Consider the following 57671-nt stretch of genomic DNA (forward strand, 5'->3'; position numbering starts at 1 on the left):
GCCGACACCTTCGCCACCAAAAGCGATCTACAGGTGCTGACTGAACGCGCCGAAACCTTCGCTACCAAAAGCGATCTACAGGTGCTGACTGAACGCGCTGACACCTTCGCCACCAAAAGCGATCTACAGGTGCTGAATGAGCGTATGGAGACCTTTGCCACTAAAAGCGATATACAGGTGCTGAATGAGCGTATGGAGACCTTTGCCACTAAAAGCGACCTTCGCGAGCTGGCTATCCGGAGTGAAGCGTTTGCCACGCAGAAAAGCCTGATTGAGCTTAGCGCGCGTGTGGATACGCTACCGACGCGTGAAGAGCTGGCGGTGGTCAGGAACGATCTGAATCTGATGCGGGCTGAGATGTATAAAGTGATAACCGGACAGACTAAGTGGCTGACGGCCTGCATGTTTACGGTAGCGATCCTGAGTCTGACTGCTGCCAAGCTGATTTTTGTCTGACGGAGCGGACGCAAAGCTGAGGTTTTTTGCAGGAGTGGCGGTGATGTCGAAATCGTTATGAAGAAATAAATAACGGACGGCATCCTGCCGTCCGTGTTTTTATTACATCACGATTACTTCAGGCGCCAGGCGACAACGCTGTCCCCAGCTTTGGTGCCGAGCGAACCGTGACCGCCAGCGGCGATAATCACATACTGCTTGTTATCCGCGCCCATATAGGTGGCTGGCGTTGCCTGACCACCTGCCGGCAGCTCGGTTTGCCACAGTAGTTCACCCGTATTGATGTCGTAAGCGCGGAAGAAATTATCCGCCGTCGCGCCATGGAACACCAGATCGCCCGCCGTCGTCAGCGGCCCACCGTGCGCCACCATGCCCATCGGGAAACCAATCGGGAAGCGGCCCGGCAGGAAGGTGGTTTTCAGGTTTTTGGTAGTCCCCACACGACGTAACCATTCGGTTTTACCGGTAGTCAGATCGACGCCCACCATACGACCCCAGGGCGGGGCAATGCACGGGATCCCCAGGCTGGAGGCGAACTGCTGAATATGGATCGCGTAATCCCCTTCAAAGTTCTCGTTCCAGTATGGCGTGCCGTCTTTAGTAAACAGACGTTTGTTTTCCGTTTCCGGGGTACGCTTGATCAGGTTGTACTTGTAAGCCAGACGTACCGGCGAAGCGATCAGAATTTGACGTTCCGGATCGATGGCCACCGAGCCCCAGTTAAATACGCCGATATTTCCGGGGAAGACAATGGTGCCCGCTTCGGTAGAAGGCGTCCACGGGTTGCCGTCATAGCGCATAGATTTAAATTCGATGCGGCAGGCCATCTGATCGAACGGCGTCAGCCCCCACATCGACTTCTCTTTCAGCGGATCCGGGATAAAGTTCAGCGCCGAAACGGGCTGCGTCGGCGAAAACTTCTCGCCCTGCACGCCGCCTGTAGTAGAAACATCTACCTGATTAACAGGATAGACGGCCTGACCGGTCAACCGGTTCAGTACAAACAGGTTGCCGGTTTTGGTTGGCAGGATCACCACTGGCTGACGGCTGCCCTGATAGTCGATATCCAGCAGCGAAGGCTGGGAAGGATTATCACGATCCCACAGGTCGTTTTTGGATGACTGGAAGCGCCACTTAAAGGCACCGGTTTTTAAATCCAGCGCTACCAGGGTATCGCGGAACTTCTCTGTATTGCTGTTAGCGTCGCGGCGATTGCCCAGCTCGTCTGGCGATGCGTTGCCGAACGGCACATACACCAGGCCATTTTTCAGATCGGCGCTCAGCGTAGCCCACGCAACCGGCGTGTCCTGAGGATAGGTCTGGCCTGCCGACAGCGGCTGCGTCTGCTGTGGATTAGCCGGATCGAAGTTCCAGATAAGGCGACCGCTGGTGACGTCATATGCACGAATAACGCCGGATGGATTACCGCTGTTAAAGCCGTTATCCATTACCGAGCCACCAACGATCACCAGATTACCTGCGACCAGCGGTGCAGCGGTCTGCATCAGCGCGTGTGGACGAATGTTGCCCATATTAGCACGCAAATCAACGATGCCGTTTTCGCCAAAGTCAGCGCATGGCTTGCCGCTGTCCGCATCCAGCGCGATCAGCTTAGCGTCGGTGGTCGCGTTAAAAATGCGCTTGCGACACATGGCCGGCGCGTCTGCTGCTGACGCTGGCTGTGCTTCTGGCGCATAGTAGCTGACGCCGCGACAGGTCTGATGCTGCTGCAGATAAGAACGATCTTTCGCAGGCTGATATTTCCACTTCAGCTCGCCGGTTTCCGGATTCAGCGCGTGAACTTCATTATGCGGCGTACAGAAATAAACGGTGTTGTTCACCTTCAGCGGCGTGGCTTCAAAAGTGTACTCCGTCGCATCCTTTTCGGTGCGCAGATCGCCGGTATGATAGGTCCAGGCTATCTCCAGATTACTGACGTTATCCTTAGTGATCTGTTTCAGATCGGAGAAGCGCAGGCCGTTGCTGGTGCCACCGTAGGCCGTCCAGTCATTGCTCGCCACGGCGGTATCGACCGGGCTGCGTTTGTTGGTCAGCTTGCCTGCCTGCGGATAAGGGTCATAGAAAGCCAGACCGATAACGAGAGCGATAATAACGATAACTGTCGTGCCGAGAAAAGGATGGAAGCCGGCAGGTTTAGTCGCGCCCTGCGCTTTTGACAACGGGCGCACAATCCAGGGTAAAGCCAGCCAGACGCCAACCAGGCCAATAATGTCGCCGCGCGGGATCCACTGCCACTTATCAAAACCAACTTCATAAATGGTCCAGGCGACCACCAGCCACATTAAAATTGCATAAATCGACAGCGCAATTTTTTTATTTTTAAACAGCGCAATAGCCGTCAGCAGCAGGCCAATCGCCATTACCACATAGAATGACGACCCGCCTAACAGCAGCAGTTTCCCACCCATGTAAAGCATAGCAATACCGATGATTGCTATAACAATACTCGTTAGCTTTATCATTTTCGTCTCTCGAATTAACCACAGGGATAGTTGATTTCAAATTACAATTCCGCAACTTAAAATTAACCAAATTCAGTCAAAAAGAAAATACCATTTAATTAATGTATTTTAGGTGATAATTCAGGAGCGAAAGGATTATGTCGCGTACGCATTGCCGTCTGTATAAAACAGACATTTCAGTGAGGCGTTGCTGAGTGCATAAAGCCGGCATTTCAGATACAGGTTGCTGAGCGTACAAAGCAGGCATTCCGGGTACGCATTGCTGAATGCATAAAGCAGGCATTTATTGCGTGGAAATTGTCAACGTCTGTTTATTGCGCATGCTGATTGAAAGGGGATAAGGCGGCGTTGTACAGACCGGGAGACTGAGCGTGCTCCCGGCGTTGTTTAAGGCTGAGGCTATTTACTGTAAAGCTTCTTCAGTCTGGCCTGATACGCTTCTACGTTATGCTCAGACTGGATCCTGGCGATAGCCGCGTTGGCTTTATCGTGGATCTGCTCAGGATGGCGGATAATATCCTCAATAATGCTTTTCATACGGTCGACCGTTTTACGACGCAGGGCATCGCGATCTTGCAGAGAAGTAATGGCATAGTCACAATCGTCATTCAACGGATGGCTAATCAACCAGCCCGCCTCTTGCGGATTGATTTCCGGCAGCGCACGCACGTTAGTGGTGATCACAGGACAGCCGCAGGACTGCATCTCCAGCACGGAAAAACCATAGGTTTCAGCCCAGGTAGGCAGCAGGCCGACATCCGCTTTTTGCAGCAGCTGCATCACTTTATCATTCGGCATGGCGCTGTGATGCTCGAAAAGATCGTAGCGGGCAATGGTCGCTTCCGTCTCACGTGCAAACGCCGGATCGTCCTGATAAGGGCCGAAAGCGTAGTTGTTCGTTTTCTCAAGATCGCCTATCAGCGTAACTTTTATTTGTTCCGGCTGGATAGCGTTGGCGGCCAGCAGTTCGCCGAAGGCCTGGACGATTTCGCCACCGCCTTTGCGATAAAAGTCTTTGCCAATAAAAACAAAATGAACCGGGTCGGCGGCGTTACGAGCCGGTCGCTCGGTCATGTAGAGCTTTTGTGGCGGATGCATAACCACCATTTTTTCACGCAGCACGCGCGACAGCTCCGGACTGTCGTTGAACAGCTTCATTTCCATTTTATAGGCCGCGCCGGAAAGCGCGATCAGCGCTAAACAATTATTCGCTGTCAGCGCTGAAGAGAGCCGTTGCAGCTTTGCGCGGTTGTCCTCTTTGCTGCCGTTTTTAGGCGGCAGGATACGTGGCAGCTCGGTTTCAAACGTCGCCACCCATTTACGGTCGGTTATTGCTATCTCGTTGAAAACGTGAAAGACATCAATGTTTTTTTTCTGCGAACCAACCAGCGGTCGAAACAGGAAAATTTTGTCTCTTTTAAGAAACTTCATGTTCAGAAGATTTATATAAGAATAAATGTTCTTGTTTTTGAAGTTCACATATTCCACGTCAGCATCAACAATTATCGTCCGTTTCTCCGGGTAGTTATCGTTAGATACGCCGACTCTCATACCGCCACCTCATAGAAAATAATGCTAACCGCACTGAGTAATGTTATTAGAATTCAAATTTGCCCTGGTATTCATTCCATGACGCCCCGGTACTCCATCACATCGGCCGCCGCAAGTAAATACAGGCATATTCTTATTATCAAAACTGGCAGAATAGTTGCCGCTGAATGGGGGGATACTTACGCAGGAAATAGTTAATATTTAGTTAAAATTTATCGCCAATTTATTCGGGTAGTCCGGTTAATACTGGCTGCAACGGAGTACACAAAAAGATACACAATGAAATAAAGCATTACACCTACCGTCTCACAATTTTTCCATAAAAGTAAAAAACCAGTTATGCCGGGCCTGTCAGTACCTTGCAGCCTTTCTCACCGGCACAGTCTCTCTAATCAGCGCCTCAAATGGAGACCAGCCTTAACCAGAAAAAAGTAAACAAATTGTTAAAAATGTTGAAAGGGCACAATAAAAATATTACAGCTGCTTATATAAGATTTGATCGGCCCGAACCGGACCAGGACTTTTCTCCCGCCCCCCATTTAAAGTATTAATATTTGTAAAAATGATGTCCGGTTAATATCTACGCCACTGCCAATTTTATTTGCCTGGCGAAGATAGCCTGTAGCGATTTTGTAATTAAGATATTTCTGTTTTCGTCGAGGGCGCATTCTGAATTGTGCCGGATTTCCCCGGTAAAAAGAGGTTCAAAAAGCAGGCTAATTGAATAAGAAACTTCTGATTAAAAAATGACAGGGTGGCATTCAGATTAGCGCAAACAGCGTCTGAAAAGTACCAATCATGATCAGAATAAAGCGAAAACGCCACGCGTGCGCCATGCTCAAAAAACTGGTCCGCTTTGGCTGTAAAGACAGGGCGGGATTTTTGCAGTACTTTGATTTTATTTAAAATTAGTCGGATAAACAGCAGTAAGCCGTCGCACCCCGGCACCGGCCAGGTTACACTCGTTTCTCTGCCCTGTTCACCTCTGAGATAACCATGCTGAAAGAAAATTTTAACGACCTTATCTCGCTGATGGTGATCGCTCGTGAGAGAAGCTTTACCCGAGCGGCGGCCAGGTTGGGCGTCTCCCAGTCCGCCTTAAGCCATGCCATACGCGGGCTGGAGGAGCGGTTGCAGCTGCGTCTGTTAACCCGTACCACGCGCAGCGTCGCTCCTACCGAAGCGGGCGAACGCCTGATAAAAACCATTGGCCCGCACCTTGAAGAGATTGAAAACGAGCTGGCTGCGCTGCGTGAACTGCGCGACAGGCCGTCAGGCAATATTCGCCTTAACGTGGGCGATCACGCCCTTACCTTCGCCCTGTGGCCCGTAGTAGAACAGTTTTTACAGGCGTGGCCGGAAGTGAATATCGAAATTATGTCCGATAATTCCCTGACGGATATCGTCAGCGGCCGTTTTGACGCGGGCGTACGGCTGGGCGAACAGGTTGCCAGAGATATGATTGCCGTCAGGATCGGGCCGGACTGGCGGATGGTTGTGGTGGGCTCGCCCGCTTATTTCGCTCGCTATGGCAAGCCCGCTACGCCACAGGATCTACAGCAGCACAACTGCATCAATATGCGCCTGCCGACAATGGGCAGTATTTACGCCTGGGAGTTTGCCAAAGCGCAGCGCGAAATCCGCGTGAAGGTGGACGGCCAGCTGACGCTGAATAATCTGCAAACCCGAATTAAAGCTGCCGTGGCAGGTATCGGCCTGGCGATGGTACCTGAGGATACCGTTGAGGAGGCGGTTAAGGCAGGGCAGCTGGAAAAGGTGCTGGAAGAGTGGTGCACGCCTTTTCCGGGCTATTACCTGTACTATCCCAGCCGCCGCCAGCATACCTCCGCCTTTGCGAAGTTCGTTGAGGCGGTTCGCTACAGCGGGATCTGACGGCAAATGCAAAGGCCCGAAGACGGCTCGGGCCTTTAATTATTAACGCTTAAAACTGGTCAGAAGGCTTCCCAGTTATCCGTTGAGGCGCTCGCCAGCACCGGTAATTTCTGAGCCGTCACGCCAGAACGACGTGCTACCTCTTTCCTGCCGGCCAGGCGAAACACGGCTACCGCCTCGTTCAGGCGAGCGGCCTGCTCTTCCAGCGAGGCGGCGGCTGAAGAAGATTGCTCCACCAGCGCGGCGTTCTGCTGCGTCACCTGATCGAGTTCCGACACCGCGATGCCAACCTGACTGATGCCGCGGCTCTGCTCCTCAGAGGCGGAGGAAATCTCATCCATGATATCCCGCACCTGCTGTACCGAGCTGAGGATGCCGCTCATCGATTCTTCTGCCTGTCCCGCCAGTCGGGAGCCGCTGTCAACGCGGGCCGAGGATTCAGCAATCAGCGCGTTGATATCTTTCGCCGCTACGGCGCTGCGCTGCGCCAGGCTGCGAACTTCTCCCGCCACTACCGCAAAGCCGCGGCCGTTTTCGCCTGCGCGGGCGGCTTCTACCGCCGCGTTCAGCGCCAGAATATTGGTCTGGAAAGCGATACTTTCAATTACGCCGGTGATTTCCGCGATTTTTTTAGAGCTTTCCTGCAGCCCAAAGATGCTTTTTATCACGCCGTCCACGATAGCGCCGCCCTTCTCCGCCGTTTGTGCAGCTGAAAGCGCCAGCTTCGCCGCCTGATGGGAATTGTCCGCGTTCTGCTTCACCGTGGCGGTGAGCTGTTCCATGCTGGCGGCGGTTTGCTCCAGCGAGGCCGCCTGCTCTTCCGTTCGGGATGAGAGATCGTTGTTGCCCGCCGCAATTTCGCTGACGCCGGTTAAAATCGTATCCGCGCCGTTGCGTACGTTGCCGACGGTTCTCACCAACGACTGCTGCATGACCGCCAGACCGGAAAGCAGATGGCCCATCTCGTTACGGGCGCGCGCATCGACCGCGATTTGCTCTGTCAGATTGCCCTGCTCAATAGCGTTGATATGCCCCAGCGCGCGTGCCAGCGGCTGGATCAGCACGCGTTTAATCACTGACCAGCTGACGATAACAGCGCTCAGCACCACCAGCAAAATAGCGCCCATCAGCCACAGCATCTGCGTAAATACCTGTTTGCTTTCAGCGGAGGTGATCTTCGACAGCTGACCAACGGCGGCGCGCCAGCGATCGTAATCGCCCTGCATAATTTTCTGATTGCCGGCAACGTTAATGCTGAACAGGCCGGTCAAATCGCGGCGTGAAGCGATTTCCATCAGCTGATTAAGCTGTCCGGCATATGCCTGATAGCTTTGCGCCAGCCTGCTGTTAAGAGTGGCATCGAGTCCGGGAAGAACCGGCCCGTTCTGGTAGTTATTGAAATCGCGATCGGCCAGCGCCAGCTGCGCTTTGCCGTGCGCGACCATACCGCTCACTATGCTGCTGGTCGGCCCCTCTTTTTGCAGCCAGATCACCACGCGGTTAACGTCCGCGCGCGCCGCGTTAAGTTCATACCAGGCATTGGTCAGCGCGGTCACCCGATCGCTGGCCTTCGAGGCGGTTTCGAAGCTCTCTTTATTGTGATGCAACGCGCTGAGGAAAAGAATGCCAGCGACAAGCTGTAGAGTGCCGAAGGCAACGATGGTGCTGAGCAAGAAAGAGGAGGTTTTGATTCGGGAAAAAACGGACATAGCCACACCTGATTATTGTTTCAGAAGTGGCTTATATCGGCAAAGTTACCGGTAACATTAGAAAAAAACGTGACTATTTATATTGATAGCTGAACAACTCTGCATCAGCTGCGCTCGATTTTGCGCGCGGCTTCATCCAGCGCATCAATGATGTCGTGCAGCGTCTGCTGCGGCAGCTCCGCCTGGGAAAGGCGCATATTTAGCGCCATACGCATATTATTAATGGCCCGCTCCACTTCCGGAATGCTGCGGTTATTGACGAGGATCGCCATCGAGCTGAGCCGGTTAATGATGTCATGCAGCGTTTCCTGCCCTTCTGCCAGCTGGCGTTCCCCTTCCTGGGTCAGGCTATAGGCCTTGCGCGCCGCCTGCGCATCACGGGATTCGATGCATTCCATCTCCTCCAACAGCGTCAGGTTAGGATAAATAATGCCGGGACTGGGGCTGTATTCGCCTTTGGATAGTTCTTCAATCGTCTTAATCAGCTCGTAGCCGTGTGCGGCGCCCTGCGCGATAAAGTGCAGCAGCAGCAGGCGAACGTCGCTGGCGTCCAGCATCTTTTCGCGCCGTTTTCTCCGCGCGGCGCTGGCCGGGCCGCCTGATAAGTCGTGTTGAGAACCGTACTGTGATTTCATCGCCTGCCTGTGCCTGTTTGAAGGGGACGGATAGTAAGTTAGCCCCTGAAAAATACAACAACCCTACTTATCGTGCCAGTAAGCCACCGCGCGCACGAAATCAGCGTCGCGCTCGCGCTTGCCGATAAAGTAGTCGCTGAGCTGCTTCACCGCCGCGCCTTCGCCCGTCAGCCAGATAAAGTAGTCGTCCGCCGGTAAGACAACCTTATCCAGTTCGGCAATGAGCGAGCCGACGCCACCCTGCATTTTGCCGCTGCCCAGCCAGACGATTTCCACGTTTGGCGGATCGCCAAGATAGGCTTTGCCCTGCGCTGCGTCGGCAAAGGCATAAAGCTTCACCGGCCTGTCGCCAAGCGAACTCAGCCGCCGTTTAAACGCGGGCAGGCCTGTTTCATCGCAGACGTAAAGCTGGAAGGCGTACTCTTCCGGCACGATCAGCGAGCCGCGCGGGCCGCCGATGGCCAGCCTGTCGCCAGGATGCGCCGTAGTGGCCCAGTCGCTGGCTACGCCCGACTCGTGCAGATAAAAATCCAGCGTCAGCCTGTTTTTCTGCGCGTTAAAGTACAGCGGCGTGTAGTCACGTGCCAGCGGACGAATGCCGTCTTTCCAGACGATGCCCTCTTCCGTGACCTGAGGCAGATAAAGCTCGCCTGTGGCAGGATCCGGAAAAAACACCTTAACGTGATCGTCGAAGCCCGCCGAATTAAACCCGGCCAGCGCTTCGCCGCCGAACTCAATGCGGTAGAAGCTGTTGGCGATAAAAGTTTTCGCAATCACTTCCACCGGACGAAAGCGCAGTTCATTTCTTACGCGACGGGGAGCGCGTCCCGTTATTTCGGTCAAAATAGTTCTCCTGACGGGAATTAGCCCGTAATAGTAAACCGTCTCTGTTCTTATTGACGCAGGAAAATATATCTATGATATATCTTAACCGCAAGCGGATTTTTGCTCATCGTCTGACTGCCCGCACGAATAGTCCCCGAGGCCCTCAGGCAAAAAAAAACCGCCGGGCAGAACGCCGGGCGGCTTGATAGTGATGAAAAACTTAAAAGGGCGCGCCGACGTTTTTACAGCAAAACGATGGCAGTGACTGATAATACGCCTCGTGTTAAAGCGCGGTCGCGCCGGTGACGCGCCAGACCACGTTTCCGGCATCGTCGGCAATCATCAGACCTCCCTGTTTATCCATAGTCAGGCCTACCGGCAGGCCGCGAACCGATTTTTGATCCTCCGTGAGGAAGCCGGTGACCACCGGCTCTGGCTGTCCTTGCGGCATACCGTTGCGGAAGGCAACCCAGACCACCTGATAGCCGTTCAGCGGCTTGCGGTTCCAGCTGCCGTGCTCGCTGACAAAAGCACCGCCACGGTATTTCTCCGGCAGATTGGTGCCGGTATAGAACCACAGTCCCAGCGGCGCCACGTGCGAGCTGAGCGCATAGTCAGGCTTAATCGCTTTTTTCACCAGATCCGGGCGCGGCGGCTGAACGCGTTCGTCCACGTGCTGGCCGAAATAGCTGTAAGGCCAGCCGTAAAAGCCGCCTTCCTGTACCGATGTCAGGTAGTCCGGCACCAGATCGGCACCGATTTCATCGCGCTCGTTAACGATGGCCCACAGCTTGCCGGTTTGCGGCTCCCACTGCATCCCGGTGGGATTGCGCAGCCCGCTGGCGTAGATCCGACTGGCGCCGCTTGCCGCATCGACCTCCAGGATATCGGCCCGACGATACTCTGCGCCGATGCCGTTTTCAGTGATATTACTGTTGGAGCCGACGCCGACATAAAGTTTGCTGCCGTCCGGGCTGGCCAGCAGCGACTTGGTCCAGTGATGGTTAACAGGCCCGCCCGGCAGCTCGGTCAGCTCGGTGCCGGGATCGGTGATCTTCGTCGCGCCGCTTTCATAGCGATATTTCATCAGCGAGTCGGCATTCGCCACGTACAGCGTATCGCCGATAAGCTGCACGCCAAACGGCGAGCGCAGGTTTTCCAGGAAAGGATATTTTTGCCAGCTTTTGCCGTCGCTGCTGCGCAGCAGCGTAATGCGATTGCCGCCGGCACCGCCCTTGCCGGAGGCCTTTTGAACCAGACCGGTGATTAGCTGCTTCGGCTGGCTGGTCGGCGCTGCCGGAGCGCTGCCTTCCACCACCAGTATATCGCCATTTGGCAACGTATAGAGCTGGCGCGGATGCTGAAAACCGTCCGCAACTTTTTCTATCTTCAGACCATCCGCGACCCTGGGCTTTTCACCCTCCTTCCATGGCGTACCGTTCGGAACCTTCATGGGCGGGACAAGGAAGTTTTTTGCCGCCGGCAACTCCGGATCCGCACCGGTTTGCTTTGCGGGATCGATTTTAGCGCCGTTATCACAGCCGGCGAGCAGCAGTGAAACCGTTACGGCCAGCAGTGAGAGTGTGGTTGACGTTTTCATAACTCCTCCTTAAGCGGTGCGATCGCGCACGGCGAGCTGCACGTTGGCGAACAGCATCAGAACCACCGCCAGGGTGGAGAGAATAACGCCGGCAGGCACCACCGCCCACGCGTCGCGGCTGTGAATAAAGGCGTTGAAAATTTCCAGCACGATCGCCAGCAGATAGGCCCAAAAATGCACTTTTATCGCCGATCCCTGCGGATAAGAGACGCCCACCCAAACCTGCACAAGGTTAATCAGGCGAGGAACGATTGCAACGATCAGTCCGATAGCGATCAGCCAGCTCGCCGCCTGTGTCCAGAAAATTTCAGTACTGTAGAGATAAATAATGTCGAAGATCCAGCCCGCCACAAAAAAGCCGAGCGGGACAGGATGAAACAATGAATAGACGGCCACCGCAAAAGTCGAATGGCGGGATGTTACCTGGGAAGTCATTTACCGGCTCCTTAAACAGGGAAAATGCGCGGCCCGCAGGCAATGCGGCAGCGCAGACTGTAAAAGGTTAGTAAAGTTAATGACTTCTTGTTTAGTAATGTGAAGAAAATTAGGATTATGCCCGCTGCTGGCGTAAATCAGCCAGCGAAAGTCGCTGTACGCCAGCCGCGTCAAAATTGCTGACGTCCAGCCAGCGCTCAAAAGCTTCGCGCAGCGCGGGCCATTCCTCATCAATAATGGAAAACCAGGCGGTATCGCGGCTGCGTCCTTTGTAAACGATGGCCTGACGGAACAGCCCTTCATAGCGAAAGCCGAGACGCTCTGCTGCCCGCCGCGAAGGCGCGTTGAGGCTGTCGCACTTCCATTCGTATCGACGATAGCCCAGCCGATCGAAGGCGTAACGCATCAGCAGAAAATGGCTTTCGGTAGAGAGCGGCGTGCGCTTCAGCGCGGGCGAAAAGGTCACGTACCCCACTTCCATCACGCCGTGCGCTGGCTCAACCCTCATCAGCGCCAGCGTACCGACCGCGCGACCGCTTTGTCGATCGATCACGGCGAAGTGCAGCGGATCGCGACTGGCTTCGGCCCTGGCAAGATAGTCGCGAAGCTCCTCCGCGTTAAAAGGGCCGGCGGGCAGCCAGGTCCAGTCGCGATCGTCTTCGGCGCTGCTCCACGCGGTCAGCAGATCCTCATAGTGACGGGCGCTTTCCAGCGGCTCCAGCATACAGAAGCGCCCCGCCAGCGCTATGCGTTCAGGCAAAGGGCGCGGCGTCCATTCAGGAAGCGGTTCGCCAACCGGCTGTTGAAATTCATTTAAACGCACGGACAATTTTCACCTCAGGCGATAACTACGTTGATTTTCCAGCATAAACTGCCGCGTAACGAAAGCCAGTAGTTTTTTTACCTGTCGATAAACCGGCCCGGATAGTCCGCCGGCGGTTTTTGTCGCTCATTAAATCGGCCAAACAGCCGATAACGGTTTTGTGCGATCAGATTATAGCAGCGGTCGCTGATGAACTTTGGACAGAAGCGCAGTACCGAAAGCGCTCGCCAGGGCCACGGCAGCCCAAGCATAACGCGGAAAATAGCGTCGGCGCGCAGATAAACCTGGCCGCGTTCGAGCAGCACAATGGTATTGATTTCGTCAGGCGACATACCGGCGGCTTTCAGCAGGGATTTGCCTTTTTCAGTCTGAACCGCGGCCAGGCGTACGGTGCGACGCTTGTCATAGCGCAGCAGAAAATTGACCCAGCCGTTACAGAGTTTGCACACGCCGTCATAAAGCACAATGCGCTCGTGCGACGGCAGCGTTTCAGCAGTATCGGACATAGCATCACCAAAGTCAGATAAAAATAAAAAGCCGTTTGTACACGACCAGACCTTAAGCCTGGCTTGAAAAGCGGCATACATCCATTTTGAATCGTTTCAGGAACACCAGAATGCCGACTCCTCAAGGCGAAACCCGCTACCAGCTGGCGTTAGAGATGCTGACAGCAGATGACGCGGGACGGGATGAAATTCTCAGCAAATTTACCCGGCTCACCAGCGAGCTGCTGAATATTCCCGGCAGCTTCGTGTCGATTATGAACGAGCACCAGCAATACATTAAGGCGGCGCGGAATTTCTCGCTGAAGCGAAGCTCGCTTGAAGACGCGCTCTGTCGGCACACGCTCGCCAGCGGTGAGGTCATGGTCTGCCCCGACACCCATCTGGACGAACGGTTTAAGGCGCACCCGCTGATCAAGGATTCGCCCTATATCCGTTTTTATGCGGGCGCGCCGCTGAAAATGCGCGACGGTGCTATTGTTGGCACACTGTGCGTTACGGATGTGCTGCCGCATAGTTTTACTGAGGAACAGGTAAAGCTGCTGGAGCTGCTGGCCGAGATCATGACTGCCTGGCTGGATGCCTGGTATCATACCAGCCTGCGTGACGTTGTCACTCTTTTGCCTAATCGTCAGAGCCTGCTGCGTGATTTGGAGCAGCTGGAGGATAACGGCGTCATCCAGCCTTATAGCCTGGTGCTGATTGACTGCATCGATATGGCACGCGCCTACGACATCGCCCGCGCGCTGGGGATGTATGCGCTGGAAGCTTTGTTGCAGAACATCGCTACCCTGCTGCGCACGCGCCTGCAGCTGAGAGACGATGACCGGCTTTATACCGTGTCGAAAGGCCGGTTTGCGCTGCTTTCCGCCAGTAAAACGTCCGGCTGGCCGAAACAGCTAAGCGAAAAGCTGGGTCAGGTGCGCGCGCGCATAGGCGAAGAGATTGCTATCGATCTGACTATTCACCTGGGTGAAGTCTCTTTTTCGCCTATGCTCTGCCCGCCGGTTGAAGTGCTGCGGCGCGGCGTCAGCGCGCTGCATGAGGCTATCGGCCAGGGGCTGTCCTACGCCGCTTTCGATCTGGAGAGCGATAACCGCCGCAAGCTGGATTTTCTGCTGCTGCACGATCTGGCGGAAGCGCTGCGCAGCGAAGGCGGGCTTTATCTGGTTTATCAGCCGCAGATCTCGTTGCACAGCGGCCTGCCGGTAGGCATGGAGGCGCTGCTGCGCTGGCAACATCCCCGCCTCGGCAACCTGCCGCCGTTACAGTTTCTGCCGCTGGTGGAGCAAACCAACCTGATGGCTGGCGTCACCGACTGGGTAATCGTTAGCGTGCTGGCGCAGCTCAAACTCTGGCGGGCAAAAGGCATTAACCTGCCCGTATCGGTCAACGTCAGCGTCAGCGATCTGGCCCGTGAAGGCTTTGCCGACTGGCTGGAAAGGATGCTGCTGCGGGCGGGCCTCTCCAGCGATTTGCTGAGTATTGAGTGCCTGGAAACGGAAAAGCTGCTGGAAAGTCCGGATGCGATGCGCGGCCTGAATCAGCTCAAGCTACGCGGCTTTACGCTGGCGCTGGACGATTTCGGCAGCGGCTACAGCAATATTAACTATCTGAAGCGTATTCCGATGGACGTAATCAAGCTGGATCGCTCGCTGATCGCGCCGCTTGCTGCCGACGGCGGCAGCCAGATCGTGGCGCGCCACGTGATAACCATGCTTAAAGAGCTGAACTATATCGTGCTGGCGGAAGGCGTGGAGGATGAGGAAACGCTGCTGCTGCTGCGCGGATTCGGCTGTGATGAAATTCAGGGCTACTTTTGCAGCAAACCCCTTCCGGCGGAAGGGGTTGAGCAATGGCTTAAGAGCGGGAAAACGCCTTAGATAAGCAGCCCGCGCAGACGGTCAGCACAGTATCCTGCCCAAACGATCCAATCAGGATTCTGCCCAGACGGTCTGCGCGTTGGTGAACTCCCGAATACCAAAGTGGGACAGCTCGCGACCGTAGCCGCTGTGCTTAACGCCGCCAATCGGTACGCGCGGGTCGGAGAAGCTCGGCGTATTGATAAACATGCCGCCGGTTTCCACCTTCGCGGCAAGCTTGCGGGCTTTTGCGACGTCGCGGCTCCACAGGCTGCCGCCCAGGCCGAACTCGGAGTCGTTAGCCAGCGCAATTGCGTCGTCCGCGTCCTTCGCCACAATCAGCGAAGCAACCGGGCCAAACAGCTCCTGCTTAAAGCTGGTCATGCCGGGTTTGACGTTGCTCAGCACGGTAGGCGCATAGAAGTTCGCCTGGCCCTGCATAACGTGGCCGCCCAGCAGGCACTCCGCGCCTTCGGCGATGGTAGCCTGCACCTGAGAATCCAGCTCGTCACGCAGATCGAAACGGGCCATTGGGCCGATATAGGTCGCTTCGTCGCGTGGATCGCCTACCACCAGCTCTTTTACCGCCGCCACAAATTTGTCGCGGAACTCGGCAAAAACGGCCTCTTCCACGATAATGCGCTTCGCCGCCATGCAGACCTGGCCGCCGTTCATAAAGCGACCCGCCACCGCGCCTTTCACCGCCGCATCGATATCGGCGTCGGCCAGCACGATAAAGGCATCGGAACCGCCCAGCTCCAGCACGCTTTTTTTCACCGCCGCGCCCGCCAGCGCTGCAATAGCCGCCCCTGCGCGCACGCTGCCGGTCAGGGTGACGGCCGCGATGCGTGAGTCTTTGATAATAGTAGCGACGGCATCGTTATCGGCGTTCAGGACGCTAAACAGGCCCTGCTGCACGCCCGCTTCCGCCAGCACGGATTGCAGCAGCAGCGCGCTGCCCATAATGCTCGGGGCCGGTTTCAGCAGATAGCTATTGCCCGCCATAATAATGGGCACCGCGCCGCGCAGCACCTGCCATACCGGGAAGTTCCACGGCATTACGGCCAGGATCGGGCCAATCGGCAGATAGTTAACGTGCGCTTTTTCATTTTCGACCAGGGTGGCTTCCGGTGCCAGGATTGTTGGCCCCTGCTCCGCATACCATTCGCACAGGCGCGCGCACTTTTCCACTTCGGCCAGGCTCTGGGTAATCGGCTTGCCCATTTCGTCGGTCATCATTTCCGCCAGCGCGCGGGCATGTTTACGCAGGCTGGCCGCCATGTTCAGCAACAGCTGGCTGCGTTCCGCCACCTCGCTGTGACGCCAGTGCTGAAACGCGCCGTGGGCCTGCGCCAGCGCGGTTTCCACCTCGGCGGCGGTAGCGAAAGGCGTCTGGCGAATGATGTCGCCGGTAAAAGGGTTACGGGATACGGCGCCCGCCTGAACTGCTGATGAAGTCGTCATAAGATCCTCCGTCGGCCTCTCAGGCCGGTTGGTGATAGTGACGCTATCTTAGCCTTGCGCATCCTTCCTGAAAAATGAATAATAATGAAAATATCCTGCTCAAAATGAGAATGTTTATGGATCTGACCCAGCTGGAAGTGTTCCGCGCCATCGCGGAAGAAGGCAGCGTGACGGCGGCAGCGGGTAAACTGCACCGCGTTCCTTCTAATATTTCTACCCGCCTGCGCCAGCTGGAGGACGAGCTGGGCACGACGCTGTTCAGCCGCGAAAAGCTGCGCCTGCATATTACCGACGCGGGCCGCACGCTGCTGGATTACGCCAACCGCATCCTGGCACTGACTGAGGAGGCGCGCCTTCAGGTTTCCAGCCAGCATCCTGCCGGCGTCTTTACCCTTGGCGCGATTGAGAGCACCGCCGCGGTGCGGCTGCCGCCGCTGATTGCCCGCTATCATCAGGCCTGGCCGGAGGTAGAGCTGGATCTCTCTACCGGGCCGTCCGGCGCGATGACCGACGGGCTGCTGGCGGGCGAGTTCAGCGCGGTGTTTATCGACGGGCCGCCGAAGCATCCGCAGCTGGAAGGCATCCCGGTTTTTAACGAGGAGATGGTGCTGATCTCTTCGCTGAACCATCCGCCGGTCACCTGCGCCAGGGAAATTTCAGGCGCCACTATTTACGCTTTCCGCGCCAACTGCTCCTATCGCCGTCTGTTCGAGAACTGGTTCGCCCGTGAAAACGCGTCGCCCGGCAAGATTTTCGAGATGGAGTCCTATCACGGCATTCTGGCCTGCGTCAGCGCGGGCGCCGGGCTGGCGCTGATCCCGAAAAGTATGCTGGAGAGTATGCCCGGCAGAGACAGCGTTAGCGCCTGGCCGCTGAGCGACGGCATGGGCGAGCTGGCGATCTGGCTGGTATGGCGCAAAGGCAGCGGCTCCGCCAATCTGCGGGCAATGGTGAAGATGTTAGAAGCCGTGCAGGAGTAATGGCGCTGAACTACGCTTAACCCACCTGATACCGGATGGAAAAAACTATGTTGTGGCTGTACAACACATTGATTGTGCTGGCGACTATCGTCGCGATGGAGATTATCGCGGCGCTGGCGCACAAATATATTATGCATGGCTGGGGCTGGGGCTGGCACCTTTCCCACCACGAGCCGCGCAAGGGCTGGTTTGAAGTAAACGATCTGTACGCCGTGGTGTTCGCCGTGCTCTCTATCGTGCTGATCTATCTGGGCAGCATCGGCTACTGGCCGCTGCAATGGATCGGTGCAGGCATGACCGCCTATGGCCTGCTCTATTTTATGGTGCACGACGGTCTGGTGCACCAGCGCTGGCCTTTCCGCTACGTGCCCCGCCGTGGCTATCTGAAACGCCTGTATATGGCGCATCGTCTGCATCACGCGGTGCGCGGCCGGGAAGGCTGCGTCTCTTTCGGTTTTCTCTATGCGCCGCCGGTAGATAAACTTCAGGCTACGCTGCGCCAGCGGCACGGTCGCCGCCGCCGCCGGGACGCTGCCACAGGGCCGCAGAACGAGGCGGCGCAGCCTGCTTCCCGCGAGAAGCCAGCGCCCTGATGGCCCCGCCCGCCAGCAGGCCCAGCTTTTCCGCCTTGCTGGTGCCCTGGCGGCGATCCCAGGCTTTGCTGCCGGCGCGATCGACCTTCACGCCGATTTCCCGATAGACGCCGCGCGCGGTAGCAATAGCCCAGGCGGAGCGCAGCGGCAAACCTGCCAGGCCCGCCTCTGCTGACGTATAATAAGGTTCAGCCGCCGCCACCAGCCGCTGCGCGACTTTCGCCAGCCGGTCCCGACTGGCCGGCTGCGCATAGTTCTCCAGCGTCAGTCCTTCTTCAGCCAGCCAGTTAACTGGCAGATAGCAGCGGCCGTTTCCGGCGTCCTCAACGATATCGCGGGCGATATTGGTCAGCTGAAAAGCCAGCCCCAGATCGCAGGCCCGATCCAGCACCGCTTCATCGCGCACGCCCATCACTCGCGCCATCATCAGGCCGACTACGCCCGCTACGTGATAGCAGTAGCGCAGCGTATCGTTCAGCGTGTGGTAAAGATCGCCCCGCACGTCCATGGCGTAGCCTTCCAGATGATCGAACGCCTGCTGCTGCGGAATGGCATGGGCCAGCGCCACCTCCTGAAACGCGGCGAAAGCGGGATCGCTCATCGGCTCGCCCGCGCAGGCGCGCAGCGTTAACGCCTTCAGCGTTTCCAGCCTTTGCAGCGGCGTGCTTTGCGCGGCGGTGGCCTGAAAGCCCAGCTGCTGATCGTCGATCACGTCGTCGCAGTGCCGGCACCACGCGTAAAGCATCAGCGCGCTGCGCCGGGTGGCCGGATCGAACAATTTGGCGGCGGTGTCGAAGCTTTTCGATCCCGCCGCCATAGTTTCCGTGGCATGGCTGAGCAGCGCCTCATTCATCGTGCCCTGTCCTCCAGCATCAGGCTGGCGGTCACTTTCGCAGAAGCGATCACGCCGGGAATGCCCGCGCCGGGATGGGTGCCCGCGCCGACCACATAGAGATTATCAATTTTGCTGTCGCGATTGTGCGGCCGGAACCAGGCGCTCTGCGTCAGCAGCGGCTCTACGGAGAAGGCGGAGCCCAGATGCGCGTCCAGCTGGTCACGGAAATCAAACGGCGTGAAGATGCGCTGCGTCACCAGCTGCTCGCGCAGGCCCGGCATATAGTGCTCCTCCAGATAGGCGAAGATACGATCGCGCAGGCGCGGCCCTTCCACGTCCCAGTCCAGGTTCGCCGTTCCTAAATTAGGCACCGGCGCCAGCACATAGAAGCTGCCGCAGCCCGGCGGCGCCAGCGAAGGATCGGTGACGCACGGCGAGTGCAGGTAAAGAGAGAAATCATCCGCCAGCCTGTCGTGATGGAAAATCTCCTCAATCAGCTCTTTGTAGCGCGGCCCGAAGCAGACCGTATGGTGCGCCAGCTGGCTGTGCGGATTGTTCAGGCCAAAATAGATCACGAATAGCGAGTTGCTCATGCTTTTTTTCTTCAGCGCGGCGGCCTGCGCAGCGCCGTGAGGATGATGACCAAGCAGTTTGGCGTAGGTTTGCACCACATCGGCATTGGAAGCCACGGCCGCCACTTCAATCCTTCGACCGTCGGCCGTGATCGCCGCCGTAATATGGTCGCCTTCCGTTTCCAGCTTTTTAACCGGCGTGTTCAGTTCGAGTTGCCCCCCCAGCTCGCAAAAAAGCCGGGTCAGGCCCTGGATCATCGCGCCGGTGCCGCCGCGTGCAAACCAGACGCCCCACTCGCGCTCCAGCGCGTGGATCAGCGTATAAATGGACGAGGCCGCAAAAGGATTGCCGCCCACCAGCAGCGAGTGAAAAGAGAACGCCTGGCGCAGATGTTCGTTTTTGATAAACTTCGATACCATGCTGTAAACGCTGCGCCACGCCTGTAGGCGGATTAGCTGCGGCGAGACTTTAACCATGTCGCCGACCGAGAGAAAAGGCACGCTGCCGAGCTTAAGATAGCCTTCTTTAAAGACCTCGCGCGAGTAGGCATGAAAGCGGCGATAGCCCTCCACGTCGTCCGGATTGAAGCGCGCGATCGCCTCTTCCAGCTGCTGCTGATCGTTGTCGTAATCCATCACCTCGCCCGACTCCCAGCAGAGGCGGTAAAAAGGCTTAACCGGCAGCATATCGATAAAGTCCGCGGTGCGCCGTCCGGCCAGCGTAAACAGCTCTTCAATCGCCGAAGGATCGGTGATCACCGTTGGCCCTGCGTCAAAGGTAAAACCTTGATCCTCGTAAACATAAGCGCGGCCGCCGGGCTTATCACGCGCCTCCAGCAGCAGCACGGGCACCCCCGCCGCCTGTAAACGGATAGCCAAAGCCAGGCCGCCAATACCGGCGCCAATTACTAGTGTTTTTTTCATCAGAAAGCTCGCAGCCGGGGAGATTTTTTTAACACGGCCAGCAACGCCTCGCCGACCGGTACCGGGGGCTTGCCTGTAAGGATCCGTGCCATATCTGAGGGGGTAAGCCGACCGGCATAAAACCTGGCGATCAGCCCATCGTTTAACTGATAGAAGCGCTGCATAACCTGCCAGCGCTGCTCCGGCCGTCCGGCCAGGAACAGCATCCGGTTGAGGATGCGAAAGAACCGCTGACGCCGCCACTGCCGGGCCATAAACTGCCCTATTAGCGGGTGCAGCCGCTCGTGCGTTGGCCTGCCGTTGTCGGCAATCAGATCGGCCAGCGTCGCCGCCAGCGGTAGCGAGTAGCCGGTAGTGGCATGAAAGAGACCCGCGCGCAGGCCGCTGCAAAGCTGTACCCGTTGCTGGCGAAAAGCCCGTGGCTGTCCCTGGAGCGTGATCGGCAGAACGCCCTGCTCTTCGCGCTTTAAGTGCTGCAGCGTCCAGCCCTGCGCCTGCGCATAGTCGGCGATCCGCTGCCGCGCCTCGTTGGCGTCCAGCGCCGTACTGTCCTGATAGTGCGTGTCCTCGATCAGCAGCGTGTCTGCCGACAGCGGCAGCGTGTAGACGAAACGGTAGCTCTGCTGCTGATCCACGGTGGCATCCATCAGCACAGGCCTCGTCAGCCCGTGCGGCGCCGCCAGCAGCCACTCCTGTCCCAGAAAGGCCTGAAGCCCTACCGTCAGCCAGGGGCTGGGCTGATAGCCGCGCCCGTCAATCACCGCGGCGGCGTGCAGCGTGCTGCCGTCGGCCAGCGTGACGCCGTGCGGCGTGATGTCACTTACCTCACACGACGTTAAGAGATTTTCGCCCAGCGCCGTTTCCAGCGCCTGAGCAAAGCTTTCCGCCGTCACGCTAAGGTAGCCGCCCGGCAGCGTGCGCGTGTAGCGAGGAAAACGCACCTCGTAGCCCTGCCAGCAATGCGCCACCAGCGGACGCAGCCATTTGTGCTGCGCGGGCGTTAAGTCATCCTCATGAAAAGACCAGGTGTGATTGCCGCCCGCGCGCTCGCCCGCCTCCAGCATCAGCACCTTCAGCTCTGGCTGCCGCTGGCGTAGCCGCCAGGCTATCAGCCCGTTGGCCAGCCCGCCGCCCACCAGAATTACATCCCATTTTGTCATCCTGTCGCCTTAATCCTTTCTGAACGCGAACCCAGCGCCTGTTCTACGATATCCGCCGCCTTTTGCGCGCCGCCTGCCTGACGTAGCTGACGCTGCGCCTCCTGCATATTGCGGTGACAGCCTTTGTCCTGCAGCAGCGCGGTCAGCTGTTTCGCCATCGTTTTGCTGCTGGCGAAGCGGGAAACGCGACGGCCCAGGCCATTCCAGACCACGCGCGACGCGACGCCGGGCTGATCGAAAGCGATGGGCACCGCCAGGATCGGCGTCGAGCTGCTGATCGCATCCGCCACGGTATTCAGGCCGCCATGAGTGATCACCGCCTGCGCCTGCTGCAACACGCTCAGCTGATCGGCAAAATCCGTTACCCAGTAGGCGCCGCAGGCTTCCAGCTCCGCCTCCTGGTTGGGCGTCAGGCCGCCGCAGTGGGCGATCAACAGCTGGACATGCAGGCGACGGCAGGCGCGAGCGATGGTCTTAAACAGGCGGAAGCGGTGCCCCTGTAACGTACCCAGCGAGGCGAAAACAAAGGGGCGCGAAGAGAGCAACGGCCAGAAGCGCCGCTCCGTGGCGGTCGGACGCAGCGGCCCAACCTGGTAAAAATGCGCCGGCAGCGCGTGGCGCGGAAAATCCAGCGCGGGCACGGTCTGGCTGATTTGCGCCAGCGGCGACAGACATTCATGCAGCCCCGTACGCGGTGCCAGACCAAAGCGCTCGGCGTGGCGCGCAATCACACGGCCGTGGCTGCGCATCATCCAGTCATAGATGCGCTGGCTGGTGCGAAACAGCTTTTGCGCCCGCTGGTCGGTGCCGTAGCCAAACGACATTACCGGCAGCGGAATGCCCGGTTCACGGTTGACCGGCAGCGCGCAGGCCACGGAAACAAAAGGCAGCGCCATGCCTTCCGCCACCAGTCCCCCGGCCGCCTCCATCTGATCGACGATCAGCCCGTCCACCCGCAGCTGCTTTAACACGCGCGGTAACTCGCGGCACAGCATATCCGTGGCGCGGGACATATCTTTAATCAACGCGAACAGCGACATCCCGGCAGGCGAAGCGGCCAGTCTGAGCGTGCGGGCCAGGCTGCCGGGCGGATGGGAATCCTCACCGACGGGCTGAAAAGCGATGCGCGGATCGCTGAGCAGCGCGCCCGCCTCCGCCTGATGAATAAACGTAACCTGATGACCCCGGTCAATCAGCGCCTGCGCCAGCGCCTGTAAAGCCTGCCAGTGGCTGTACAGCGGCGGCGCAACCACGGCGTAATGACTCATGCTTCGCTCCTGTTGCGGGAAAGCTTTGCCTGGCGCAGTTCGCTCAGGTTGGCGCTGCCGGTACAGAAGCAGGCGATCCTGAGCTGGGCGATAACGGTCTGGAAGTGCGTGACGGTCGCCTCATAAGAGGCATTGGCGCTGGCGAGTACCGCTGCCGCCTGCCCCACCAGATCGGCGCCCAGCGCCAGCGCTTTTGCGACGTCGATACCGTTGGCGATACCGCCGGAGGCGATCAGCGGCAGGGTCGGCAGCGCGGCGTGAACGCTGCACAGCGCGTCGGCCGTTGGAATGCCCCAGTCGGCAAACGCCATCGCCATGGCGCGCATTTCAGGGCGCGACGCTCTTTCCGCCTCTACCGCTGCCCAGCTGGTGCCGCCAGCGCCCGCGACGTCAATCATCGCGACGCCCGCCTCGCTCAGACGGCGCGCCACCGCGGGTGAAATACCTGCACCGACCTCTTTCACCACGACCGGCACCTCAAGCTGCTTTACCAGCAGCGCGATGGCGTCCAGCACGCCGCGCCAGTCGCGGTCGCCGCCTTCCTGTAGGGCTTCCTGCAAGGGGTTAAGATGCACGATCAGCGCATCCGCCTGGATCATATCCACCGCGCGACGGGCATAGTCCAGCCCGCGCTGGCCGTGGATCTGCGCCGCACCAAGATTAGCCAATAGCGGAACATCCGGCGCTATCGCACGTAGTTCGCTGGTCAGGCCAAAGCTGACGTCGCTTTCCAGCGCCACGCGCTGCGAGCCGACGCCCATCGCCAGCCCCAGCGTCTGCGCGGTACGAGCCAGATTAAGGTTGATGTCGCGGGCGCGGGCGGCGCCGCCGGTCATTGAGCTGATCAGCAGCGGCGCACGCAGCTGACGGCCAAACAGCGTAGTGCTGAGATCGATACTGTCCAGATCCAGCTCGGGCAGCGCGCAGTGCTCAAAGTGCCAGTGTTCAAATCCGGTGCGGCTTTTACGCGCGTCGGCAGCCGGATTGAGTACGATATCAAGATGATCGTTCTTACGCTGTATAAGGTTCGCGTCCTTCATTCACGCTCCGTTTGTGAATATTTAGCTAAAGGTCGCCAGCTGCTGGCTGAACCAGCTATGCATAAAACGCCGCGTCGCCAGGCCGTGCTGGCAGACGGAGAGATGCCGATCGGCGCTGTGCAAATGCTCGTGTAGGCGTGAGCGTACCGCCTCGGCACCCAGTAGCGCCACCAGCGTCGATTTCCCGGCGTCCTTATTAATATCTTTCCCCGTGCCGCTACAGCCGTCCGCCAGATCGTCTAGCAGCTGAAACGCCTGACCCAGATCGCGCGCGAAACAGCCCAGCTTCTGGCGCACGGCTGGCGTTGCATCTGCCGCCAGCGCCGCGATTTGTAGCGTGGCGCTGAATAACATGCTGGTCTTCAGATCGTTGGTATCGGCTATCGCTTCTTCGCTGCGCGCCGTCGCACCTTCGTTAAGATCGCGGAACTGTCCCTGCACCAGCCCTTGCAGGCCCACGGCGGCGGAAAGCTCCGCTACGGCCTGGGTACGGCAGGCATCCGTCAGCCCTTCGGCACCGGCCACCACGCCAAAAGCGTTGCTGAGCAGCGCAACCGCCGCGAGGATCGCCACGTCCTGGCCGAACTGGCGATGGATAGTGGGCCGTCCGCGCCGTAACGCCGCGTTATCCATGCAGGGGATATCGTCCAGCATCAGCGAAGCGGCATGCACCATCTCCACCGCGCAGGCGAGATCGAGCAGCCCCGGATGATTTTTGTCGCAGCCCAGGTCATATGCCGCCAGCAGCAGCAGCAGAGGACGGATACGCTTGCCCGGCGCCAGCGCGCCTTCACGCATCGCCGCGCCAACCCGGTCGCGTTCGCCACCCGCGGGCAGGAGCTGGTCAAGACGCTGATGCAGCGCGTCACGCAGCGCCCGCAGCTCGCTTTCCTGACTCAGTGGTTCTTTCGCGTTGGTTATAGTTGCCGTCACTGGTTTTCCCGTCATAACGAGTGAATTGATAGACCATGGTGGCCCGCTCGCCCTTTTTTCGTCGTCGGGGCGACGACGGTTATGCTCATAAGAGCTAACGCTATTTCCGTTAAGCCTGGATGATGCTTAGCGAAAAAACAAAAACATTACATTAATACCTTTAAGAACAACGAATTATACAAAAAAGCTCGTGACTTTTAGTTTTTATGCCCCCTAAATAACTCAACAGACGGCCTCTTTATCGCCCGTTGACATAAAAAAACCCGCCTGGCGGGCTTTTTTAGTGTAGTTCAATTAACAGGATAGCGAAGGCTATTGTTCTTTATGGGTAAAAATTGGAACCCCGTGCTCAGGGCTGGCGGAAAATCCATCGGCACGGAGCTTGTTATATGTGCTGTACGTAAAGGTTTAGCGGCGGCCGAGCCGTAAAGTGCTGTTGAGTGCGTAGCGGTATGGATCCCAGGCTTGAACCTGCGGGCTATAATGGGATGAACCGCCGGTTAATTCTGGCGGCCGTTTTATTGGCTGTATAAGCCTCTTTAGTGGTCATCACCACCTGATTAAAGCGCGCATGTCATCGTCAGCTTTATATCAATCCCAGGCGCAAGCTTCACACATATGATCCACATCCAGTCCCAGCTGCGTAAGAAATGCCCCCATGATGACTATTTCTGCCACAAATGCTAACCCATCGCTTAAGAAAAGCGCGGCCAGCTGCGCTGAAATAACAGTGCCCATAATGACCCAGTTATACCAGGCGAAATTTGTTTCAAGCGCGCCGAGAAATTGTCGAATACCCGTCAATTTCCAGATAGCGCTGAGCAGGTTGAAAACCGCCTGACCTGTCGCGCGCGCGCCCTGCGCATTACGGAACGCCTGAAGTAACAGCTGCAAGCCATTTAGCTGCGCTGCATTCAACTGACTGGCAATCTGTGCCGCCGCCCGTTGAGCCGGTGCTCCCGCTATGCCGCAATACTGTAGCCCAACAGACAGGACGTCACAGATGACGGTAATTTCCCACATAGTGCATTCACTAACGCCCGTCTTATTTGGTGCAGAGTCAAGTTCCACCTCTGCGGCGGCGGCGGGTTCTGCTGATTCAATGTCATAGCGGCCATTTACCAGATCGTACATGTCATGCACCGCTTTATCCCTGTCAAAAGTCTGCCCTGGGGGAGGCGGATTATCTGCAAGAAGTTGATCGAGATGGGGTAATACGGTTGCCCTGAAAGTATCAAAGTCCTGATTTTTCAATTGATCGGATGCGGTTGGCTCAGTCATGGCTGGCTATCCTCTAACAAGATGTAAGTAATTGATAAGTATTGAATAATTAATTGTTATACGGAAAATATTTCAATGAAAATTAATCAGACGGATATACTTTAAAAGGAATCATTAATAATTCTATAGGATGGTCGTTGGTGTGCAAGTCAAGGGGCTGCTTTGAGTGATAGTCGCCCTCACCTGGCCAAGGGTCGCATGGAGGCAGACAAAGAAACCTCGTTATGTCTTTATCCGCAGGCTAACGGGAGCCGCACCGCAAATGCGGCTTCCCGCGAGGCTATATAAGCGCAACGGCTTTCGGCGACATACGCCTGTCAGAAGTCACCACTATTTCAGCCTTGCGCGAATCTGCCTCCGCCGTTAATCAGTACCAGATCACCTACATCCCCTTCCCTCCGGCGTCATTTTTTTGTCATCACTCCCTCACCCTGATGTCAGCGCCGGTTTCCTATCCTGTAGACGAACTTTCCTAATCAGGAGCACGACCATGAAACTGAAAAAAGTTGTTCTTGCAGTGAGTATGCTGGTGGCAATCGCAGGCGGCACGGCGCAGGCTCAGGCGCAGCCGGTCAAGAATATTGTGCTGGTTCACGGCGCTTTCGTCGGCGGCGCGGGCTGGCGCGCGGTGTACGATCGGCTGACGCATGATGGTTATAACGTGACGCTGGTGCAGGAACCGCTGACCAGCTTTGCGCAAGACGTGGCCGCGACGCGTCGCGTTCTCGATCGGCAAAACGGCCCGGTGATTTTAGTGGGCCACAGCTACGGCGGCGCGATTATCAGTGAAGTGGGCAACGACAATAAAGTGGCTGGTCTTGTGTATATTGCCGCGCACGTGCCGGAAAATGGCGAAACCGAAGCCGATAACGGCAAAAAAATCCCCAATAGCGCGCATCCGTTTGTAAAATCGAGCGATGGCTATCTCTCTATTGCCCCGGAATATTATCATGGCGATTTCGCTGCCGACCTGCCTGCCGCCCAGGCCGATTTCGAAGCCCATGCGCAGATGCCGACCAACGCGGCAGTGTTCACCGCCAACATTCCCCATCCGGCATGGAAAACGCGACCCAGCTGGTACATGGTGGCGAAAGCTGACAAAATTATCAGCCCCGATCTGGAACGTCTGTACGCCAAACGCGCACACAGCCATACGGTGGAAATTGCCGGTGCCAGCCACTCGATGTATCAGTCGCATCCTGATGAGGTTGCGCGGTTGATCGAGCAAGCCGCGCAGCACGCACTGCCTTAACAGGGTTCACAGGGAGAAGCGCATGAAAATTTTAGTGATTGAAGATGAAGTCAAGGCACGCGAATACATGCGCAAAGGATTGACGGAAGCGGGGTTTATCGTCGACGTGGCGGAAAACGGCCAGGACGGCCTGTTTTACGCGCAGGAGCATCATTACGATTTGATTTTACTCGACGTAATGATGCCCTGTATGGATGGCTGGCAGGTGATGACGGCGCTCGATAAACAGATCCACACGCCGGTGATCTTCCTGACGGCCAAAGGCACGCTGGAAGACCGTATTAAAGGACTGGAGCTGGGCGCGGATGATTATCTGGTCAAGCCCTTTTCGTTCGCCGAGCTGCTGGCGCGCGTCCGCACGCAGCTGCGACGCGGCAGCCTGCAAAAGCTGCCGGATGTGCTGACGCTGGCCGATTTGCAGCTCGATATTGTTAAACGCCGCGTCGAGCGCGACGGTCAGCGAATCGACCTGACCAACAAAGAGTTCAACCTGCTGCATCTGTTTCTGCTGCATCCTGGCGAAGTGCTGACCCGCACCCTGATTGCTTCCCGCGTGTGGGATATGAATTTTGACAGCGACACCAACGTGGTGGATGTGGCGGTAAAACGCCTCCGGCAGAAAATTGATGGCCCCTTTGCCCAACCGTTGATCCATACCGTGCACGGCGTGGGCTATCGCTGCGAAGCAGAACCGTGAAAAAATACTCTCTCGCGGCGCGTCTGTCGCTTATGTTAAGCGCCACGGTGATGGCGATTTTTGCACTCATTGGCCTTGCGCTTTATCACTCGCTGGCCATACAACTTGGGCTACGCGACGATGGCGCATTGCTGACGCGTATCGATCAGATCCGCACGCTGTTACGCGATGAAGATGCCATTACGCTTATCCAGCAGAAACCGCGTTTGTTTGCCAATATGCTGGGTAACACCGAGTCTTTACTGGTGCTGCGTTTTCCCGGTCAGCCACCGCTGATTGCGGTCAATCCCGGCCGGCGCCCTCTTCCCGTTATTACGCCTGTCGCCGCTGACCAGCCGCTGACGCTGTCGTCCGTTCATCACTTTGCCAGCGACGACGGCACGCCTTTTATCGCGGCGGCGGCACTCACGCCCACGCGCGACGGCAGCGGACAGATTGAGATCGTCACCGGTCGCCTGATGAGCAATCGTACGCAAACGCTGCACGGCTACCGTAATCAAATTATCCTGGCGACATCGTTGGCTGCCTTACTGGTGGCAGCCATAAGCGTCTGGCTGGTGCGGCGCGGTTTATCCCCACTCCGCCGCCTGACAACCGAGGCGAACGCGATCGATGTGCGTCATTTGTCACGCCGTATGCCCGATCAGGCTCAGGCTGAACTGCAGCCGCTTATCGCTGCTTTTAACCAAATGCTCGGTCGCCTTGAAGGCGGCTACCAACAGCTGAGCCAGGTTGCTGCGGATATGGCGCACGAGCTGCGCACGCCGATCGGTACGCTGATCGGTACGCTGATCGGCCAGACCGAAGTGGCGCTGAGCCAGACGCGCAGCCTTAGCGATTATCAGGCGTTATTAGGCTCCAATTATGAAGAGCTGGAGCGTCTCGCCAGGATGATCGACAACATGCTGTTTCTTGCCAGGGCGGAAGACGCCAGCCAGTCGATAGCTATTCAGCGCATCGATCTGGCGCAGCCTGGTGAGAAATTGCAGAGCTATTTTGACAATATGGCGGAAGAAAAGGCGATGCGGCTTGAGATAAGGCTGGATGGCGAACTGTCTGCCGACCCGCTGCTGGTGCAACGCGCGCTGGCGAATCTGATAGCGAATGCGCTGAGCTATGGCGAGCGTAACACCACAATCCACGTCTATAGCAAGGCGCAGCCGCACGCCATCGAACTGGTAGTGGAAAACAATGGCCCGGTGCTGAGCGCCGAGTACCAGTCGCGCATTTTTGACCGTTTCTGGCGCGCTGACACCTCACGTCATCAGGGCAGCAGCGGGCTGGGATTGTCTATCGTGCGCAGCATTATGCGATTACATCAGGGAAGCTGTGAGGTAAACAGCGAGCACGGCGTCAATCGGTTTACGCTGCGCTTTCCCGCTAACGCTGCGAATGCCGTCGTCGACGTTTCTCCCGGCCATAGTGGTAAGAACAGCGAACGGGCAAAAAGCCCGGCTTCAGCTGCATCAGGATCCTGAACGGTGGCGCGTACGTCATGCACAGGCTGAGATAAGCCAAATTCGCCATCGGGTTTCGGGCATTACCCGATGTCAGTTGCAGACCCTGAAGAGCGCTGTTTCCCGGAAAGCGCCGTTCTGAAAGCTGGCCTCCGTCCGTAAAGAGAAGCCCGGACAGGGCCAGCTTTTATCTATCCTGCTTCAGCGCCAGAAGATTTTTTCCGGCTGGCCCGGCGCGCTTCCGTCTGCATCACCAGACTCAGGGCCGCCGGCAAAACGGTGAGCGTCACCAGCGTCGCCACGATCAGCCCGCCGATAATCGCCAGCGCCATTGGCCCCCAAAAAATCTGACGGGAAATGGGGATCATGCCCAGGATGGCTGCGCTGGCCGTCAGAAGGATTGGGCGGGCGCGGTGAGAGGCAGCGGCCTGAATGGCGGCGTTATAGTGCATACCTGAGCGTCGGTTATTGTCCGCCTCAGTGATGAGTATGACCGCATTGCGGATAATCATGCCCGCAAGCGCAATGATGCCCAGCAGCGCCACAAAGCCCATCGGCGTGCCTGTCGGCAGCATAGCCAGCACGATTCCGGGCAGGCCAAAAGGTGCCATCAGCAGCGCCAGAAGCATACGGGAAACGCGCTGTAGCTGAACCATCAGCAGCACCAGCATACAGAGCAGCGTGACCGGCAGAATAGCAAATACAGAGCTGTTGCCCTTGTCGGACTCGGCTACGGCTCCGTCTTCGCTGAGGCTGTAACCCAGCGGCAGTCCGGCCCTGAAGCGGTCAATAACCGGCTTCAGCCCGGCCGATACCCTTTCGGCGCGCAGACCAGGTGCAAGATCCGTCTGCACGGTGATAAACGGCAGGCGCTGACGCCGCCAGATTACGGGATCCTCAAGCCCCCACTGCGGCGTGGCCACCTGCGCCAGCGGGATTTTCGCGCCCGTTTGCGCTGTCAGAAGCAACCCGGACAGGCTGTCAAGACGGCGCCCTTCATCGTTGCCCTTGAGAACGACATCAACCAGCCTGTTCCTGTCACGCACGGTGGTAATCAGCATTCCCGACCACAGCGTGTTCAGATAACGGGCAATCAGCTCGGAAGAGAGGCCCGCTGCCCGCGCGGCCGACTGATCCACCTTCAGCGTGACAACCCGTTCAGGCTCGCCCGCCGTCTGGTTGACCTCACGCGTCAGCGGAGAGGCGCCAAGCGTTGCTGCCAGTCGCTCTGCCTGCGCCCTGACCTGCTGGTAGTCAGGCCCGCTGACGCGGTAGCGAACGGGCCAGCCTACGGGCGGCCCCAGCTCAAGAGGAGCAACCCGCGTGGTGATGTCGCTAAAATCCCGCGCAAGCACGCCATCAAGATAGCGCCGCAGTCTTTCTCTGGCCGCCAGGCTTTTGGCCACCACCACCAGCTGAGCGGTATTTTCATCATCAAGTAAAACGTCCATCGGCAGATAAAAGCGCACTGCTCCGGTGCCGACGTAAGACGAGTAGTGGTCAACGTCGCGGCTGGCTGATACGGCTTGTTCCAGCCGCTCTGTCTGACGTAGGGTCGCCTCCTGAGAGGCATTCGCTGGCAAAGACAGGCTGACCAGAAGCTCGGGCCGATCCGAGGCCGGGAAAAACTCGCCCTGCATCCGGGTCATACCCGCACCTGCCAGCAGCAGCGCCAGTAGCGCGAGGCCAAGCGTCAGAAGCCGGTGTCGCAGAACGCGGGCGAGCAGGCGGCGATAAAGCCCGCCGAGGCGACCAGGACCGGCGGCGTGTTTCTGCAGGGTGCCCGGCAACAGCCAGCTGCCGGTCAACGGTGAAAACAGCACGGCCACTATCCATGAGCTGATAAGCGCAATCAGCACCACGGCAAACAGGGTATAGCAGTATTCTCCCGCGCTTGAGGCGGCAAAGCCGACCGGAATAAAACCGGCAATCATGACCAGCGTACCGGTCAGCATCGGAAACGCCGTAGAGGTGAACGCATAGGTTGCCGCGCTGGCGCGTGAATCGCCGGCTTCAAGCCTGGCCACCATGGTTTCCACCGTTATCATTGCATCGTCAACCAGCAGCCCCAGGGCGATAATCAGCGCGCCGAGCGAGATCCGCTGTAGCCCAATACCGGCAAGGTGCATACAGATAAATGTCATAGCCAGCACCAGCGGGATTGCTGCCGCCACCACCAGGCCGGCACGCAGGCCCAGTGAAACAAAAGACACGGCCAGCACGATGATCACTGCCTCTACGAGCACGTGCATAAATCCGCTGACGGCCTCATCCACCACGGCGGACTGATCGGCAATACGCGTCATCTCAATACCGTGCGGCAGCCGTTCGGCCTCGCCTGCCATGCGCGCGCGCAGCGCCTGGCCGAAAGCAAGCATATTCCCGGTCTGAGCCATCGAGACGGCGAGCCCGATCGCAGGCTGTCCGTTGACGCGATAAAGCGGCGCAGGCGGCTCTGTAGGTCTGCGCACGACGGCGGCAATCGCTGTAAGAGGGATATAGCGTCCGTTTACCCGCAGCGTCACCGTGCGCAGGCTCTCTTCGTTTTTGAAAGCCCCGCTGACTCGCAGCGCTATAGTGTCATCGGCCGTACGCACGGTACCCGCTGGCTCTACCACGTTCTGCGCGCGAAGCGCCTCAGCGACCTGCTGTAAATCCAGCCCCATCGATGACAGCTTACGCGGTGAAAAGGCCACCACCAGCTGCTCTTCCTGCTCGCCCAGCAGCTGAATTTTACCCACGTCCGGCAGGCTCATCAGATCCCGGCGAATGTTGTCCACCCGATCTCTTAATTCCCGCATGGAAAAACCCTCTGCGGTAAACCCGTAAATAGTGCCGAAGGTGTCTTCAAAATCATCGTTGACGGCAGGCCCCTGCACGCCCTGCGGTAAAGAAGGGGCGGCATCCTGCATTTTTTTACGTACCTGATACCAGATGTCGGCAACCTGCGCAGGGGGCGTATCATCGCGAAGGTTTATAAAGATAACGCTGCGCCCGGCGTGCGTCTCGCTCTGGACGTAGTCAAGCCGGGGGATCTCCTGCAGTTTTTTCTCCAGCGTGTCGGTCACCAGCCTGACCGTATCGCTGAGGTTCGCGCCCGGCCATTGGGCAGAAACCACCGCTGTTTTGATGGTAAATGCGGGATCTTCAGTCCGCGAAAGCTGCTCATAGCTTATGATGCCCGCAGCCATAATGAGCAGCATCAGGAAGGCAATTAACTGCTGCTGCTTCAGCGCCCAGGCGGAAAGGTTAAAGCTCTGCTTCATCCTGATCCTCCTTGCTCCAGGCCACGCGCTCGCCGTCACGCAGGCTTCTGACGCCCGCTGTAACGACCCGCTCCCCGGGCGCGATCCCGGCGCGTATAAATACGGAATCTGCCGAATAGCCTGCGATATGCACGGCTCTCCGACGGACCCGGTTGTTAACCGCATCCAGCAAAAATACGGCGGGATCGCCTGCCTGGCGCGTCAGGGCCGACGCCGGAAGCACCATAACCGCCTCAGCTGCCGTTTCTGCGGCCGGCAGCGTGACCGTGACGCTGGCGCCCATCGCCATATCGGGCGGTGGATTATCCAGCGTGACCCGCACTCGCCAGCTTCGCGTTTGCGGATCGGCCTGCGGATTGATATCGCGCAGATGCCCCAGCGCGCTTACGGTCGGATCCCGCAGCAGCGCAAGGTGAAAAACGGCACCGGGCTGGCGGGATACCATTGCGGGACTGGCAACGTCAAACACGACGTCGCGGCCATTGCCAGCGGCAACGGTAAATACCGTTTCCCCGGCGCTGACAACCTGCCCTGCTGATGCGCTGACGCCCGTCACTACGCCGCTGGCAGGCGCGGTAAGGGCCGTCCAGCGCAGGTTTTCCTTCGCATTTTTCAGCGCCGCCTCGCTGCTCTGCGTGCGCGAAAGCGCCGCCTGCCAGTCAGCCGTGGCCGTATCCAGCTGAGCACGAGCGATAGCACCGGACGGCATCAGAAGACGCATTCGATGCAGATTAAGCAGCGCCACTTTTTCTGCGGCCCGGCTGCTGCTGACATCAGCCTGCGCGCTGATAACCTGGTTCAGCGCCGCCGGACTGTCCAGCACGGCCAGCGTGTCGCCCTGGCTGAACCGGCTCCCGACGTCGGCACTGCGCGTCAGTATGCGGCCCTCCAGCCTGAAACTCAGGGAGGTTTCATCATGCGCGCGGACTTCACCGGTCAGCGTCTGCTGAGCAGGAGCCGTGCGCGGGCCGATCGTCATCCATTCAACCGGACGCGGTGCGGGTGGATTTTGTTGTTTTTGCCGATCGCAGCCGGTCAGCATAACAGCCATCAGCACAAGGCCGAGCAGCAGTAAGACACTATGATGTCGCAGATCCAGCAGTTGCCAGGCCCCCTGTTTTATCAGGCCTGGAAGGTTGTCTGACATGGCGCAGTTCCTCAATTGAGTTTTGCGCCATTAAACCTCGCCATTATCAAGAACCCGGCCACATTCCATCAAGGGAGTGTCAAGACCCTCAGCAACCGTTATACATCGTGAGGCAGCACGATCCGCATTCTTAATCCGCCCTCAGGCGGCAGCGTGGCGTCCAGCGTTCCGCCGTGCGCCTGACAGATAGCGCGTGCAATTGAAAGGCCCAGCCCGCTCCCGCCAGAATGCCGTGCCCGTGAGGCCTCTCCGCGCGTAAAGCGCTCAAACATGACTTCAAGAAACGCCGGCGGCACGCCGGGCCCTTTGTCCTGAAAAATAATCTCATAATGCCCGTCTGTGCTGCGGCTGCTCAGATACAGGCTGGTGCCGGAACCCGCATAGCGCAGCGCATTTTCCAGCAGGACGGTAAAAACCTGCCCCAGACGAAACGGATCGACGTTAAGCAGCGTTTTTTCAGCCAGTTCGGCAACCGGATAAATGCCTGCTTCATCAAGCTGGGATTTTATCCACTGCAGGCGATAGCGCAGGATCTCGGACGGACAGCAGCGAACCCTTTCCAGGCTAAGCTGCCCGGCGTCCGCCAGTGAAAGCAGCTGCAGTTCATCAATCAGCCTACGCAGGCAGTTCAGCTGGCCCATGATCATGGCAAGCTGTCGCCCATCCGCGCTGAACACGCCGTCAAGCAGCGCCTGTAGCCGAACCATGGCTGCGGTCAGCGGGGAGCGCAGCTCATGCGCCATAGCGACATGTGAGGCGCGAAGCTCTTTTTCATAACGCGCAAGCTGGCGCGTCATGGCGTTGAAGTTTTGTGCGAACTGCACCAGTTCTGCTGGTGCCGACGGCGTCAGCGCAGCCTGCGCACCGAAGTCACCTTCCGTTACCTGTTCAGCTGCGCCTCTGAGCTGGCTGAACTGAGCCGACAACGGGCGGGCATGGCGCAGCCCGAACCAGGCAATGAATGGAATCGTCACCAGCACCAGGACGCCGACGGTGATCCAGTCCGAAGAGGCGATGGAGGGATCGGAATAGCCGATACCCCACCAGCTATCAATGATCTGATGAAAACGCGCCGGATTAAGATTAGGGTTTTCACGCAGAACCAGGAATTCCTGCAGTATCGCGTGGGGCATATGCCAGGTGATCCAGAGATACTGAAGCGTAAAGCGCAGCCACATGCACAGCGCTATCAGGACAACGGTACCGATGGCAAGCGTCAGAATGCGAACGCAGATCCAACGCCACAGGGTTTGCAGCTGTGGATTTTTCATGGCTGCCGGAACCTGTAGCCGACGCCGCGTACGTTAAGAAGAACCTCTTTCATGCCGGCCGCCTCAAGTTTTTTGCGCAAGTTGTAGATATGTGTATCGACCACGCGTTCAAGCGCGTCGCTTTCAGGCAGGCACCGCTCCAGTAAAAACTGACGGCTGAGCGCACGAACCGGGGCGCGCATCATCGTCACCAGTAATAAAAACTCGGTTGGGGTCACGTCCACGTTGATTAGATCATCAATACCGCGCGTAACGGTTACGGTCATGGCCGAAGTATGAACCTCCAGCGCCTGCCAGCGCAGCACCTCCTCTTGCTGAACCGCTGGCTGACTTCGCCGCAGCACGGCCTGCACGCGCGCCACAACCTCTCCGGGATGGTAGGGCTTGACCACGTAGTCGTCGGCACCGTAGCGCAGCGCGCCGATGCGATCGGGCATGTCGCCGATGGCCGTTACCATAATCACAGGAACGTCACTGCTGCGCCTGATTTTTGCCAATACCTCCGTACCGTTAAGACCCGGCAGCATCACGTCCAGCAGGATCAGATCAGGGTGCCAGCGCCCGGCTATTTCCAGGCCCGACACCCCGTCCCCGGCCGCGCGAACTTCGTAGTTTTCGCGGCGTAAATAGGCTTCAAGCACCTCAACCGCATCTGCGTCGTCCTCAATAATAAGAATTTTTTTGTTTTGCATGGTTCACCTTGACACTTTCTTCACAATTCCCTGGCCGTTTATTGACACACCCACAGGATACTCCGGGTTGTCGATACGGGTGTATCGGCAAAGTGGAATGAACCCATAAGAGGTAAGGTGATGATAACCAGAAAAGCACTGCTGTATATGGCCGGTCTGGCCCTGACAACTTCAGCGACGGCCCGCGCGGACAGCGGTGATGCCCAAAATAGCGTGACCGTCGGCGTCGGCGCACAGTCTGCGCCCCGCTACAGCGGCTCGGATCAAACCCGCCTTCAGCCGGTTCCGGTTTTCCAGGCCCGACACGGTGCCTTCTTTGCGGATGCTCAAAAAGGCATTGGCTACGATTTACAAAGCAACAGTGGACTCTACCTGGAACATACGCTGGGCTACAACCTCGGACGAGATGACAAAAATTCAGACTGGCGTGACGGCGGTAAGAGGCTGAAGGGCATGGGCAAAATCGATCCCACGGTCAATACAGCGCTGGCCATCGGCTGGCAGGTCACGCCATGGCTCAGCGCCGAGGGCAAAGCGGTTCTGCCGTTCAGTGACGATCAGGGCGTCAATTATCAGGCATCCCTGACCCTTCTGCCGGTGCAGAGTGAAAGCGATACCGTCGCGCTGCAAACCGCGGCATTATTTGGCGATGCCCGCTATATGAATACCTGGTACGGCGTCAGTCAGGCGCAGAGCCAGCGCAGCAGGTTTACGCGCTACCGCGCGCCGGGCGGTTTTTACGGTATTGCAACCTCTCTGATCTGGAGCCACCAGTTTGATCCTCACTGGGGAACGCTTATCAGCGCGGGCTATACCTGGCTTGGCGATCGCGTAGCCGACAGCCCTGTTGTTTCCCGGCGCAATGAAGCAACGGGCACGGTCGGCTTTACCTATACATTCTGATGCTTTCTGCGCATAAGCGTTTCCAGGCCGTGCCTCATTGCGTACCTGCCCGTGCAGGCTCGTATCGATATTTATCAAACCTGGGCAGCCAGCGGGAATAACAATATGCTGTCGGACGACGTATTTTTTACGGGGCTGGTATGTTGGATAAGAGAAAACTTAACCAGAAAAGTCACCGTTCAGGAGGTGGCGGCCCGCTACGGTTATTCAAAGTGGTATCTGAACCGGTGCTTTGTGCGCTACGCCGGTATCAGCCTGGGTGCTTTTATTCGTCTGGAAAGGATGAAGGCCGCCGCTGATGAGCTTATCAGCGGCGACCAGCGAATTATAACTATCGCCCTGCGCTATGATTTTGAGTCGCAGCAGACGTTTACGCGGGCATTCAGCCGACAGTACGGTATGCCGCCCGGCGCGTTCAGGCAGGTTATGCGCAAAGCGAAGCCTGAACATTCAGAGAACGCTCACGCCCGAACATGCTAGCGGCTGATTATCATTCCCTTTCATCGCTTTCAGTATTGCCCGGACATACCTGCTCTTCCTTCTCTACGGCTGCCACGCTCGTCTGAATTATCGCGAAGGCTGGTTTTGCTTATCGAATCCGGCGGCGATCTGACGCTATGCTTCTGGTGAGCCTCCTTCCGTCAGGCCACCGCTCAAGATCTATACGATACAGGCATGGTCGCCCGGCTTACTGGCTGATAAATAAAAATTATTATAAATTTCAAGTAATTAAATAAAAAACCCATCTGAATTATCGGTTTTGTCCGATTTTTTTACGTTTACTGCGTCAGTTAACAGAATTTTTCATAAACTCATCTGCGTAAACCATTTACGCTGCAGATAACCGTGAAGACAGCGGTTACTGGATGTTTATGACTTCGCTGACAGCCTGTGGTTGTTGCTGGATATAAGGGAAAAGAATGCCATTACTATTCGATGAGTTATCTGGCGCGCCATCGTGGGTGCCTGCTTTATTGCTCGTCACGCTCTCTTTCGCTGCGGGGGCCGTTGCGCGATTTATCATTCTCAGGTTCATCCGCTACTGGCAGAATCGTGACAGGAAATTATTTAAATCCCTTGAAAAGCATCTTCGCGGATCAATTTTTCTTTTCATCCCACTGATGTTAATCAACGTCGGGCTTAATTATATTAATATTCACCCGCACTATCTTGATCTTATTACAACGATTATTAATACCTTCATTATACTTTCGCTTTGTTCTATCCTGATTCGTTTGACTAATGTCGTGCAGGATATGCTTTTTATCCGCTATGACATTAATCTTTCTAATAATCTTCGTGCCCGTAAAATCCGTACGCAGATAATATATGTAAAAAAGGTCGCTATCGTCCTGCTCGTGACGCTGTGTGTTTCACTGATCCTGCTCAGCTTCCCCGGCGTGCGAAAATTCGGCACCACAATTCTGGCCGGTGCCGGGGTGGCCGGAATAATAATTGGCTTTGCCCTGCAAAAGTCGCTCGTTAACCTGTTTGCCGGTATTCAGATAGCCTTCACCCAACCGATTAAAATTGATGATGCTGTAGTGGTTGAAAAAGAATGGGGCTGGATTGAGGAGATAAACCTGACTTATGTGGTCGTGCGTATCTGGGATCTGCGCCGACTGGTTCTGCCCATCACCTACTTTACAGAAAATGCCTTCCAGAACTGGACGCGTAATAACGCCCAAATATTAGGCACCGTTTTTCTTTACCTTGACTATTCGATGCCCTTAGAACCGCTGCGAAAGCATTTTGAAAAAATCCTCAGTGAAACAAAACTCTGGGATCGGGAAACTCAGGTGCTCCAGGTGACGGATACTGATGACAGAACCATGACCATCAGATTATTAATGACGGCACAAAATTCCCCCATGGCCTTTGATTTACGCTGCCACGTGCGGGAAAAAATGATTGAGTTTATTCAGCAAAACTACCCGCAGTGCCTGCCTAAAACCAGGGCTACCCTGGCCGATCCGCTGCTTGACGGTCCGGGAAGTCGATAATTAATCGCGTTTGTTTTTCTGGATAATGAGAGTGGAACGTACAGTACGCGGCACAAGCATCAGGACAGCTGTGCTTCCGCTTCTCGCTTTCAGGGCGCCATGCGCTGGCTTTGTGCCAGACGGGCGTCCGGGTAAAAGACGCCATAAGGCATCACAGACAGGGCCAGCGCTGTGTTAATGACGTAACGGCTGCGCTGCAGGCACGAAAAACTGATATGACCCGTCGCGTCGTGCTTTCGCCTGGTACATCGCTTTATCGGCATTTTCAAACAGCATGTTGGCCGATGCCGCCCCAAACCGTGCGAGGCTAATGCCAACAGACGCCCCAATACGTACTTCTGTGCTATTGATAGCGAATGGCTCTTTCAGGCTGTTAATAATGCGCCGGGCGATGGCAGACGCCGCCTTGCGATTGATGCACTTCGCGGCTACCACAAACTCATCTCCGCCCAGACGCGCCACCGCATCGCCAGGGCGCATACAGCGTCGTAGCCGCTCGCCTACCAGCCGTAGCAAAACGTCCCCTACCGCGTGCCCCATCGAATCATTGACCGCTTTAAATCCGTTTAAATCGATAAAAAGGACGGTCGTGTAGGCCAGATCTTTGCCCTGCGCAAGCATATGGCTCACCCGGTCGTTGATCCAGCCCCGATTAGGTAGACCGGTTAAGGTATCGCGGGTTGCCAGTTTTTCGAGCTTGCGGATCCGCTCTTTATCATGAGTAATATCCCGTGAAACCAGCACTGCGCCGATGTTCTTGCCAGTGGAAGGGTCGCTGACGCCGCAGGCCTTGGTGCCGAGCGTAATGTAATGACCGTCGCGATGCTGCTTGCGCACCTCGACTACATCCGACCGCACGCCACCGTTGAAAAGGAATACCAGTGCATCCGTAGCGGATGCTCGGTCGTCGCGATGCAGGAAATCCACCACCGGTTGACCTTTCATCTCATCGGCTGACCAGCCTATCATTTTGCTGTAAGAAGGCGAGACTGAAACGTACCTGCCGTCTGCATCGCAATGGGCGATCAGGTCAGTGCTGTTTTCAATTAACAGGCGGTATTCCGCCGCGGTGCGCAGCGCGTCTTCCAGGGCTTTGCGCTGCCCGGTTATATCAAAGATAAAGCCGCTATATTGCCGACAGGGAACATTGGGTGGGCAGTCAGGCAGGCCTGAAACAATCACGCATCGTGTCGTTCCATCCAGACAACGGATCGGCACTTCGATATGAAAAGGCGTGACGCATTCCAACGCCGCGGTAAGCTGCAGCGCGATCTGCGCATCATCATCAGCCTGTGCGAGCCTCAGCCATGCACTTAGCGTTACGCCTTCAAGCGTGGGTATAAGGCCAGCAGGACTTTCCTGACTGGTGATGCAAATGCCCTGGGCGTCTGTGGACCAAACGGCGGAAAGAGTGGGTTTGATCACTGTGTTCATGGTGGTCGGGTCCGTTGTTGGCTGATGCCGCAGTTTCTACGGTGCCATTTCACCTGCCGGAGCGGGAAATTATCTATGGCAAAACTCTGGGTCAGAAGTAGTAGACTACGTTTATCGGCTAATTCACTTATAACCTTTAATGAATATTGCTCGATTAAACGGCTGTACAGTCTGCAACTGCCGCGTTATGCAACGTGTACAGACTGGCAATTTATCCCGGTATCGTTACGTTATGTAAGGCCGCCTCGATCCGGGAACCGATATGCCCGCATCCCGCTCATCACTGCCCTTGCGCCTGGTACGGGCTGTTCCGTATCAGAAGCTGATGTGAAAAATATGCCGTTGCGATCGGCAGGCAACTATTCTGTCTTACACAACCCATCTGCAATATGAGTACGCTGAGGATGTCGCCATGACCATGTTTCATCAACTTACCGCCACCAGCCTGAGTGGCCAGCCGATCCCTATGGCCGACTACGCCGGCAAGCTGGTTATTGTGGTCAATACCGCCAGCCACTGTGGCTTTACGCCACAATACGCGGGCCTTGAATCGCTCTACGGGAAGTACGCCGCCCAGGGGCTGGTAGTGCTGGGTTTTCCCTGCAATCAGTTTGGAAAACAGGAGCCCGGCGGTGCTGACGACATCGCGCAGACCTGCCACATCAACTATGGCGTGAGCTTTCCGATGTTTGAGAAGGTGGCGGTCAACGGTGCCTTAGCGCATCCGGTATTTCGTTATCTGAAAGCCGAATTGCCCGGCGTGCTGGGCGGGCGGATCAAATGGAATTTTACTAAGTTCCTGATTGGACGCGACGGCACACCGCTCAGGCGTTTTGCACCGATTACCCCCCCGGAGAAAATGGAAACCGCGATCCTTGCTGCACTGGAATAAGCGCTTCAGTCAAATTATAAAGGCTGTGCAGTAGCCTGATATAACGTATCGCAGCGGTAGTAAGAAATGACGAGAGCAGCGCGTTATTGACTTGTGTGCTTTGCTGAATGGGAAGGTTTGTGCTGGTGCCGACAAACCGGATTAACCGACTGTGACAGAGCGCTTGATGAATATCCGCTTTGTGTCAGAAGCGGACGTCGGCCTGCACATGCTGTTTGGTTCCACGTGCCTTGTCGGACACGTGGCCAGTATATTCAATAACGCATTTCAGTTACTGATGAAATGTGACGCTTTCACCGAGTGGCGCTTTATTAATCCTGTATTGATTTGCAGGGTGATGCCGGTCCGGATAGCCCAGAGAGATACCGAACAGTAGTTTAAACGCCGGGTCTACACCCAGTTCTTCGCGGATAGTTTCGGCGTAAAAGCCCAGCATGGTCTGCGGAATACCGCCCAGGCCGTGAGCAGTGAGAGACAGCAGCAGCGTCTGAGCGTACATGCCTGTGTCACCCGCTACACGAACGTTATCGCCTACTTCCGGCATAAAAAGCAGCGCAACATGGGGCGCATTAAAGAATTCCAGATTACGGCGTGAAGCATCGCGCCGCTGCTCATAGTCCTCACGTTTAACGCCGATGGCCTGATAATAGGCAGCGCCCTGTTCTCTGGAACGTTCATGGTAGATGCCAGGGAAATCGCTGGTGTCAAAACTGAAGTCTGGCGTCAGCAGTCCCGCATCGTCCGCCGCAAGAAGGGCCTTGCTCAGCGCATCCCTTTTTGAACCTGAGACAATATGCGTTTGCCAGGGCTGGGTATTACAGTTTGACGGTGAGCGCTGCGCATCCTCCAGCACCGAGCGGAGTATGTCTTGCGGAACCGGATCGGCAAGAAAATTACGTACTGAATGGCGCTCACGCACGACATCCCGAAAAAGCATTGCTTCAGACATAGTGAGCCTCTTTTAAAAGTCCTGCATAAGATCGGCAACAATTTCTGCTGCCGGACGAATGGATTTAATAACGGAAATACCCGTGCCGGTAGACACGACGCCCTGGTCAAAGTTGCCAAGCCTCATGGCCTGCCACAGCGAGTGGTAGCCATTCATGGCTTTAAACATGGTTTCACGATCGGTGTCCTGCGAGTCTAACTCCGCAAGTTTCGGGCTTAGCCCGGTGGGCAAGGTCCGGTAATAAGCCGGCAGCGTACGGAACAACAGCAAATCCTCCGCCGTGGAATCGACAATCAGGCGTTTAACTTTGTCAGCGGCAGGGTTTTCAACCGCCGTCAAAAAAAGGCTACCCGCAAACACCCCTTCAGCCCCCAGCGCCAGCGCGGCACGCACGCCGCGGATATCACTTATACCGCCCGCCGCAATGACCGGAATGCTGACGCTGTCCACGATCATGGGAACGATGCTGAATGTACCAATCACCCTGGATGGCACGGTGCCACCTTCGTCAAAACCTGTGGCAATAATAATGTCGGCGCCTAATCTCTCCGCCTCTTTAGAATTGGCAATAGAGGGCGTGAGCGCGCGGTAAAGAATTTTTATACTGCGGCTTTTAAAAAAATCATAGATTTCAGGGGTCAGCACCTCATTGATAAGTACCACTTCCACGCCTTCTTCTGCCAGCATTTCAGCAGTAGGCTGCCAGAAACTCATGTCCGGGCCGTTGATCAGGGTTGCAGCAAAAGGGTTATTCGTCAGCTTTTTAACTTTGCGGATCTCCTCCCGCATACGATCCAACGCCACATAGCGAGATCCCGGCAGGCTTTTCTGTCCGGCATGGGGCCCAAGGGTGCCAAGACCACCCGCGTTTGAAACCGCAGCAACCAGTTCCGCATTAGTCAGAAAATATAAGGGTGCCTGTATAAGTGGATAGCGAATATTTAAGATTTTAGTGACGCGGCTGTTCATTTTTAGATCCTGAAGAAATCACTCAGACAAAATTTTACCCTTTGCAAAATGGAATGGAATCACCAAAAATAGATCTGTTCTTCCCAAAAATGGAAAGTAGAGTGGATTTTAACGCAACGAAATTGTTCATCGCGGTAGTGAATGCCGGAAGCTTTTCCGCGGCCAGTGGCAGAACAGGGATACCGCTCTCCACATTAAGTCGGAAAATTAATGAGCTCGAACAGGCATTGAGCGTACAGCTCCTGGAGCGTTCGCGGCATGGGGTCAAACCCACCTATAAAGGGCAACAATTTTTTGAACAGGCCCGTCTGGGTATTGAGTTACTGGAGGATGCGCAAAAGTCCGTCACCTCTGTCCACACCCTACAGGGAAAATTGCGTCTGTCTGTTCCACCTAATTTTTCACTATGGTGGGATTTATTGATCGCGTTTCAGCAACGTTATCCCGATATCACCGTGTTTTGTCATTCCAGCGAAAGGATTGTTGATTTGTTCGGGGATGGCGTCGATGTGGCACTCAGAATGGGCGACCTGAATACGGATGACGTCATCGCTAAGCACCTGATGACCTTGGAAACATTGTTTGTTGCAAGCCCGGACTTATTGGCACGTTACGGCACACCTGAGACTCTGGCGGAAATGGCCCGCCTTCCGGTTGCTGCCTGGGAAAGCCTGGATCACGGCTTTTTTGAGTGGGGTTCGGGAAGCGAAAGAGTCAAATATGAGCCCTTCTTTTCCACTAATAACACCCAGGGCTTAATTCATTACGCTCTGCAGGGTAAAAGCATTGCTCAGGTACTGGATTTTGCAGCCAGACCCTGGCTGCAAAGCGGTGAGCTGATTCAGCTTTTACCAGATAAAGCCACGCAGAAGCTTCCACTACACCTTGTCTACGCCCGGCATAAACATCCCTCAGCACTGGTACGAGCGTATCTGGAGTTTTGCACCGAATGGGTCGGGAAGCTGAATTAGCGTGATAACAACAACGCCCGCTCCTTGCTCGAAGCGGACTCTGGCTGACGATCAGGGCCGTTTAGTGTCAGGAGCGGACGTTGCTAATTACAGGTGTACTAATCAATGGGAGCTGATAACAATCTCTTTATGGCATGAAAAAGACATTTTTATTAAATGCGCAAATGCTTTAATTTATTGATGCCATCCGCTATGCGACTGCTTTTCAAACCATGGCGTAATAATCAAATGCGGGATGGCAAGTGCCGCCAGTGCGGCAAATAACGAGCGGATACCAGCGACATCGTGAGGTTGCATCAGAAAGCTCGTCAGCACGACCAACAGGATTGCTGCAACCAGCACCGGCCAGACGGCGCGCAGATAGTCGGAATAGTGCGAAAACCCCAACAAATTACGTCGCTCTCGGGTCTGCGGTAGCGCATGCAGAATTAAAAAACCCATTGAGAATCCGACAAAGGGCGGCAGCAGCAGCAGCGTCAGCGTCCCCACAAGCAGACGTCTTTCACGCCGGTACGCTCCTGCAGCTACTAAACACAATGCAGCGATTCCGCCGGCGACGGCCATGCCTGCTGTAACACTATCGGGCATGGCAGAACCGGGCCCCGCCTGATGCAGAATGGATCTGTACTCTGCCAGATGCAGCGTGGCAGGCGTTGCGATCAAACTGATGCCACGCGACAGCCGCTCAGCTATATGACCGTGCGGCGCATCTTCCAGCGCAAAATGCACGGCGGACGCCATCAGGAATCCCGGCAGCGCTACCGCCGGACTCCAGTGCCACCAAAACAAACAAAGCACAATGACCAGACCGTAACCTGCCAGAAACGGCAGTTGCCGATCGCGTCTGACGACCTCCAGGTCGCTTGCGCCGTGCGCCATGCCAACGATCCCGATCGCGATAACAGCAAACAGCACCTGGGCTGCCAGTGGACTGAAAGCGGCAACCAGCGCTCCCCCCCAGAGCGCCAGCCAGCCTGTGTGCTGTTGCAGGATCATATCCGCACTGCGCCATCGCGCTCAGCATAGCGCAAAGCTTTCTCCAGGTTTGCCGCCGCGTAGAATGCGTAAAACACTTTGGCGATAATATCGAGGATAAGGAACGCCCAGATCGATGAAGGATCGGTAATGATTTTTAGCCCTTCCGGCCCGACAAGAAAAACCACAGGATAAATAAACCAGACCACTGTCAGCAGTGCGACGTTTTTATTATAAGCTCCCGCCAGCGCGCTGCCACGCTCAGCCGCCATCTGGCGCAGCGGTCCCCACAGCAGATACACCACCCCAAGAAACGCCGCGCAGGACCAGAGATACCAGACCCATTTACCGGCCGTTGTCTCAGCCAGCGAAGAGATGAGGCCGGTAATAATCATCATTACGTCCAGTACGATAATGGCGGTTAGAAAGCCGCCTGTCTCACCTGGCTTGCCATGCTCATGGAAGGCAAGCATGACCAGCCCTGCCAGCAGGATCGGCGTGGTGACTGACCAGTCGGCATAGCGCGCCATATAAACGGTGGTACCACTGTCGAGCGTCAGGTTGCCATAGCCAAATGCCATTGCCAGATAGGCGGTTGCAGCAATGAAGGGAACGGATGCGTGCATCAGAGTATGATGACGGGAAGGAAAAGTTTTACTGCCGCTGGCATAGATTGCCAGTGACGCAATCGCCATAACCGAAAAGCCGATGAGAAATGCAGTTTGATCCATCTTAATTACTCCTGTGCAGAGACGCGCTGAATACGCCTGCTGCGCTGCCATAGAAAATGTAGAGATAAAGTTATATTCCGGATGGGAATATGCTTGAAGTATATGACCTTATTTGCATCCTGCAATTAATTACAAGGTTATTTTAACTGCTATAAGACAATAAGATGATTTTTAGTTGACAGGGGTTTGATATATGACCATCTTTCTGTCGGCTATAAATTTTAGTGTAAGTAAATGTATCATGAGATGATTAAGGATTGCGGAAGTTATACAATCCCAAATTAATACCATTCAATTTTTAGATGCGCGCCTTCTACGCCGCAACCATACTATGAAAAAAACTGCATCAAATACCCATAAAGGTGGACGGTTTATATCAGGCGACTGAATGGGCCTCATGTCAGTGCGTCCGTCTCACCAGCATCCCCTATCGATAAAGGACGGGAATACTGCAATAAATAATGAAAACAAGCCTTTTCGTTATTAAGGCTAACTGAAAGGTGCAGGTTTGGTCATGTTGGCGTTCCACCAAATGCTAAAAAAGCGCATGTCCGCCAGGGAAAAAATCGAACAGTGTTTGATTAATGCTCATTATGAGCGAAAAGTGGACGTTTATTTTTTTATATCCCACGTGGAAATTCAACTCATCCAGCCATGTAATTGTCAAAAGGGAGCAGGTTATCAAGGCTAAAGAAGAGGTGTATATGCGGACGAGCATTATTGCGCTATACGATGATGAATGGCCTGAGATGTTTTAAGCTGAAAGTTTAGTGATAAAGATCTTGCCCGGTGGAGTAGCTAAAAGTATCCATCATATTGGCAGTACATCTGTGCCTGACCTCTCAGCAAAACCCGTAATCGACGTTCTGCCGGAAGTCTCCAGCATTAATGAACCAGACAGATACAACTCTGCAATGAGCCACGCCGGGTATATTGCTCGCGGCGAGAACGGGATACCGGGGCGAAGATAAAACTACCAAAACTGTTTTTAAATATCACAACATATAATTATTACCCTGTACAGATTGCAGTTAAAGCACTCTTCATATTAACTCATGCCATGGACGCGGTTGCGGCCGCTGCGTTTCGCCTCGTAAAGCGCCCTGTCCGCCTCCTGCTTGAGTCGCTCCGCCTGGTCCGTCTGACCATCAGAAATCAGGGAGCTGCAACCGGCGCTGAGGGTAACCACTCCTTCAGAAAGCCCTGAGCTTTCATGGGGTATAGCCGCGCTCATAACGGCCCTCACGGCCCGCCCGGCCACCTTTTCTGCATCGGGTTGGCTACTGGAGGGCAGGATAATGGCAAACTCTTCCCCCCCGTAGCGCGCCACCACGTCACCCTGGCGGTGAGTAATGCTTTTCAGTATGGCGCCCACTTTCTGCAGGCACGCATCGCCCCCCACGTGCCCATAGGTGTCGTTGTAACGCTTGAAGAAATCAATATCAAACATGATAAGGGATACAGGGTCGCCTGACCTGTGCGACCGCTGCAGGGCTTGCTCCAGCATCAAATTAAACTGACGGCGGTTGGCAAGGCCCGTCAGTCCGTCAGTCAGCGCCAGGGACTGCAGCGTGTGGTTTATAGAGGTCAACTCGTCCCTGACCTGAGTAAGCTCAAGCTGGTTTCTGACGTTAGCCTTTACCTGCCTGAGCACAAACATACCCATGCCTGAAATCATCACAAGCAGCACCAGGTTCAGTGCAACATCGACTGCGTTAGCAGCAAACCATTCTGCCCGGATTGTATCGCGGTCATATCCTGCCGTAACGACCAGTGGATACTGCTCAAGGCGGGCATAGCCATATATCCGCTCCACGCCGTCCAGCGCTGAGCGCCAGATTGCGCTGCCGCTGGCGGACGTTTTCAGGATCGTTGTAAACAGCGGGCTGGCGGAGAGGCTTCGGTTGATAAACGCTTCCGAAAGAGGTCGGATATACAATACCGAGGTATCCGCCAGTATCAGCGCCAGGACATCGCGCTGCCCCAGAGTATAGTAGCCGTAAAACTGGCGAAAGTAGTCCACTTTTACCGTAGCCAGCGCGACGCCGGCGAAGTGGCCCGCCGCATCGTTCAGGCGCATCGATACCGGGATAACCAGCTCCCCGGTAGAGCGACTGCGGATAACGCGGCTGACCCGTACGCCGGTGTCTGTATGGGTTCGGTGCCATATAAAATATTCCCTGTCGGCATTGCTCCCTTTCGCCGGTATGAAATTGCCGGACGTGGCCACCCATTTCCCCTGGGCGTCATAAATAAACAGGCCATGCAGCTGATGCAGTTTGCTCTGCTGCACTTTCAGCTGCGAGGTAAAGGCGGGCGTGGCGGCATAGCCAAACCCGTTCAGGCTGAGCTGCCTGACCGCATCAGCCAGCGTAATATCAACCTGAAGAAAGGCATCTTCCGCCTGTTTTGCCAGCGAAACGGACAGGTTACGGGCATCGTCCTCCCGCACCTTCTGATTGTGCTGCCATGAGCTCCACAGGGTCCATATATTGACGCCCACGACGGCCAGTACGGTTATCAGCAGAAAGAAGGCCATGGTCCGGCCCAGCGAATTGCGCATGTAAGATGGTATGGCACTGCCGGTTTTGTTATTCAAGGTCTTCATACCCTCATACATTCTGATACTGAAACAGTATTTATGAACAGGCTAACCGCAAGGCGGCGCTTATCCCCCTTAAGAGTAGTGCTGACCGGCAGGGCTAAAAGCCAGGTCCGGTGACGCCTTTTCCTTTCCTCGGGCACGATCAGGAACAATGCGCTTCAGTTCTGCTGTAAATTTATACACGGTCAGGCTGGCCATTTCAGCTTTTGGCACGCAGCAGACGTTCAGCTGGTTAAAGAGTTTATTATTTGCCGGCTGAGCCAGCCCTGTGATGTAAACTTTTTAGTGAAGTCTGAAGCGTAAGAGAAAACCTTTCTTTAGGTGAACAAACCAGACCAGGCTCCCGGTAAATCTGTAGGGCTGCTGCTTCACGGATAAACCATGGAGCTGGCAGGCAACGCTTACTGAGGGATAAGCGCGGCTCCCAAATTGTCGCGTACTGACATGCAGGCGCTAATCCAGTCGCGTATTGTAATGCGCACGTCAGACAGCGGCAGTCCAGCTTTCTCAGTCAGGCTTTTTACGATTACTGCACAGCGGTCCGCAGCAATAATAAACGCCTGCCCCGCCAGTTTCTCAAAGCTTATGCCGCGCGGGTTTGTGTGACGGGACTGAGCATGGTCAGCTGGCAGCACCGCAACCTCCTAAACATACCAGACTTTAATCCCCTGAACTTCGGATGTGCTTAAAGATAGCGTAATTTCGGGCAGGCTCACGGTATGCCATAAGAGGTGCAGATAAAGAAGAGCGGCTGCGTCCGGCAGGACGCAGCCGGATATCAGAAGCTGGTCCAGTTTCCGTCCGTATCAGACGGCGTTTCCTTCTTCACTGCCGCAGGTAAAGATGCAATTGCATGCCGGGTGGCTGCGGGAGCCGAGACTGCAGCTAGCGTAAACACCGACACCGACTGCAGCAGCAGGGATGCCTGTTCGCGCAGGCTCTGTGAGGCAGACGCCGACTCCTCAACCAGCGAAGCGTTCTGCTGCGTCACGCCGTCCATCTCCGTTACGGCGAGGCCCACCTGCTCGATACCCCGGGCCTGTTCGGCAGTGGCAGCGGTAATTTCCTCCACGGTGTCGCTCAGCTGAGCCACCGACGACACGATATCCGCCATTGTGGTTACGGACCGGTTAGCCAGTGAGCTGCCGGCATTTACGCTCGCCGAGTTAGCCTCAATCAGCTGACGGATTTCACCGGCCGCCGTGGCGCTGCGACTCGCCAGCGTGCGCACCTCGCCGGCGACGACGGCAAAGCCACGTCCCATCTCGCCGGCTCGGGCGGCTTCTACTGCTGCATTAAGGGCGAGGATGTTGGTCTGGAAGGCAATACTGTCGATCACAGAAGTAATGTCCGCAATCCGGCCAGAGCTTTCGCCGATAGACTTCATGGTGCCGGAAATGTCGGCAGTAACGTCGTTACCCTGACGGGCGACCTCCCGGACGTTAACGGCAAGCTGTGCCGCCTGACGGGCATTGTCTGCGTTGTTTCTGACCGTCACGCCAAGCTCGCTCATGGTGGCGGCGGTCTGCTCCAGCGCGCTGGCCTGCTCTTCGGTGCGCTGCGACAGGTTTGAGTTCCCCTGCGCAATCTGCAGGCTGGCCGCGGCCACGCTCTCGGCGTTGCGGCGTACCGTGCTGACGGTCTGCGCCAGCGAGTCCTGCATTTCAGCCACGGCGGTGAGCAGCATGCCGGTTTCATCCCGTCCGCTGACGGGCACGGCCTGGCTCAGGTCGCCGCGTGCGATGCGCTGTGCGGCGGAAAGCGTCACGTTCAGTGGGCGGGTAATGCTGCGGGTGATAAACCAGGCTGCCGCCGCCGCCAGCAGAACAGCGGCAGCACTTAACGAGGCCAGCAGGATCGTGGCCGTGGCTCGCTCATCTTCAGCCGCACTGCGGGCCTGTTGCATCTGTATTTCCTGAAAAGATACCAGGTCTGAAATGGCTTTCAGATAGTCAACCTGAGTCTGGTAGCGCGGGCCAAGCAGAAGCCCTGCTGCCTCGTCCCGCTTGCCGGCCATGCCCAGAGTCACCACGTCATCTGAAAAAGCCAGATATTGACTGCCGGTGCTTCTGATTAAAGCAATCAGCTCCCGGCTTCGGGGTGCTTTCAGCATGCCGTCGACCTGGTCAACAGTAGCGGTGATTTTATCATGCACCTGGTCATAATCATTTTTAAAGGCTGCCTTCCGGTCAGGTGTATCCGCCAGGACAACATTGCGGACCAGTCGGCTAAGGTCAGTTGAATAATAACGCAGATTGGTTGCAGCCGAGGCCTTCTGATAGCGGCTGCCTGCAAGGGTATCCGCCGTATCTCCCAGGGACTGAATACGGTTAAATCCGGTCAGTGCAACGATGACCAGAAGAAGAAGGATAAAGGCAAACGCCGCGCCAAGCCGTACGCCAATTCTGATGTTGTTCATAATTTTCCTGTCTGAAATAACGGTTATGAAAAAAAGCATTACGTGAGAAAAGATGCTTTTCGTTTCTTTATTAGGTGTGGCAGGCCAGAGGCATCAGGGGTAATTGCTGTATGCGAATTGCGCAAAAATCCTGGCTGCAGGGGGTGCATATCGATGCACTTGTCTGTTCATACCGTGTTAATTTGCAGATTAAAATCGGTGCTTACCCGGTGAGTCTGATAATAATTAAAAAAAAACCGGCGCAGAAGTAACAGGGCCGGGAACCACCTCACAAATGACAAATGCCGTCAGCCATAAAGGCAATTACGCCGACAGCCTAAGCTGGTATCGGCTCGCCTGTCAGAAACTTTATCCCTGGACAGATCCTGTCCGGGTATATTTATACGTTTCCATAAGTGCAGGGTTTGCTCTGGCTTACAGATCCGTCACAGCAATATATTCCCGCAGAGAAGGATCTGACGGCGTTACCAGCGGATTAAAAAGTCGTGAACATGAAATAAGATGAGTGTGAGCGGTCAAAATACGCTGTTTACCAGGTGACGAAATGTAGAATTGTCACCTTTACCCCGACGAATTAATGGCTAAAAGCTGGTTTTAGCAGCTCAGGAAAGAATAGATATTGACCGAATCTGCGCCACACTAACCGATTGTGCCGGGCCTGAGGTGCCGTTCAGATTTATTAGCATCATCTGACGCCTCCGTGCCGTTAAAACGGCATCCCGGAGAAGGCTGCACTGCTCGCCATCCTCATGCGTTTCGGAGAAGGAAAAGATGACTGTGGGGTTAAAGGACATCGCCTGCGACTGACTAAATTTCGGTAACGATTCAGATATGTTCGTTATCTCCGGCTCAATTTATTGCGTGGTGAGCTTTGAAAGCGGAATTTTTTTCAAAAATGTCAGCGACAAAATCCATGAACACAATCGCTCGCTTTGGTAAAAGTCGATTAGCCACATACACGGCTTGAAGGGGAACGAGCGGTGCAGTGTAATCAGTTAGCAATAGTTGTAAATTACCCTTTTCCAGCCCCTCTCTGAACAGCCATTCAGGGCCCTGAGCGATCCCAATCCCCGCATTGACAAATTTCTGTATTGCTTCAGGTGAATTGACCCTGAGCCGACCAGAAACAGGAACATTGATATCCTGAAATCTCCAGGTGGCGCCTGTCGTCAGCAGGGTATAGATCAAACAATGATGCTTTTTTAAATCTTCTGGCGTATCAGGAATGCCGTTTTTAGCCAGGTACTTGTTACTGGCAACACAGACTCGCTCAAACATGCCAAGTCTGCGGGCTCGCATAGCACTGTCTTCCAGGTGGCCAATGCGTATTGCCAGCTCAGCCCCTTCATCAACGAGATTGATATAGCGGTCATTAATCTGTAGATCGAGCGTGAGCTCAGGATAGCGTTCTAAAAAATCGGGAATGTGCGGGACCAGGAATGTGTGGGCCAGTGCTGTGGGGCAGGCAACGCGTAACAGCCCTGTGGGGGTAGCATTTTCTCTGAAAGAAGACTCTGTCTCTTCAACGGCTTCCAGAATTCGTCTTGCCTGCAAATAATAACGTTCGCCTTCAGGCGTTAACGAAAGCTTACGGGTAGACCTGTGAAGTAACCGGGTCTGCAAATGCGCTTCAAGGGTGGCGACATGACGACTTACGTTCGGCTGCCCTAAACCCAGATCCCTTCCGGCTGCGGAAAAGCTGCCCGTTTCAACGGTACGGACAAAACATGTCATCAAAAGTAATTTATCCATCCCGTCGCCCATTTATGCTTTTAAAGCATGAAACATATTCAATCATGCAATCTTATCATTAAATGAGCATGAGTATAAAGTGTCTCCATATCGGCCATTCGCCGATCCGTTGTGAAAGCCAACAGGAGATTTTCAGATGTCCAGATTACAAGGTAAACGCGCACTGATTACCGGTGGAACAAGCGGTATTGGTCTTGAAACAGCGAAGCTGTTTGTTGCAGAAGGTGCACGCGTAATTGTCACCGGGGTTAACCCGGATTCAATCGCAAAGGCGAAAGCAGAACTTGGTAATGATGTGTTAATCGTGAGTGCTGATTCCGCCGATGTCAACGCACAAAGAGCACTGGCTCAGACGGTTAAGGAACACTTTGGCGAGCTGGATATCGCTTTCCTGAATGCTGGCATATCGATGTATATGCCAATTGAACTCTGGACAGAAGCGCTGTTCGACCGCATTTATGCTATTAACGTTAAAGGTCCCTACTTCCTGATGCAGGCGCTGCTGCCAGTGTTCGCCAGCTCTGCGTCAGTAGTCTTTAATACCTCTGTAAATGCTCACACCGGCCCCGTAAATTCTTCAGTTTATGGTTCAACGAAGGCAGCATTATTGAATATGTCAAAAACCCTTTCTAACGAGTTACTTTCTCGTGGGATCCGTATCAACGCGGTGAGCCCAGGCCCTGTTGATACACCGCTTTACGATAAGGCGGGGATCCCGGTGGAATATCACGATCAGGTAATGAAAGATATCGTGGCAACCATCCCTGCAGGTCGTTTTGGTCAGCCTCGGGAAGTAGCGCAAGCGGTACTTTACTTCGCCTCTGATGAGTCTGCCTGGACCGTGGGTTCAGAAATCATCATCGACGGCGGCGTTTCAATCTAAGCCACCAGATAAGATTTAGGATCAGCGGCTGACTGCAATTTTCTATATTTAAGCCCTCCTCTTAAAAATAATTTAAAAGTAACAGCCGATATTTTGAAGGACGAAGATCGTCTCAGGCTCTGCACCACATATCGGGTGCAGAACCTGAAGCTTAATAGTGAAACTTGAACGATGTCATTTGTTGTCGAAAGCTGAAGCCTGTATTTTTATAAGGTTTACTGCTGCGTAATGTGGATTTAACATCATCCACCATGCACACAGCTGAACGATCCTCTTACAGGCGGTCATGGTATTCAGATCAATACGCCTCCCACCGGCGAAACAGAACGCTGGCATTCACACCGCCAAATCCAAATCCGTTCGATAATGCATGCCGGATGGCAGAATAACGTGCCTTTAGTGCAACCAGATCCAGCCCCTCAGCCGCCTCATCAGGATGGTGTAAATTCAGCGTCGGCGGAATGATCTGGTCACGCAGAGCCAGCACGGTAAAGATCGCTTCAATACCGCCGGCGGCACCCAGCAGGTGCCCGGTAGCCGACTTAGTAGAACTGATGGCTACGTTGCTGTTCTTGCCAAATACGGATCGGATGGCCGAAAGCTCACCTTTATCACCGATCATAGTTGAAGTGGCATGAGCATTGATGTGCTGTACCTCATTGGCACTCACGCCTGCCTGGGCTAACGCAAGATCAATGGCTCTGCGGGCTCCGCTTCCGTCTTCAGGACCCGCAGTGAGATGCCATGCATCGGCGCTGGTGCCGTACCCTACAAGCTCCGCCAGAGGCGTTGCCCCCCGCTTCAGAGCATGCTCTAAAGACTCAATAACTAATATGCCGGCACCTTCTGCCATCACAAATCCGTCCCGAGCGGTATCAAACGGTTTTGAGGCCTCGCCAGGCTTATTCCCATTATTTGTAGAGAGCGCGCGTGCCGCAGCAAAACATCCCAGCGTAACGCGATCTATTGCAGCTTCAGTACCACCACAAACCGCAATATCGGCTTCACCAGCTTTAATCAATCTTGCGGCATCACCGATTGCCTGTACCCCTGCCGCGCAAGCCGTAATCGGCGAGCCTATAGGTCCCCGGAAGCCATGCTGAATAGAGATATGACCCGCCGCCATGTTGGCAAGGAAAGAGGGCGCGGTAAACGGTGATAACCGGCGTGGGCCGCGGGTATCGGTTGTTCTTACCGCGTCCGCAATGGCGCCGAATCCCCCCCCCCCGGATGCAATCACTGTTGCAGTTCGCTCCCTCGCATATTCACAATCGGGCTGCCAGCCTGCCTGCGTCAGCGCTTCCTGGGCCGCAATCAGGGCAAACTCAATAAAGCGGTCCATTTTTTTACGCTCTTTCGCAGTGATATAACGTTCCGGCTCATAACCTGCTTCAGGATCTTCTGCGATTGAGGGCACCCGTCCGGCAACAGAGATGCCGGTGCCTTCCCTGATTTCAGGTGGAAGCACTGTTATTCCCGACCGGCCTTCAATAAGCCTGCGCCAGACGGCCTCCGTACCACATCCTAACGGGCTGACAATACCGCAGCCGGTTATGACAATTCGTCCGGAATTATTCTGATTCATGATATAAACCTCATGCTTTTGTTTGCATAGCGTCACGCCATAAGTCGGCGTGCAGGAGGAACGTATCCCCCTGCGATTAATGATTATTTTGCGGCTTTAACTTCCGCGTATTTCTGATTTTCTGGTCGTATCCTGAACCAGATCGCATACATGGCAGGCAGGAATACCAGGGTGACGATGGTGCCGGCAAACGTTCCGCCAATCAGTGTGTAAGCCAGCGTTCCCCAGAAAACAGAATGCGTAAGCGGTATAAAGGCCAGGATGGCGGCCATTGCAGTCAGTAACACGGGGCGTGCACGCTGAACCGTTGCTTCAACGACTGACTCAAAAGGTGTCAGCCCTTCACGTTCATTGTGATGAATCTGCCCTATCAGGATTAATGTGTTTCGCATCAAAATCCCCGACAATGCTATCAGTCCTACCAGCGCATTAATCCCGAACGGCTGATTGAAAAGCAGTAGCGTTGGCACAACGCCAATCAACCCCAGTGGCGCAGTCAGAAATACCATTACCATCGCTGACATTGATCGCACCTGCAGAATGATGATCAGCAGCGTTATGGCAATCATAATCGGGAACAGCGGGGCCATTGCTTTAGTCGCTTTACCTGACTCCTCAATAGGCCCGCCCTGCTCGATGCGGTATCCGGCCGGAAGTTTCGCAATAACAGGCTGTAACTGTTTCAGAATTGCCGTAGAAACATCGGGAGGCTGCATGCTGTCTGCAATATCTCCCCTTACGGTAATGGTCGGGGTACGATCGCGACGCCGCAGCACCGGATCTTCCATTCTTACCTCAACATCGCCAATCTGAGACAGCGGAACGCGCTGGCCTGAAGACCCGACCAGAGTAAATCCGGCTATTTTAGCAGGGTCGAGTCTGATATCGCCGGCTGCACGCCCCATCACCTGCACGGATCGGATGTCTTCGCGAACGGCTGTAATGGGGACGCCGGAGAGCAGAAACTGGAGTTGCTGTGCAACAGCACTTGATGTCAGCCCTACTGCCTGAAGGCGATCCTGGTTCAGCGAAAAGTGAAGCGTCGGCACGCGCTGTCCCCAGTCTGTATTAACCGTCCTCATTTCGGGACTGGCCAGCATCACCGCCTCTACTTCGCCGGCTATCTCACGCAGTTTATCCGGGTCAGGTCCCATAACCCGGTAAGCCACCGGATAAGGTGAGTACGGACCGAAAACCAGCTGCGTTACGCGAACACGAGCTTCCGGAGCCAGCCCGCTGGCTGCCGCTTCACGCAGCCGGTGTTTGAGGATATCGCGGTCATGCTGGCTGTCTGTCAGGACAACAATTTTCGCAAAGGACGGATCGGGAAGCTCAGGCGCCATCGCCAGATAGAAGCGGGGCGATCCCTGCCCGATATAGGAGGTCACAATTTTTGCTTCTTTCTGCTTTTTCAGCCAGCCCTCTATTTTCGCCGTGGTCGCGCTGGTCTGTTCAATTGAGGTGCCATAAGGCATTTGAACCTCAATTAATACCTCCGGGCGGTCTGATGTCGGGAAGAATTGTTTTTTAACCAGCCCCATTCCGAGAATGGCCAGGGTAAAGACGGTGATAACCGTCCCGGCAACTATCCATTTTCGCGCAATAGCCCGGCTCAATAACCGGCGAAAACGGTTATAGCGCGGCGTATCGTAGATTGCGGCGTGTCCGCCTGACACCACTTTGATTTCTGGCAGCATTTTCACACCCAGATAAGGTGTGAACACAACCGCCACCACCCATGATGCGATCAGAGCAATACCCACAATCCAGAACATATTGCTGGTGTATTCACCGGCGGTAGATTGAGCGAAGCCGTTGGGCATAAAGCCCACTACCGTAACCAGCGTCCCTGCCAGCATCGGGGCAGCAGTATGGCTCCATGCATAGGCTGAGGCTTTGATGCGATCGTAGCCCTCTTCCATTTTTACCACCATCATCTCAATAGCAATGATGGCATCGTCTACCAGAAGCCCCAGCGCCAGAATCAGCGATCCCAGGGTTATACGGTCGAAGTTTTTACCGGATGCCTCCATGACCATAAAAACGACCGCCAGTGTCAGAGGTACCGCAGCGGCCACCACGACGCCTACACGCCAGCCCATGCTGACAAAGCAGACAACCATGACCACAAGCAGCGCAACGAAGAATTTGAGCATAAATTCATCAACAGCAGCACTGATGTTGACCGACTGATCGGTGACTTTCGTCAGCGTCATTCCCAGCGGCATGGACGCGTTTATCCTGGCCGCTTCTGCATCCAGAGATTTTCCCAGTTCAAGTCCATTCCATCCTTCCCGCATGATAATGCCCAACAGCAGGGTCGGTTCTCCCTGATTGCGGATCATAAATGTCGCGGGATCCTCATATCCCCGTTCAACGGTGGCTATATCCGACAGTAGCAGTGTTCTGCCGTTAACAACGACGGGCGTTTTGCGGATCTGTTCCAGTTTGTTAAAAGCACCGTCAAGGCGGATAAACACTTGAGGCCCGTGGGTGTCAATTGAGCCCGCTGGCGTCAGGAGGTTCTGGTTGTTCAGTGCAGAAAATATGTCCTGAGGCGAAATTCCCAGCGTGGCCAGCCGGTCATGGGCAAAAGAGATAAAGATGCGTTCAGTCTGCTCGCCAATAATATTGATCTTTTTCACGCCCGGCACATGAAGAAGTCGCTGGCGCAGCGATTCTGCATCACGCACCAGCAAACGCTGAGGCTCGCCTTTTGCCTTGAGAGCAAACAGGGAAAACGTGACATCCGAAAATTCGTCATTGACCATAGGTCCAATGACGCCTGCGGGCAGGTTTTTAGCCTCATCCCCCAGCTTTTTCCGCGCCTGATAGAATTCTTCCTGCACCTGTGAGGGGGGAGTACTATCCTGCAGTGACAGCATGGTGAATGCCATTCCCGGGCGGGTATAAGTTTCCGTCCGGTCGTACCATTTCAGCTCCTGCAGACGCTTTTCCAGCGGTTCAGCAACCTGATCCTGCATTTCCTGTGC

The 57671-nt window shown here is 55.7% G+C and carries 46 protein-coding genes (1 of these 46 running past the window's edge); 15 read left to right on the forward strand and 31 right to left on the reverse strand.

Annotation, left to right across the window (positions count from 1 at the left end):
• The coding region (locus EGK14_RS21305) for a hypothetical protein (protein ID WP_199746448.1) at positions 1-456 on the forward strand (456 nt) is incomplete at its 5' end.
• A gap of 113 nt (positions 457-569) precedes the next feature.
• Here EGK14_RS21305 and EGK14_RS15500 read toward each other — a convergent pair.
• Entirely contained in the window at positions 570-2939 is a 2370-nt protein-coding gene (locus EGK14_RS15500) for a membrane-bound PQQ-dependent dehydrogenase, glucose/quinate/shikimate family (RefSeq protein WP_125290000.1), read from the reverse strand.
• 399 nt (positions 2940-3338) lie between these two features.
• Positions 3339-4490 (reverse strand): glycosyltransferase family 4 protein, encoded by a 1152-nt coding sequence (locus EGK14_RS15505; RefSeq protein ID WP_125290001.1) that lies wholly within the window; start codon positions 4488-4490, stop codon positions 3339-3341.
• Between the two features lie 996 nt (positions 4491-5486).
• Between EGK14_RS15505 and EGK14_RS15510 the strand changes: the two genes are divergently transcribed.
• The gene (locus EGK14_RS15510; RefSeq protein WP_125290002.1) at positions 5487-6383 is read left to right on the forward strand and encodes a LysR family transcriptional regulator; all 897 of its coding nucleotides are present in this window, start codon (positions 5487-5489) and stop codon (positions 6381-6383) included.
• A 59-nt stretch (positions 6384-6442) separates the two neighbouring features.
• Here EGK14_RS15510 and EGK14_RS15515 read toward each other — a convergent pair whose 3' ends face one another.
• The 7 genes from EGK14_RS15515 to EGK14_RS15545 all read right to left on the reverse strand — a co-directional run bounded on the left by EGK14_RS15515 (position 6443) and on the right by EGK14_RS15545 (position 12916).
• Positions 6443-8092 (reverse strand): methyl-accepting chemotaxis protein, encoded by a 1650-nt coding sequence (locus EGK14_RS15515; RefSeq protein ID WP_125290003.1) that lies wholly within the window; start codon positions 8090-8092, stop codon positions 6443-6445.
• 104 nt (positions 8093-8196) lie between these two features.
• Positions 8197-8727: a PadR family transcriptional regulator gene (locus EGK14_RS15520; RefSeq protein WP_233598513.1), complete on the reverse strand. Its 531-nt coding sequence runs from the start codon at positions 8725-8727 to the stop codon at positions 8197-8199.
• Between the two features lie 63 nt (positions 8728-8790).
• Positions 8791-9573, reverse strand: coding sequence for a siderophore-interacting protein (locus tag EGK14_RS15525; RefSeq protein ID WP_125290004.1), 783 nt, complete (start codon positions 9571-9573; stop codon positions 8791-8793).
• A gap of 262 nt (positions 9574-9835) precedes the next feature.
• Positions 9836-11152, reverse strand: a complete 1317-nt coding sequence (locus EGK14_RS15530; protein WP_125290005.1) for a sorbosone dehydrogenase family protein — start codon at positions 11150-11152, stop codon at positions 9836-9838.
• Positions 11153-11161: 9 nt separating this feature from the next.
• Positions 11162-11587 (reverse strand): DUF2231 domain-containing protein, encoded by a 426-nt coding sequence (locus tag EGK14_RS15535; protein ID WP_125290006.1) that lies wholly within the window; start codon positions 11585-11587, stop codon positions 11162-11164.
• A gap of 115 nt (positions 11588-11702) precedes the next feature.
• Positions 11703-12416, reverse strand: a complete 714-nt coding sequence (locus tag EGK14_RS15540) for a GNAT family N-acetyltransferase (protein WP_199746450.1) — start codon at positions 12414-12416, stop codon at positions 11703-11705.
• 71 nt (positions 12417-12487) lie between these two features.
• Positions 12488-12916, reverse strand: a complete 429-nt coding sequence (locus EGK14_RS15545) for a thiol-disulfide oxidoreductase DCC family protein (protein ID WP_125290007.1) — start codon at positions 12914-12916, stop codon at positions 12488-12490.
• 110 nt (positions 12917-13026) lie between these two features.
• Here EGK14_RS15545 and EGK14_RS15550 point away from each other — a divergent pair, with 110 nt between their 5' ends.
• A complete protein-coding gene (locus tag EGK14_RS15550) occupies positions 13027-14796 on the forward strand; it encodes a sensor domain-containing phosphodiesterase (RefSeq protein WP_125290008.1) in 1770 nt (589 codons plus the stop codon).
• Between the two features lie 51 nt (positions 14797-14847).
• On the opposite strand, the gene EGK14_RS15555 is transcribed toward EGK14_RS15550, so the two are convergent.
• Entirely contained in the window at positions 14848-16239 is a 1392-nt protein-coding gene (locus EGK14_RS15555) for an NAD-dependent succinate-semialdehyde dehydrogenase (protein ID WP_125290009.1), read from the reverse strand.
• Between the two features lie 116 nt (positions 16240-16355).
• Here EGK14_RS15555 and EGK14_RS15560 point away from each other — a divergent pair, with 116 nt between their 5' ends.
• Both EGK14_RS15560 and EGK14_RS15565 read left to right on the forward strand, forming a co-directional pair.
• Positions 16356-17219, forward strand: a complete 864-nt coding sequence (locus EGK14_RS15560) for a LysR family transcriptional regulator (protein ID WP_125290010.1) — start codon at positions 16356-16358, stop codon at positions 17217-17219.
• A 47-nt stretch (positions 17220-17266) separates the two neighbouring features.
• Positions 17267-17812 (forward strand): sterol desaturase family protein, encoded by a 546-nt coding sequence (locus EGK14_RS15565; protein WP_125290011.1) that lies wholly within the window; start codon positions 17267-17269, stop codon positions 17810-17812.
• Here EGK14_RS15565 and crtB read toward each other — a convergent pair.
• The 7 genes from crtB to EGK14_RS15600 all read right to left on the reverse strand — a co-directional run bounded on the left by crtB (position 17709) and on the right by EGK14_RS15600 (position 25825).
• Positions 17709-18665: a 15-cis-phytoene synthase CrtB gene (crtB, locus tag EGK14_RS15570; RefSeq protein WP_125290012.1), complete on the reverse strand. Its 957-nt coding sequence runs from the start codon at positions 18663-18665 to the stop codon at positions 17709-17711. The genes EGK14_RS15565 and crtB overlap by 104 nt on opposite strands.
• Complete coding sequence (locus EGK14_RS15575) at positions 18662-20143, reverse strand: phytoene desaturase (RefSeq protein ID WP_125290013.1); 1482 nt, start codon at positions 20141-20143, stop codon at positions 18662-18664. The genes crtB and EGK14_RS15575 overlap by 4 nt, the downstream gene beginning before the upstream one ends.
• Positions 20143-21303, reverse strand: coding sequence for a lycopene beta-cyclase CrtY (crtY, locus tag EGK14_RS15580; RefSeq protein WP_125290014.1), 1161 nt, complete (start codon positions 21301-21303; stop codon positions 20143-20145). Before crtY ends, EGK14_RS15575 begins: the two co-directional genes overlap by 1 nt.
• Positions 21300-22571 carry a glycosyltransferase gene (locus tag EGK14_RS15585; protein WP_125290015.1) on the reverse strand — a complete coding sequence of 424 codons (1272 nt, stop codon included), beginning with the start codon at positions 22569-22571 and terminating at the stop codon, positions 21300-21302. Before EGK14_RS15585 ends, crtY begins: the two co-directional genes overlap by 4 nt.
• Positions 22568-23611, reverse strand: coding sequence for a type 2 isopentenyl-diphosphate Delta-isomerase (fni, locus tag EGK14_RS15590; protein WP_125290016.1), 1044 nt, complete (start codon positions 23609-23611; stop codon positions 22568-22570). The genes EGK14_RS15585 and fni overlap by 4 nt, the downstream gene beginning before the upstream one ends.
• A gap of 21 nt (positions 23612-23632) precedes the next feature.
• Complete coding sequence (locus EGK14_RS15595; protein WP_233598514.1) at positions 23633-24544, reverse strand: polyprenyl synthetase family protein; 912 nt, start codon at positions 24542-24544, stop codon at positions 23633-23635.
• Between the two features lie 591 nt (positions 24545-25135).
• Positions 25136-25825: a hypothetical protein gene (locus tag EGK14_RS15600; RefSeq protein ID WP_125290018.1), complete on the reverse strand. Its 690-nt coding sequence runs from the start codon at positions 25823-25825 to the stop codon at positions 25136-25138.
• A 490-nt stretch (positions 25826-26315) separates the two neighbouring features.
• Here EGK14_RS15600 and EGK14_RS15605 point away from each other — a divergent pair, with 490 nt between their 5' ends.
• The 3 genes from EGK14_RS15605 to EGK14_RS15615 are packed head-to-tail and all read left to right on the forward strand — an operon-like array spanning position 26316 to position 29252.
• Positions 26316-27077, forward strand: a complete 762-nt coding sequence (locus EGK14_RS15605; RefSeq protein ID WP_125290019.1) for an alpha/beta fold hydrolase — start codon at positions 26316-26318, stop codon at positions 27075-27077.
• A 22-nt stretch (positions 27078-27099) separates the two neighbouring features.
• Positions 27100-27774, forward strand: a complete 675-nt coding sequence (locus EGK14_RS15610) for a heavy metal response regulator transcription factor (protein WP_125290020.1) — start codon at positions 27100-27102, stop codon at positions 27772-27774.
• Positions 27771-29252, forward strand: a complete 1482-nt coding sequence (locus EGK14_RS15615) for a heavy metal sensor histidine kinase (protein ID WP_125290021.1) — start codon at positions 27771-27773, stop codon at positions 29250-29252. The genes EGK14_RS15610 and EGK14_RS15615 overlap by 4 nt, the downstream gene beginning before the upstream one ends.
• A 170-nt stretch (positions 29253-29422) precedes the next feature.
• On the opposite strand, the gene EGK14_RS15620 is transcribed toward EGK14_RS15615, so the two are convergent.
• From EGK14_RS15620 to EGK14_RS15635, 4 genes are all read right to left on the reverse strand, one after another.
• Complete coding sequence (locus EGK14_RS15620) at positions 29423-32497, reverse strand: efflux RND transporter permease subunit (RefSeq protein WP_125290022.1); 3075 nt, start codon at positions 32495-32497, stop codon at positions 29423-29425.
• Positions 32481-33644 (reverse strand): efflux RND transporter periplasmic adaptor subunit, encoded by a 1164-nt coding sequence (locus tag EGK14_RS15625; RefSeq protein WP_125290023.1) that lies wholly within the window; start codon positions 33642-33644, stop codon positions 32481-32483. Before EGK14_RS15625 ends, EGK14_RS15620 begins: the two co-directional genes overlap by 17 nt.
• A 98-nt stretch (positions 33645-33742) precedes the next feature.
• Positions 33743-34915, reverse strand: a complete 1173-nt coding sequence (locus EGK14_RS15630; RefSeq protein WP_125290024.1) for a cell wall metabolism sensor histidine kinase WalK — start codon at positions 34913-34915, stop codon at positions 33743-33745.
• On the reverse strand, positions 34912-35607 hold the full coding sequence (locus tag EGK14_RS15635) for a response regulator (RefSeq protein WP_125290025.1): 696 nt from the start codon (positions 35605-35607) through the stop codon (positions 34912-34914). The genes EGK14_RS15630 and EGK14_RS15635 overlap by 4 nt, the downstream gene beginning before the upstream one ends.
• A 120-nt stretch (positions 35608-35727) precedes the next feature.
• Between EGK14_RS15635 and EGK14_RS15640 the strand changes: the two genes are divergently transcribed.
• From EGK14_RS15640 to EGK14_RS15650, 3 genes are all read left to right on the forward strand, one after another.
• Entirely contained in the window at positions 35728-36510 is a 783-nt protein-coding gene (locus tag EGK14_RS15640) for a MipA/OmpV family protein (RefSeq protein WP_125290026.1), read from the forward strand.
• A 105-nt stretch (positions 36511-36615) separates the two neighbouring features.
• A complete protein-coding gene (locus EGK14_RS15645; RefSeq protein WP_125290027.1) occupies positions 36616-36990 on the forward strand; it encodes a helix-turn-helix domain-containing protein in 375 nt (124 codons plus the stop codon).
• A 440-nt stretch (positions 36991-37430) separates the two neighbouring features.
• Complete coding sequence (locus EGK14_RS15650; RefSeq protein ID WP_125290028.1) at positions 37431-38513, forward strand: mechanosensitive ion channel family protein; 1083 nt, start codon at positions 37431-37433, stop codon at positions 38511-38513.
• Between the two features lie 174 nt (positions 38514-38687).
• Here the strand turns inward: EGK14_RS15650 and EGK14_RS15655 are convergent, their stop codons facing one another.
• Positions 38688-39947: a sensor domain-containing diguanylate cyclase gene (locus EGK14_RS15655; RefSeq protein ID WP_125290029.1), complete on the reverse strand. Its 1260-nt coding sequence runs from the start codon at positions 39945-39947 to the stop codon at positions 38688-38690.
• 412 nt (positions 39948-40359) lie between these two features.
• Here EGK14_RS15655 and EGK14_RS15660 point away from each other — a divergent pair, with 412 nt between their 5' ends.
• Positions 40360-40839: a glutathione peroxidase gene (locus EGK14_RS15660; protein WP_125290030.1), complete on the forward strand. Its 480-nt coding sequence runs from the start codon at positions 40360-40362 to the stop codon at positions 40837-40839.
• A gap of 271 nt (positions 40840-41110) precedes the next feature.
• Here the strand turns inward: EGK14_RS15660 and EGK14_RS15665 are convergent, their stop codons facing one another.
• Both EGK14_RS15665 and EGK14_RS15670 read right to left on the reverse strand, forming a co-directional pair.
• Positions 41111-41788 (reverse strand): nitroreductase, encoded by a 678-nt coding sequence (locus EGK14_RS15665; protein WP_125290031.1) that lies wholly within the window; start codon positions 41786-41788, stop codon positions 41111-41113.
• A gap of 12 nt (positions 41789-41800) precedes the next feature.
• The gene (locus EGK14_RS15670; RefSeq protein WP_125290032.1) at positions 41801-42757 is read right to left on the reverse strand and encodes a nitronate monooxygenase family protein; all 957 of its coding nucleotides are present in this window, start codon (positions 42755-42757) and stop codon (positions 41801-41803) included.
• Between the two features lie 53 nt (positions 42758-42810).
• On the opposite strand from EGK14_RS15670, the gene EGK14_RS15675 reads away from it, so the two are divergent.
• Entirely contained in the window at positions 42811-43728 is a 918-nt protein-coding gene (locus EGK14_RS15675) for a LysR family transcriptional regulator (protein WP_233598515.1), read from the forward strand.
• A 174-nt stretch (positions 43729-43902) separates the two neighbouring features.
• Here EGK14_RS15675 and EGK14_RS15680 read toward each other — a convergent pair whose 3' ends face one another.
• A complete protein-coding gene (locus EGK14_RS15680) occupies positions 43903-44724 on the reverse strand; it encodes a Brp/Blh family beta-carotene 15,15'-dioxygenase (protein WP_125290033.1) in 822 nt (273 codons plus the stop codon).
• On the reverse strand, positions 44721-45434 hold the full coding sequence (locus tag EGK14_RS15685) for a bacteriorhodopsin (protein ID WP_125290034.1): 714 nt from the start codon (positions 45432-45434) through the stop codon (positions 44721-44723). Before EGK14_RS15685 ends, EGK14_RS15680 begins: the two co-directional genes overlap by 4 nt.
• A gap of 770 nt (positions 45435-46204) precedes the next feature.
• Here EGK14_RS15685 and EGK14_RS21615 point away from each other — a divergent pair.
• The gene (locus EGK14_RS21615) at positions 46205-46405 is read left to right on the forward strand and encodes a GrpB family protein (RefSeq protein ID WP_255416549.1); all 201 of its coding nucleotides are present in this window, start codon (positions 46205-46207) and stop codon (positions 46403-46405) included.
• Positions 46406-46482: 77 nt separating this feature from the next.
• Here the strand turns inward: EGK14_RS21615 and EGK14_RS15695 are convergent, their stop codons facing one another.
• The 3 genes from EGK14_RS15695 to EGK14_RS15705 all read right to left on the reverse strand — a co-directional run bounded on the left by EGK14_RS15695 (position 46483) and on the right by EGK14_RS15705 (position 52210).
• Positions 46483-47973, reverse strand: coding sequence for a diguanylate cyclase domain-containing protein (locus EGK14_RS15695; RefSeq protein ID WP_370256443.1), 1491 nt, complete (start codon positions 47971-47973; stop codon positions 46483-46485).
• Between the two features lie 844 nt (positions 47974-48817).
• Positions 48818-50458, reverse strand: a complete 1641-nt coding sequence (locus EGK14_RS15700; protein ID WP_125290036.1) for a methyl-accepting chemotaxis protein — start codon at positions 50456-50458, stop codon at positions 48818-48820.
• A gap of 849 nt (positions 50459-51307) precedes the next feature.
• Positions 51308-52210, reverse strand: coding sequence for a LysR family transcriptional regulator (locus EGK14_RS15705; protein ID WP_125290037.1), 903 nt, complete (start codon positions 52208-52210; stop codon positions 51308-51310).
• 136 nt (positions 52211-52346) lie between these two features.
• Between EGK14_RS15705 and EGK14_RS15710 the strand changes: the two genes are divergently transcribed.
• Positions 52347-53093: an SDR family oxidoreductase gene (locus EGK14_RS15710; RefSeq protein WP_125290038.1), complete on the forward strand. Its 747-nt coding sequence runs from the start codon at positions 52347-52349 to the stop codon at positions 53091-53093.
• Positions 53094-53391: 298 nt separating this feature from the next.
• Here EGK14_RS15710 and fabF read toward each other — a convergent pair whose 3' ends face one another.
• Together fabF and EGK14_RS15720 are read right to left on the reverse strand one after the other, a co-directional pair.
• Entirely contained in the window at positions 53392-54678 is a 1287-nt protein-coding gene (fabF, locus tag EGK14_RS15715) for a beta-ketoacyl-ACP synthase II (protein ID WP_125290039.1), read from the reverse strand.
• Between the two features lie 83 nt (positions 54679-54761).
• Positions 54762-57671, reverse strand: partial view of an efflux RND transporter permease subunit gene (locus EGK14_RS15720; protein ID WP_125290040.1) — the 3' portion only. It continues 180 nt past the right edge of the window; 2910 of the gene's 3090 nt are visible here — the last part of the coding sequence; its start codon lies beyond the right edge, outside the window; its stop codon occupies positions 54762-54764.

It is taken from the genome of Erwinia sp. 198 (assembly GCF_003937915.1).
Lineage (GTDB): Bacteria > Pseudomonadota > Gammaproteobacteria > Enterobacterales > Enterobacteriaceae > Erwinia > Erwinia aeris.

What these genes read in the sequence shown, in the direction of transcription:
- EGK14_RS15500 (WP_125290000.1), bottom strand. Translation starts at nt 2,939, where the DNA reads ATGATAAAGCTAACGAGTATTGTTATAGCAATCATCGGTATTGCTATG.
- EGK14_RS15505 (WP_125290001.1), bottom strand. Translation starts at nt 4,490, where the DNA reads ATGAGAGTCGGCGTATCTAACGATAACTACCCGGAGAAACGGACGATA.
- EGK14_RS15510 (WP_125290002.1), top strand. Translation starts at nt 5,487, where the DNA reads ATGCTGAAAGAAAATTTTAACGACCTTATCTCGCTGATGGTGATCGCT.
- EGK14_RS15515 (WP_125290003.1), bottom strand. Translation starts at nt 8,092, where the DNA reads ATGTCCGTTTTTTCCCGAATCAAAACCTCCTCTTTCTTGCTCAGCACC.
- EGK14_RS15520 (WP_233598513.1), bottom strand. Translation starts at nt 8,727, where the DNA reads ATGAAATCACAGTACGGTTCTCAACACGACTTATCAGGCGGCCCGGCC.
- EGK14_RS15530 (WP_125290005.1), bottom strand. Translation starts at nt 11,152, where the DNA reads ATGAAAACGTCAACCACACTCTCACTGCTGGCCGTAACGGTTTCACTG.
- EGK14_RS15535 (WP_125290006.1), bottom strand. Translation starts at nt 11,587, where the DNA reads ATGACTTCCCAGGTAACATCCCGCCATTCGACTTTTGCGGTGGCCGTC.
- EGK14_RS15545 (WP_125290007.1), bottom strand. Translation starts at nt 12,916, where the DNA reads ATGTCCGATACTGCTGAAACGCTGCCGTCGCACGAGCGCATTGTGCTT.
- EGK14_RS15550 (WP_125290008.1), top strand. Translation starts at nt 13,027, where the DNA reads ATGCCGACTCCTCAAGGCGAAACCCGCTACCAGCTGGCGTTAGAGATG.
- EGK14_RS15555 (WP_125290009.1), bottom strand. Translation starts at nt 16,239, where the DNA reads ATGACGACTTCATCAGCAGTTCAGGCGGGCGCCGTATCCCGTAACCCT.
- EGK14_RS15560 (WP_125290010.1), top strand. Translation starts at nt 16,356, where the DNA reads ATGGATCTGACCCAGCTGGAAGTGTTCCGCGCCATCGCGGAAGAAGGC.
- EGK14_RS15565 (WP_125290011.1), top strand. Translation starts at nt 17,267, where the DNA reads ATGTTGTGGCTGTACAACACATTGATTGTGCTGGCGACTATCGTCGCG.
- crtB (WP_125290012.1), bottom strand. Translation starts at nt 18,665, where the DNA reads ATGAATGAGGCGCTGCTCAGCCATGCCACGGAAACTATGGCGGCGGGA.
- EGK14_RS15575 (WP_125290013.1), bottom strand. Translation starts at nt 20,143, where the DNA reads ATGAAAAAAACACTAGTAATTGGCGCCGGTATTGGCGGCCTGGCTTTG.
- crtY (WP_125290014.1), bottom strand. Translation starts at nt 21,303, where the DNA reads ATGACAAAATGGGATGTAATTCTGGTGGGCGGCGGGCTGGCCAACGGG.
- EGK14_RS15585 (WP_125290015.1), bottom strand. Translation starts at nt 22,571, where the DNA reads ATGAGTCATTACGCCGTGGTTGCGCCGCCGCTGTACAGCCACTGGCAG.
- fni (WP_125290016.1), bottom strand. Translation starts at nt 23,611, where the DNA reads ATGAAGGACGCGAACCTTATACAGCGTAAGAACGATCATCTTGATATC.
- EGK14_RS15600 (WP_125290018.1), bottom strand. Translation starts at nt 25,825, where the DNA reads ATGACTGAGCCAACCGCATCCGATCAATTGAAAAATCAGGACTTTGAT.
- EGK14_RS15605 (WP_125290019.1), top strand. Translation starts at nt 26,316, where the DNA reads ATGAAACTGAAAAAAGTTGTTCTTGCAGTGAGTATGCTGGTGGCAATC.
- EGK14_RS15610 (WP_125290020.1), top strand. Translation starts at nt 27,100, where the DNA reads ATGAAAATTTTAGTGATTGAAGATGAAGTCAAGGCACGCGAATACATG.
- EGK14_RS15620 (WP_125290022.1), bottom strand. Translation starts at nt 32,497, where the DNA reads ATGAAGCAGAGCTTTAACCTTTCCGCCTGGGCGCTGAAGCAGCAGCAG.
- EGK14_RS15625 (WP_125290023.1), bottom strand. Translation starts at nt 33,644, where the DNA reads ATGTCAGACAACCTTCCAGGCCTGATAAAACAGGGGGCCTGGCAACTG.
- EGK14_RS15630 (WP_125290024.1), bottom strand. Translation starts at nt 34,915, where the DNA reads ATGAAAAATCCACAGCTGCAAACCCTGTGGCGTTGGATCTGCGTTCGC.
- EGK14_RS15635 (WP_125290025.1), bottom strand. Translation starts at nt 35,607, where the DNA reads ATGCAAAACAAAAAAATTCTTATTATTGAGGACGACGCAGATGCGGTT.
- EGK14_RS15640 (WP_125290026.1), top strand. Translation starts at nt 35,728, where the DNA reads ATGATAACCAGAAAAGCACTGCTGTATATGGCCGGTCTGGCCCTGACA.
- EGK14_RS15645 (WP_125290027.1), top strand. Translation starts at nt 36,616, where the DNA reads ATGCTGTCGGACGACGTATTTTTTACGGGGCTGGTATGTTGGATAAGA.
- EGK14_RS15650 (WP_125290028.1), top strand. Translation starts at nt 37,431, where the DNA reads ATGCCATTACTATTCGATGAGTTATCTGGCGCGCCATCGTGGGTGCCT.
- EGK14_RS15655 (WP_125290029.1), bottom strand. Translation starts at nt 39,947, where the DNA reads ATGAACACAGTGATCAAACCCACTCTTTCCGCCGTTTGGTCCACAGAC.
- EGK14_RS15660 (WP_125290030.1), top strand. Translation starts at nt 40,360, where the DNA reads ATGACCATGTTTCATCAACTTACCGCCACCAGCCTGAGTGGCCAGCCG.
- EGK14_RS15665 (WP_125290031.1), bottom strand. Translation starts at nt 41,788, where the DNA reads ATGTCTGAAGCAATGCTTTTTCGGGATGTCGTGCGTGAGCGCCATTCA.
- EGK14_RS15670 (WP_125290032.1), bottom strand. Translation starts at nt 42,757, where the DNA reads ATGAACAGCCGCGTCACTAAAATCTTAAATATTCGCTATCCACTTATA.
- EGK14_RS15675 (WP_233598515.1), top strand. Translation starts at nt 42,811, where the DNA reads ATGGAATCACCAAAAATAGATCTGTTCTTCCCAAAAATGGAAAGTAGA.
- EGK14_RS15680 (WP_125290033.1), bottom strand. Translation starts at nt 44,724, where the DNA reads ATGATCCTGCAACAGCACACAGGCTGGCTGGCGCTCTGGGGGGGAGCG.
- EGK14_RS15685 (WP_125290034.1), bottom strand. Translation starts at nt 45,434, where the DNA reads ATGGATCAAACTGCATTTCTCATCGGCTTTTCGGTTATGGCGATTGCG.
- EGK14_RS15695 (WP_370256443.1), bottom strand. Translation starts at nt 47,973, where the DNA reads ATGGCCTTCTTTCTGCTGATAACCGTACTGGCCGTCGTGGGCGTCAAT.
- EGK14_RS15700 (WP_125290036.1), bottom strand. Translation starts at nt 50,458, where the DNA reads ATGAACAACATCAGAATTGGCGTACGGCTTGGCGCGGCGTTTGCCTTT.
- EGK14_RS15705 (WP_125290037.1), bottom strand. Translation starts at nt 52,210, where the DNA reads ATGGATAAATTACTTTTGATGACATGTTTTGTCCGTACCGTTGAAACG.
- EGK14_RS15710 (WP_125290038.1), top strand. Translation starts at nt 52,347, where the DNA reads ATGTCCAGATTACAAGGTAAACGCGCACTGATTACCGGTGGAACAAGC.
- fabF (WP_125290039.1), bottom strand. Translation starts at nt 54,678, where the DNA reads ATGAATCAGAATAATTCCGGACGAATTGTCATAACCGGCTGCGGTATT.